The sequence below is a fragment of the Prevotella sp. khp7 genome (assembly GCF_900109055.1).
Classification (GTDB): Bacteria; Bacteroidota; Bacteroidia; order Bacteroidales; family Bacteroidaceae; genus Prevotella.
This window is the reverse complement of record NZ_FOIV01000004.1, coordinates 57,502-115,172: the sequence shown is the minus strand read 5'-3', so window position 1 is coordinate 115,172 and position 57,671 is coordinate 57,502. Positions and strand designations below refer to the sequence as shown.

Below are 57,671 nucleotides of genomic sequence, written 5' to 3'. Positions count from 1 at the left end.
AAATGTGGATTGTATATTTTAAAGAAAAGTCGTACCTTTGCAGCGCAATTCGAAGAAAACATAAGTTGTAAAGTTGATGAATAAAAAGATTGTTTTCGTGCTTTTAGCACTGGGTGGTCAGCTTACCGCATTGGCCACCCCTTTGTGTCGTGTTGACACAGAAGAGTTGACCGATTCAAGTAAGGTTATCGACCTTGATGAGGTTGTGGTGGTATCTCAGCCCAAGGAGCAGGTGCGTCTGCGCTTACAGCCCGTCAGCAGTAACGTGTTTGGAGCAGAGCAGCTTCAGCAGCTTAACGTCAAGGACCTCAGTCAGCTGTCGCAGTATGTACCATCGTTTGTGATGCCATCGTATGGTTCGCGCCTCACCTCGTCGATGTATGTGCGTGGTATTGGTTCGCGTATCAACAACCCTGCAGTGGGTGTGTATTACGATAACATCCCCCTGATGTCGAAGTCGGCTTTCAACAACCACTTCTATATGTTGGATCGTGTGGATATCCTGCGTGGTCCTCAGGGGTCGCTCTATGGACAGAATACCGAGGGCGGACTGGTGCGTATCTACTCTAAGAACCCGATGAATTATCAGGGTACGGATGTCAGACTCGGTATCGGTACGGGCTTATACAGTAATGTGGAGGTGGCTCACTACCATCGTCCCAGCGACAAACTCGCCTTCAGCGTGGCTGGTTTCTACAGCGGTCTGAAGGGCTTTGTCAACAACCAGAACTTCGATGAGAAGAACGACCTGACCAACGAGGCTGGTGGTAAGCTACGCTTGATTTGGCAGCCTAATAAGCAGTTGAAGTTCGACTGGACTGCCGATTATCAGTACGTCAATCAGAATGGTTTCGGCTATGGCGAGTTCCATCCGTTGGATTATCTGCCCGAGGTCTATAGCAGTTCGTTTGTACCAGCAGATCTGGATGTTAAGGACCCTGCTACTACCATCATGAACGGCTATAAGCGTAACATGTTCACCACTGGTCTGAACATCGGTTATGAGACCGAGAAGCTGCTCTTCACCTCAACCACCAGTTACCAGTATCTGAACGACCTGATGCTGATGGACCAGGACTATATGACACCCGACTATCTGCAGCTTAAGCAAGCTCAGAAGATGAACGCCATCACTCAGGAGTTCGTGCTGCGTTCGCACGATAGCAGTAAGTGGCAGCATGCTACTGGTTTGTTCGCTTCATACCAGTGGCTCAACACCAATGCACCAGTACTCTTTGGTGACGGTATCACAGGTCCTATCGGCGATGCTATAGCAAATGCGATGAAGAACTCTATGCTTCAGGGTATGATAGGTCGCTTTATGGGTCAGGGTATGAGCGCTGAGGCTGCTGCGGCTGCTGCCCAGGCTGCTGTCGACAAGATGGGCGTAACCATGACTGCTGAGATGGCTGTACCAGGTGAGTACAAGACTCCAACCTGGAACTTTGCCGCTTTCCATGAGTCTAACATTCTGTTGGGCGACAACTGGAAACTGACACTGGGTTTGCGCTTTAATATAGATAAGGTGAAGATTGACTACGATGCGCTGGCATATATGAACATGACTGGTGGTACAGCTAATGCCATTGCTACCTATCACCTCACATCGCACGTGCAGGACAGTCGCTCAAAGAGCTACACCCAGCTGTTGCCAAAGATCGGTCTTACCTATAGCTTCGACGAGAACATCGGTAATATCTACGCATTGGTATCGAAGGGCTATCGCGCTGGTGGCTACAACTTCCAGATGTTCAGCGATGTGCTTAAGACCGAGTTGAATGCTAACCAGCAGAAGGCTATGCGTGGCGACTACGATGTAGAGCATACTGCTGCCGACTACGATGCTATCAACGAGACCATCGCCTACAAACCCGAGGAGAGTTGGAACTATGAGATCGGTACTCACTTGAACCTGTTTGGTGGTAGCACTCACTTCGACCTGGCTCTGTACTACATGCAGATTCGCAATCAGCAGTTGTCAATCATGGAGCCTAACAGCAACTATGGCCGTATCATGGTGAACGCTGGTAAGAGTCACTCATGCGGACTCGAGGCTACCCTGCGTGGTAAGGCTATCGACAATGCTCTCGACTGGGCTGTAACCTATGCATTCACAAATGCTAAGTTTGATGAGTACCAGCATACCGTAGGTGGTTCAACATCTCCAAATACGGATACATTCGCTGGTGATTACGATGGCAACTATGTGCCCTTCGTACCTCAGCATACTCTGAGCGCTATGGTCGACTGGCATATCGGCAAGTTCACCATTGGTGCCAATATGAATGGTCAGGGTAAGATCTGGTGGGATGAGGCTAACACCTACGCACAGAAGTTCTATGCTGTAGCTGGTGCTCATGCCGATTACGACTTCGGACCAGTGCTGGTATCACTCTGGGGACGTAACCTCACCAATACGCACTACAATACGTTTGCCGTTGCATCGAGTGCAGTAAATGGAACTCACTACTTTGCCCAGAAGGCAAACCCCATACAGATCGGACTCGACGTCAACATTCATCTGTGAAAAAAACATAAATAATGCTACCTCAGGGTAGTTTCGATAAAGTCTCGTCAGTCTATATAGATGTACGAGACTTTTTTTCATATTATAAATTATCAATCAGAAATGAAACAGAAACTATTCATGCTGGTCTGCGGACTACTAAGTACGATGGCACTGCTTGCGCAGCCACTGCTTAAAACTCATGTTGAGACAGGAGATTTGGAGGGCATACTCGAAGGAGGTGACCTCGCAGTTTATAAAGCTATTCCCTTTGCGGCACCCCCTGTGGGCGAGTTGCGTTGGAAGGCCCCTCAGCCAGCCAAGCCATGGCAGGGTGTGCTGAAGGCCGAGGAAGTGGCTAAGTGGCCCCCACAGCCTGAGCGTGGCGACGTGTCGTATGACATGATGAGTGAGGACTGCCTCTACCTCAGTGTCGTCACTCCCGCTAAGACGGTCGACGAGGCCCTGCCAGTGATGGTCTTTATCCATGGCGGTGGTTTCCAGACCGAGCACTATGGCGGTGAGCTGTGGCAGAGTCTGGCCCGTCGTGGCGTTGTCACCGTGGCTATCGAGTATCGCGCCGGTGCCCTTGGCTTCCTGGCTCATCCCGAGCTCTCGAAGGAATCGCCCGACGGACATTCGGGTAACTATGGCATCCTGGACCAGATCTTCGCTCTGCAGTGGATCCAGCGTAACATCAAGAACTTCGGCGGCGACCCCTCGAAGGTCACCATCTTCGGTGAGTCGGCTGGTGCCATGAGCTGCAGCATCCTGTGTGCTTCACCTTTGGCAAAGGGACTCTTCCGCGCCTGCATCAGTCAGAGTGGTGCTTTCTTCTCGTCTAATGGCGCGGTGACGCAGCAACAGGCCGAGATGATGGGTGTGATGTTCCAGAACCAGTTGGGTAAGAAGTCGATTGCCGAGATGCGTGAGATGGACGCGAAGTCGCTCACTGGAACCGGTGTGCAGTTCCCTGCCTGTACGCCTGTCTTCGACGGTTATGTGCTCACAGCCGAGCTCTATGACCTCTACAAGCGTGGTGAGTATCAGGATGTGCCTGTGATCATCATGTACAACAGTGATGAGGGAAGTGCCATGCTTGAAAGTATCTCTGTGGCTGATTTTAACAAGGAACTGGGTAACCTGCCCGCTCTGTTTGTTGACCGTGTGAAGGAGATTTATCCGGCAGAGAACGACGAACAGGCGCTCTTCAGCATCCGTGACCTGATACGCGATCTTAACTTCGGTACTCCAGCTAATATGTGGGCTAAGCTGCAGACAGAGACAGGTAAGAGTCCCGTCTATTTCGCCTACCTTGCCCAGAAGTCCGACCGTACCGTCTATGCCAAGGGCAATCGTCGTGGTGCCGCCCATGCCGACGACATCCTCTACCTGAGAGGTGCTTTCGACAATGAGAAAGAGAAATACCAGCAGGAGTATGCCGTTAGTCAGATTATTCAGCAGTACTGGGTGAACTTCGCCACCAATCTGAATCCTAATGGTAAGGGACTGCCCCAGTGGCCTGTGTTTAATCCTGATCTCAGTCAGAAGACAGTGATGCAGTTCAAGAATGGCGGTACTTCGCTCGTTCCTGTGCCAAACGCAAAGAATCTGAAACTGCTGGAGGATTTCTCTGAATGGGTTCGCTCACAGCGCACGATAAAACCGTAAAAACCTTAACATAGAAGAAGAGGATGTGTCAGACTTCTGGCACATCCTCTTTCCTGTTTTAGTGAGACTTACGAATCAGCGTAGAGCCTAGATTTCCGAGTTGCACGGCGTAGACCCCTTCTTGCAATCCCGTCAGGCTGATGGCTCCGCCCTGTACCTTCGTCTGTCTTACGGATACTCCCTGCAGGTTGTAGATGGTGGTCTCGGTGCCATCGTCAGCGCCGTCGGTATAGACAATATCTCCAACGACGCGGAAGGTCACGTCCTTAGGTTGCTGCTTGCTCAGTGTGGGGATGCTTGTGTCGATACCCAGCACATAGAGCAGACCCTTATAGGCGTTCATCTTTCCTGCACCGAACCGTTCAGGTTTCGCCTTCGTATATTCGTCGGTATCGCTCGAGTGGGCGATGATATCCTTGATGTCTTCGCAGGTCAGTTGTCTGCCCTTGTCCATGGCAGCCTGTATCCAGAGAGCTACGATACCAGCCGAACAAGGTGTTGCCATCGAAGTGCCGCTCATGTATACATACGGATAGTCGCGTTCGTTTTTCTGGCCAGTGAACTGATTGTTATAGCCCTTGTCCTCATAGATGTTGTATTCATTCTTGTCGGGGTCGAAGCTATTACCGGCGGCTACCACGAGGAGACCGGGTGTGCAAACGGTGGGGTGCTTGTGTCCGGCCAGGTCGGTACCATAGCTGCTGAAATATGTCACGTCGCCCACCTCAAAATTCTGTTTTACGGCTTTGTTCATGCCCTTCTCCTTTATCTTATTGTTAGCTGACCATGCGCCAACAGAGACAGGAACGCCCGAAGTGTTCCAGTCGCCAATCGAAATACTGGAGTCGCCCATCTTGTAATTCAGGTCATTGTCTTGTCCGACCAGCTGGACGCCCTGATCGCCCCAGCAGTGGAGTTCTGTCTCCTCCTCAGGTATCAGGTTGATCTTGAATCCCAGGACATCTTCTTCCGGCTTGTCGCCTCTGTTGTATATCTGAGAAATGAAAGCCAGGTCGCTCATACTGAGAATTAGCTCGGTATAGATATACGGCTTGCCGTCCTGGTTCATCGCCTGGTTCTGATAGCACCATATCTGTATGTCACCATCCTTGATGTATTTCAGCAGTCCTTCCACGGCCTCCTTCTCTTCGCCTTCCAGATGACTGTTGTCGGCATCCTCTCCGGCATAGAAATAGGTGCCCTCGCCATAATTTCCTGTGTTTGGGTCTGAGTTGAATTCGATGGGCATCTGGTAGTACTTATGACCATCCTTCAAGCTGACGATGGCAACCTGCATCGTCACGTTCTTCTTGGTTTTCATACCTCCCCATACATAACCATCGCCTTGGCCTGGTGAAACCAGTACGCTGACTGTATCCTTGGCCGCACTCTTCATGTTGAGGTACATCTGATCGCCGCCTTCGTTGCTGGCGCAGAGCATAATCGGAAGTTTCCCCTCTTTCGCATAACTGCCAATCACCCTGGCCATGTTGCTGCTGCCGTCGTGCCAGCCATCATGCGAGTTGAGGCTTATGCTGACCACGATAGGCTGCTGCAGCTTTTGGGCCTCATTCCTCAGGTACTCAAAACTCTCAACGATCATGTAGGCTGTCGCATCCGTTTGGTTGTCACTGCAGAATTTATAATAATCGCTGTCTCCAAACGCCGGACAGATCAGAATGTCAGCCTCAGGAGCTATACCGCCGAGGGGATTTCCTGAGACTCCCTTCACGTCGCTGGTGCTGCCTGCGGCGATACTGATACAATGTGTGCCGTGTGATCCGTCAGGGTTCTTCACCTTCAGCGTGTCGAGGATATCCTCGGCCTTGCTATAGTATGATCCTGTCAGGGCTTCGCCATCTATTCTCACGCTGTCGCCGCCAAATTTGAAGTTGCCAGGCTCATATACACCCTTGATGCGCAGTTTGCCGTCTTTGTCTTTGAAATTGGGGTGGGTGAAGTCAAATCCGTTATCGATAATGCCCACGATAACCCCCTTGCCCGTATAGGCCTGTGGCAGTTTCTCACCTGTGCCGTCGATCACCTCGCCAGCCTGTGTCACCTTACGGTTCACGTCCGTCTTCTTACTCACTCTGGGACTGACGTCGATCTTCCACACCCCCTTGGTGTTGGCCAGTGCGTCGAGTTTCGAGTAAGGAGCGTCGAGCAATATCATGTCGCCCCTTACCATTCTGATCTGTGCGCCAGCGCTCTTCAGCTGATCAGCCACCTGTTGCGCATTCGCGCCCTGTTCGCAGTTTACGAAGAAGTAACCGCGTTTCGACTCTGCGGGTACGGTCATGCCTCTGGTCTCAGCTTTTCTGACGCCCTGCTCTGTCAGTTGTCTGGCTATCTGAGCTCTGTGCGTCACGAATCCCTGTGCTCCCGCTGTGAGAGCACTGGTGAGCAATAATGCTAAAATGAACTTTCTCATAATTCTAATTGGTTATTTACATTGAAACCTCTACGGTATGTTTGCCAGGAGAGTAGGGGATGACGGTGCCATCGACCTTCGTGCCATCGAGGGTGATTGTCTTGACGCCCTTCTGCTGGCCATTCGGATGGATGGTAATCTGGTACTCGGCCTCGCGGAACTTACGGCTAACGGTGTAGTCGGTAGCAGTCTCAGGCAGACAAGGATCGATGCGGATACCATCGTAGTCGGGCTTGATACCCAGGATGAACTCTGAGACAGTGTACCACATCCATGCGGCGGTACCTGTGAGCCATGAGTTCTTACCCTCGCCCGGCTTGTAGGCATCCTTACCAGCCACCATCTGACAGTTCACGTAAGGCTCCACCTTATGCAGCGTCTGGTACTTCTCCTCGACGTAAGAGGGCAGGATCTTAGCGTAGTGGCTCCAGGCATCGTTGCCTCGGCCTGCGATACACTCACCGATGATGACCCAGGGATTGTTGTGGCAGAAGATACCGGCATTCTCCTTGTAGCCCTCGGGATATGAAGAGATCTCGCCATATTCGTAGATGTACTTCGTGAAGGCGGGATTATTGAGTACCATACCGTGTTCGCACTCGAGGTACTTCTTACAAGAGTCGAGCGACTTAGCCACCATACCTTCCTCGGCGCCAATCTCAGCCATCGTACACCAGCCCTGAGACTCGATGAAGATCTTGCCTTCCTCGCACTCGTTAGAGCCAATCTTACGACCATAGAAATCGTAAGCGCGGAGATACCACTCGCCGTCCCAGCCATGCTTCTTCACGGCCTCGATCATTGCGTCGATAGCCTCCTGCATGCGGGCTGCCTCGTCGGTCTTACCCAGCTTCTGGCACAGGGCCACGTAATCCTTACCTGTTACGACGAACAGACCGGCAATCATCAGCGATTCGGCCTTGGTGCCCTCAGATACGTTCTCAGTGGTCTGGAAACTCTCATTAGGATCCCATGAGAAGCAGTTCAGGTTGAGGCAGTCGTTCCAGTCGGCACGTCCGATAAGCGGGAGCATGTGAGGACCGAGGTTCTTGATGACATGATCCATCGAGATCTTCAGGTGCTCGAAGAGTGTGACCTCAGAGCCTGGCTGGTTGTCGAAGGGCACCATCTCGTCGAGGATAGAGAAGTCGCCTGTTTCCTTGATATAGGCCACGGTACCGAAGATGAGCCAGCAGGGATCGTCGTTGAATCCACCGCCGATGTCGTTGTTGCCGCGCTTGGTGAGGGGCTGATACTGGTGATAGCAGCCGCCATCGGGGAACTGGGTAGAGGCGATATCGATGATGCGCTGACGGGCGCGTGATGGAATCTGATGTACGAATCCTACGAGGTCCTGGTTAGAGTCGCGGAAACCCATGCCTCGGCCGATACCGCTCTCGAAGAAGCTTGCGCTGCGAGAGAAGTTGAAGGTGACCATGCACTGGTACTGGTTCCAGATGTTCACCATGCGGTCGAGTTTGTCGTTGCCCGTGCGTACATTATATATATTAAGCAGAGCATCCCAGTACTCACAGAGTTCGGCAAAAGCCTTGTCCACCTTCTCGGTGGTGTTGAGCTCGGCGATGAGTGCATGAGCCTTTTCCTTATTGATGACCTGAGGAGCGCTGAATTTCTTGTCCTGTTCGTTTTCGATGTAGCCAAGGAGGAACACAAAGTCCTTGCTCTCGCCAGGCTGCAGTGTTACCTCGATATAGTGAGAGGCGATGGGGCTCCAGCCATGAGCGTGACTGTTGCGGGGTTTGCCCTCCATCACTACCTGTGGATCGGCAAACTCGTTGTAAAGACCAACGAAAGTCTCGCGATCGGTATCGAAGCCCTGAATATCGCTATTTACGTGATAGAACGCATAGTGGTTGCGGCGCTCGCGGTACTCGGTCTTGTGATAGATGGTTGAGCCTTCAATCTCTACTTCGCCTGTTGAGAAATTGCGCTGGAAATTTTCCATATCGGTAGCAGCATTCCACAGACACCACTCCTCGAACGAGAAGAGTTTCAGGTGCTTCACCTCGTTGCTCTCGTTCTTGAGGGTTAGCTTCTGTACTTCGGCCCATTTCTTCAGAGGTACGAAGAACAGCACGCTAGCCTCTACACCATTCTTCTTTCCGGTGATGCGTGTATAGCTCATGCCATGACGGCACTCGTAGAAGTCGAGCGGTGTCTTACAGGGCTTCCATCCGGGATTCCAAACTATGGTCTTGTCTCCCTGACTCCCTGTCTCCTTGTCTACTATATAAAAGTATCGCCCGCCATTGTCCATGGGTACATTATTGTAACGATAGCGGGTAATGCGGCGGAACTTGGCGTCCTTATAGAAGGAATAGCCGCCTGCGGTATTCGAAATGAGTGAAAAGAAATCTTCGTTGCCCAGGTAATTGATCCAAGGCCAGGGGGTCTGTGGGTCTGTGATGACATACTCGCGGTGTTGGTCGTCGAAGTGACCGTAACGTTTCTGTTGTTCCATAATGAATGATTTATCGTTTTAATTGTTGTTTCTTCTTGCGGTCGAATTGTAATTCGCCCACAAAGTTACAAACATATTCCGAAATTTACAAGGTTTTGATTAAAACTTTGATGAATCGCGCATACATTTTGTTTAAAAAGTATTGCGGATTGCAAACATTTTATTATTTTATTTGTTTTTTAGAAATATTTTCATTATCTTTGCCCCGCATTTTTGTTTCATATATAAGAAGGGATTCAACTATATTACTAATTAATTTATAAAAACTTTAAAAATGAAAAGACTCAGTATGATTTTTGCCAGTCTGTTCCTGTTTGTTGGAATAGCTCTGGCACAAACGACGGTAAAGGGTACCGTTGTGACCTACGAGGACAATGAGCCGGTGATCGGTGCAAGCATCCAGGTGGTAGGCGCAACCAGTATCGGTACCATTACCGACATCAATGGAGAGTTTACCCTGGAGGTTCCTGCAGGGAAGAGTACCTTGAAAGTCACTTATGTGGGCATGGAGCCCCTGGAGGTGGCAGTGAGTTCAAAGCCCCTGCGCATCCAGCTTCGCAGTGACGCCCAGAGTCTGGACGAGGTGATTGTCGTAGCTTATGGTACTGCTAAGAAATCATCGTTCACAGGTTCTGCTTCAACGGTGAACGCCCAGAGCATAGAGAAACGTCCGATTACCAACGTGGCTTCAGCCCTCGAAGGTAATGCCACAGGTATTCAGGTAACCTCAGGCTCAGGTCAGCCTGGTGAATCACCTAAAGTACGTGTGCGTGGTTTCGGTTCTGTGAATGCTTCGAACGCTCCGCTTTATGTAGTTGACGGTGCCATCTATAATGGTAATATCGGTGACCTGAACCCTGCCGACATTGAGAGCATGACAGTTTTGAAGGACGCTGCCTCAACCTCTCTTTATGGTTCAAGTGCAGGTAACGGTGTCATTCTGATCACCACCAAGAAGGGTAAGACAACCTCAGGAACAGGTGTTTCCCTCGATATCAAGCAGGGTTGGTCTACCCGTGCCTATAAGGACTATGCCAAGGTAGGTATTCGCGACTTCTATCCCTTGCAGTGGCAGATGCTGAAGAATGCGTATGTTTCTGCAGGTAAGGACGCTTCGGAGGCTGCACAGCTGGCTACTACCGAACTGGGTTCAACACTGCGTGGCTATAACGTCTTCAAGGGCGTGGCTGATGACGCTATCGTTGGTACCGACGGTAAGCTGAATCCTGCAGCCAACGAGCTGAAGTGGGGTGACGATATGGATTGGGACGACGCAGCCTTCAAGACCGGCTATCGTCAGGAGTACAACCTGAGCTATAACACCAAGACCGACAAGAGTGATACCTACGCTTCGGTTGGTTATCTGAAGGACAACGGTTATGTGCTGAAGACCGACTTCGAGCGTTACAGCGCACGTCTGAACTATAATATCTATCCTACCAAGTGGTTCAAGAGCGGACTGAATCTCGGTCTGAACCGCAGTGTGTCAAACTACTCTACAGCAGACTCAGACAACAGCAGCTCATATTCTAACATCGTGCGTTACATCCGTCAGATGGCTCCTATCTATCCTATCCACAAGCACGACCTGGCTTCAGGTGCTTTTGTGGATGCAAACGGCAATCCTACAACAGATCCCGCACAGTATGTTTACGACTATGATGGCGACCGCTTGTCTTCACCAGGTCGTGACGCTATTGCGGAGACCCTGTTCAACAGCCGTGACTTTACACGTAACGGACAGAATGCCCGTACCTATGTCACCATCGCTCCGATTGACGGTCTTGAACTGACAGTCAACTATTCTTATAGCAACAACGACCGTCGTCGTAAGGTATATGAGAACCCGCTGGTAGGTGATGGTACAGCCGGTCCTGGTCGTCTGAACATCCTCTCTACCCGTACAACCACTCAGACTCTCAACGAGATCATCAATTACAATAAGACCTTTGGCAAGCATCATGTAGAGGCAATGCTCGGTCATGAGAACTATAGCTACAGATATGAGTATCTGTATGGTATGAAGACTGAGGAGACCCTGAAAGACCTCTATGAGTTCGGAAACTTCGTGAACATCAGCAGTCTGAGTTCTTATACTCACAACTACAAGAAGGAAGGTTACTTCGGTCGTCTGAACTATGACTACGATAACAAATACTATGCTTCGATGTCATACCGTCACGACGGTTCTTCACGTTTCTCTAAGGATAACCGCTGGGGTGACTTCTGGTCGTTTGGTGCCAGCTGGCGTATCAGCGAGGAGAACTTCATGAAAGACGTGAAGTGGGTCAATAACCTGAAGTTGCGTGCCTCTTATGGTGAGACAGGTAATGACGCAATCCTTGACAATGAGGGCTACGACGACTACTATCCCTACCAGACCTTGTATGGAACAGGTTATACGAACTATAACGAGGCTGGTGTTTATTTCACGATGATTGCCAATCCGAACCTGAAGTGGGAGACTCAGATCTCTACAGACCTGGCTCTTGAGTTCATGCTGTTCGATCGTCTGACCGGTTCTATCGAGTACTTCAACAAGTCGTCTAAGGACCTGCTCTTCGACGTGTCACAGCCTCTGTCAACTGGTGTGCAGTCTGTTATCCAGAACATAGGTAAGGTGTCAAACTCTGGTGTAGAGATTGAGCTCGACTACAAGGTTCTGAATGAGAAGGACTATGGTTTCAGTGTTGGTGCCAACGCCACCTTCATCAAGAACAAGATCACCAAGCTGCCTGACACCATGAAGGACGGTTATGTAAGCGGTTCTAAGAAGTGGGTTGAGGGCAAGAGCATCTATGAGTTCTGGCTCCGTCAGTGGTGGGGCGTTGACCCTGACACAGGTGACGGTCTGTGGATTGCTGATCCTGACAAGTATGAAGAGGGTGGTAATACCTTCATGACCAAGGACGGACAGCAGCTGACCAACGACTATACCAATGCTAAGTTCGACTTCAGTGGTGCTTCTATCCCCAAGATGTATGGCGGTTTCAACCTGAAGGGTTACTATAAGGCCTTCGACATTGCCGCTGTATTCTCTTATCAGCTGGGTGGTAAGCTGCTGGACTATGGTTATCAGGGCATGATGGCTACCGACAACTTTGGTGAGGCTATGAGCCCTGATCTGCTGAATGCATGGCAGAAGCCTGGTGATGTGACAGATGTTCCTCGTGTTGACGCTACAACAGCTCATAACACCAACATCTCTACCTCATACTCTACACGTTGGCTCACCAAGTCAGACTATCTGAACCTGCGCTCAGTCACCATCGGCTATCAGTTGCCTAAGCAGCTGCTTAACCTGGTTTATGTGAAGTCGGCACGTCTGTCGTTCGCAGCAGAGAACCTGTTCATGTTGAAAGCCCGTCAGGGTCTGAACCCAATGGCTCAGTACAATGGTCTTGTTTACAACGAGTACCAGCCTTCTCGCAACTTCACTTTCTCGCTTAATGTTTCATTCTAATAAATAATAAGGAATTATGAGATACAATAAAATATCGACAATCGTGCTGGCAGCAGCGATGGCTCTCGGACTGAGCAGCTGCTCTGGCGACTATCTGGACACAGTGCCGTCGAATAAAGTCTCAGAGGGGTCAATCAATGCCTCGCTTGAGAATCTCTATATCGCCCTGAATGGTATCCATAAGGAGATGGTATCGCAGGAGACAGGTTATCAGTGTCTTGGTGGTGAGCCTGGCTTTATGTTCTGTCGTGACATGGAGGCCGACGACATTACCTGGATCACCAATACATGGTGTAAGGCAGCTTACCTGGGCTGGAGCTGTAATATGAATGAGAGTTCCGGTTACAACATCAAGTACTGGACCATCTATTATCAGTGGATCCTGAACGCCAATAAGATCATCGCAGGTGTGGAAGAGGCACCTATGACTGATGCTGCCCTCTATAATCAGGTGAAGGGTGAGGCACTCTGTATCCGTGCATGGGCGCACTTCAACCTGGTACAGCTCTATGCCAAGCGCTATGCCGCCGGTGGTAACAACACACAGGACGGTATTCCCTATCGTCTGACAGCTGTAACTGAGGAACAGGCTCGTAACTCTGTTGAGGAGGTCTATCAGCTGATCAATGCCGACCTTGACGAGGCTTGCAAGCTGTTGGTAGGCATCAATCCCGGTTATCACCACTACAGTGAGATGGTGGCATGGGGTTTGAAGGCACGTGTGGCTATGGCTAAGCAGGATTACACCAATGCAGCCACCAATGCAGCTAAGGCCATCCAGTTGGCTGAGGCTAATGGCGGTGCCCTGATGCAGGGCGACCAGCTGATGTGTGGTTTCTCCGATATCTGCTCAGACACCAAGGAGGCTATGTACGCAGCCCGTACTCCGGATGATAAGACCGTATACTTCTACTCATTCTATGCATATATGTCGTGGAACTTCAACGCTACGGCTATCCGTCAGGGTGTGAAGTGTATCAATGCCGATACTTACGACACCATGTCAGAGACAGACCTGCGTCGTGCATGGTTTGACCCGACAGGTGAGATGGATGTGCCTGCAAAGACATATGTGAAGCAGCCCTATCAGAACCGTAAGTTCACCGCCCGTTCTAGCGCTGACGCTGTAGGTGATGTAGCCTTCATGCGTCTGGCAGAGATGTACCTGACCGAGGCTGAGGCGCTGGCTCGTGCCGGACAGACAGCACAGGCTCAGGAGGTATTCACCAAGTTCCAGGTGACACGCGATCCCTCGTATGTGTCTAAGGGAAATGCTGGTGATGCCCTGGCAGAGGAGATCATGAACAGTCGTCGTGTAGAGCTCTGGGGTGAGGGCTTCCGCTTCTATGACCTGAAGCGCCTGAACCTCCCCATCCATCGCGGACGTAACTTCGTTCAGACTTTCTGCACCTTTATCGATAAAGAGGCAGGTGCAGACGGTTGGGTTTGGGAGATTCCCAAGAATGAGACAGACTTCAACAAACTCTGTACAAAGAACTATTAATGATTATCAAATCACACTGGAAGATGATGATGGCAATATCCTTTGCCTTCATCATCTTTTGTTTCTGGTGTTTCCTTTATCCTCATGCAGTTGTAGGGCAGGAAAGACTGTTTGTCTGGGATACTGAGTTCTGGCAGGAGTATGGCATATACCAGTATATAAGGGATTTCTTCTTGCAGTTCTTTCATTTCGCATGGCTTGGCGCTTTGTTATTGGCATTGGTCTGCTTAATGGCCCAAGGGCTGACTTGGTGGCTGTTGTCGCTTATAAAAAGATGTAGCTGGAAGAATTATCTATATATTGTGTCTTTTGTTCCAGCCCTATGTGTATGGTATATGTCGTATATCAAACTGGATGTGAATAATGAGGAACTCGAATACGACCTGATGCAGCGAAAAGGCCAGTGGGAGCAGATTATCCAGAAGAGTGACCATCGTTTTCCGCAATCGCTGGCTTGCCAATATGTTGCTCGTATGGCTAAACATCAAACGGGTAGGATGAGCGATGACGACATGTTCTCTGATCTTGCTCTTTCTAACAACGCAATGAGTAGCATGACATCTGCTTATATGATGAGCGATGTCTATATGTATGCAGGATTGGTTAATCTTGCCCAAAGGGCCTCATTCGAGGCAATGGCTTCGATAGAGGATTTCTCGATGAGTGGCAGAGCCTTGCAGCGCTTAACAGAGACAGCCCTGATAACAGGGCAGTATCGTGTGGCAAGGAAATATATCTCGATATTGGATAAGACCGTTTATTACCATGACTTTGCCAAAAGAATGAAGGTGATGGCAGATGAGCCGTCGCTCATAGATCATCATCCGATATATGGAAGCTTAAGAAAAGCTTACGAACATACAAAAGATGTGTTATTTGATTAATAGGAGTTATGAGAAGGATTACGATTGAACTGATGCTGCTGGTGGGACTGTATGTGCTTTCTGCCTGTACTTCCAGTCCTCATGATGTTGAAGAAGTGGCATCGTTGCCAGAGATATATCCTGATTATATAGGTGTGACTGTTCCTGAGGAAATAGCTCCTTTGAACTTCTCAATGACTGATGATGAGGTTACAACTGTAGATGTAGAGATAAAAGGTGCCAAAGGCGGGTCTCTGCATGCCAATGGTGCGTATGCCGATTTTGATATAGACGCCTGGCACGAGTTGCTAAAGGATAATCGAGGTAGTAAGCTGATGGTTTCCGTCTGTGCCGAGAAAGACGGAACCTGGAAAAGATATCATGAATTTGAGATATATGTCAGTCAGCACCCTCTTGATGAATGGGGTATCACATACAGAAGAATTGCACCTGGTTATCAGATGTATGGTCACATGGGTATCTATCAGAGAGAACTGTCTACCTTTGAGGAAACAGCCATTATGGACAACAGAGACATGGGAGGCGGTTGTGTGAATTGTCATACAGTCAATCGTGGGAAGACTGATGATGTTGTAGTACATATCAGAAGCGAACATGGAGGTACCAGTATCGTACACCAGGGGATGAAAAACCTGCTGCCGTCTGTCAATGATAGCATTGGCGGACCAATGGTATATCCCTATTGGCATCCGCAAGGTCGTTATATCGCATTCTCCACCAATAAGACTTCGCAATTGTTTCATTCTGGTTTGAATAAGCGCATTGAGGTCTTCGATGGGCAATCGGATGTGTTTATCTATGATACTGAGACCAATACCACTCTGCGTGATACGTTGATCATGAAAAAATATTGGGCAGAGAATTGCCCTGCTTTCTCACCTGATGGCAAATGGCTCTATTTTACTACAGCGAGAAGACAAAGCTATCCGCAGAACTATGATCAAGAGAAATACAGCCTTTGCAGAGTTGCTTTCGATGCTGCTACAGGAAAAACAGGCCATCAGGCAGATACCTTGATTAATACCAGTCAAACAGGAATGAGTGTCACATGGCCTCGTCCTTCCTATGATGGTCGTTACCTGATGTATACACAGTTGGACTATGGTTACTTCTCTGTCTGGCATCCAGAAGCCGACCTTTGGTTGCTTGACTTGGAAACTGGTGAAACGCGAAGTCTTGACGAGGTGAATAGTGAAGCCTCAGAGAGTCTGCACAACTGGAGTGGAAATAGCCATTGGTTCTATTTTACCACTCGTCGTGATGATGGGCTTTATACACAGGTTTATTTCTCTTCTATTGATGAAAGAGGAAAAGCCACAAAGCCTTTCCTACTGCCTCAAAGGAACCCCAAACGCTATTATCATCGCACACTTTATTCATTCAACACTCCTGATTTTATATCTTCTCCACTGCAATAGTCAGCAATCTATGTGATTCCCTAATCCAGAGATTGCTTTGGCAACGGTGTAGGCGGTAGTCCAGGCTGCCTGGAAGTTGAAGCCTCCTGTGACACCATCGATATCAAGCACCTCTCCTGCGAAGTAAACGTGGGGGAGGTCTTTGCTTTCCAGAGTGTTAGGATTGACGGCTGAGAGGTCGATGCCTCCACAGGTGACGAACTCGTCCTTAAAAGCCGCACGTCCTGCTATCTGGTAGCTGTCGTTGCAAAGCATGTTGACCAGCCGGTTCAGTTCTTTCTTATTGAGGTTCTGCCAACGGTTCTGGGCACGCTGGCCTAAGGCCTTCTCAAGGAGGTAGTTCCACAGGCGACTTGGCAGATCGAAAGGGCGGATGCTGCCGAGTTGTTTCTGGGGGTGCTGACTGATGATGCGGTGCAGTTCGGCAAGAACCTCTGGGTCTTTAAGGCTGAGCCAGTTGACGGCCAAAGGCATCTGGTAGCCTTGATCATGGAGTTCGCGGGCAGCATGGCTGGACAGCTTCAGGATGGCAGGTCCACTCATGCCCCAATGAGTGATGAGCAGCGGTCCCGTGGCACGGAAACCAGTGCCTGGGATATAGGCGGTGGCATCCTCTACGACAGTACCCATCAAGTTGCGTAGCGCCTTGTCCTCGATGCTGAACGTGAATAGTGAGGGAACAGGTTCGGTGGTAGAAATGCCGGCAAGAGAAGCCGTACCACCACCAGTGGTGATGGCGATGCAGTCGTAATCAGCGAGTTGGTCGAGAGATTCTATTTTAGTGCCAGTACGTATCTCGATGCCATGTCGACGCGCCTCTGCCAGAAAGAGGTTGATGATGGTGTGGGAGTCTTGTGAGGCAGGGAACACACAGTCGTCATCTTGTGTCACCAGACGTACGCCATGTGCCTCGAACCACTCGTAGGCATCGTGATAGTCGAAGGTCTTGAAGAGACGTTTCAGCAGGCGATGCCCTCGGGGGTAGACCTGTGAGAGGTCACTGACAGAAGCGAAAGAGTTGGTGCAGTTGCAGCGTCCACCTCCAGAGACTTCGACCTTGGCGAGCACCTTCTTCGATTTCTCGAAGATGGTCACTTCGCACGAAGGACTCATCTCCTTCAGGTTTATAGCCAGGAAGAATCCTGCTGCGCCACCACCGACTATCGCAATTCTCATGAGCGTTCTATACGTATTCTCGCGTCGACAGCAACGACATCATGTTCGTCGGCCAACAATGGGTTAATATCCATCTCCTTAATCTCTGTGGCAAAGCGCAACAGAGTAGAGAGACGTACGATGATTTCAGCGTATTTCTGTTCGTTGAGTCCCTTTTGTCCACGTGTGCCCTTGATAATCTTATAGCCACGAAGTGAGTGGATCATAGAGTATGCCTCGCCATAGGAGAGAGGAGCCAGACCGCTGGACACATCCTTTAGTACCTCAACGAAGATACCGCCAAGACCGCAGAGTACCACATGACCGAAACGCTCTTCGTATTTGGCGCCAATGAAGAGTTCGGTACCTTTGAGCATCTTCTGCACCATCACACCTGTGGCGTCCTGGATTTTCATCATGCGATCAAACTCAAGTGCCAGATGCTCTGGTGTACGGATGTTCAGAGTGACGCCACCCACATCGCTCTTATGTACAGGACCAACGACCTTTGCTACTACAGGGAAACCCACTTTCCCGGCAAAGGCCGTGAGTTCTTCCTTAGAGATGCTTACCATCTCAGGTACTAAGGGAATGCCGGCACATGAAAGCAGTTCGCGAACGGCATCAGGTGCCAGGTAGCCACTCTCCAGTCCCTCGAATTTCAGACGATGGGTCTCGCGATAGATGATGTCACGTATCTTAGGCACATCAACCCCATAGAGTTCCAGTTCAGAGGGCGCAGGCTGTGGGGTGCGCATGATCTGACTTAAAGCAGTGGCCAGAGTCACCTCGTCGCTGAAGTTGACATGACCTTTCTTCAGGAACTCTTCCACCTCAGGTCCTGCCGTATGCAGGCTCGGCAATACAGGGAAGATCGGTTTCTTGCACGCCCGTATCTTCTTGTCAAGCACATCGTAGGCCTCGTAGAGCTGAGTGAGACCAGGAGTGCCATAGATGACGGCGATGGCGTCGATATGGTCGAACTTATTCTCGCAATAATCAATGACCGTGCCCAGTTGTTCTGCTGTTCCTGTAGCCAGGAAATCGATGGGGTTGGCTACGGAAGAACCAGGGAAAAGCTTACTCTTCAGTTCCTCGGCCTCAGGACCTTCTATCTTAGGTACGTTGAGACCACCCTTCGAGAGCGCATCGGTGAGCATGACCCCGGGGCCACCTGCATGGGTGACGATGGCGAAGTTCCTGCCCTTCAACTCAGGTAGGGTGAAGATACAACCTACAGTGGTGAGCTCTTCGCGGGAGAAACAGCGCACAATCCCCGCTTTGCGGAAAAGGGCCTCTACGGCAGAATCGCTGGAAGCGATGGCGCCTGTATGTGAAGATGCCGCACGACTGCCGCTCTCGCTGGAGCCGGCTTTGATGGCTGCTATCCTGCAGCCTTTACGAATAAGACTGCTGGCATGGAAAAGCAGCTTGTCGGGGTTGGCGATGTTCTCGATATATAGTAGTTTTACCTTTGAGTCCTTCTTCGCATCGAAGTGCTCGTCCATGTACTGAAGTACGTCTTCAATGCCAATCTGCTTGCCATTGCCTATCGACCACACGCTGTTGAACTGCAGGCCCTTGATGACGGCACTCTCGAGAATGAATACCGCTGTAGCACCAGAGCCACTGATGAAGTCGACACCAAGAGGATTCAGGTTTGGTATAGGCAATGTGAAAACACTATGATGGTTGCGATTCAGGAGTCCGATGCAGTTGGGACCGATCAAGGCTGCCCCGTATTTCTCGCAAGTGTCGAGAATGCGCTTCTCGAGTTCAGCACCGGCCTTTGTCTCTTCGCCAAAGCCCGCTGATATGATGACAAAAGCCCTCACCCCCTTCTCCTTGCAGAGATAGTCCACATAGTCCGGGCAGAACTTGGCGGCTACTACGAGCACAGCCAGCTCAGTCTCGGGCACATCCTTTACATCATGAAAGACCTTGATTCCCTGCACTTCATCTTCTTTGGGATTGACGATGTGCAGGGGACCATCGAAACCGCCATTGATGATATTGCGTACAATAGAGCCACCAGGCTTATGTACGTTGTTGGAGCCGCCAATCACGACGATGCTCCTCGGATTCAGTAGTTGTTGGTTAATCATGGATGCAAAGATAATATAAAAATACATAATTAGCAAGCGAATATGGAATATTTTTTCTACCTTTGCATCATTAAACCCAATAATAAAAAGCGAAGATGAGAAGAATATTTGCAACCCTAATCATATTGATGATGCCCCTATTGATATTCGGACAATCGTATGCCTCGCTTTGGAAGAAGGTGAAGGAGGCAGAGGAAAAAGACCTGCCTAAGACTGCGTGTGAAGTGCTTCAGAAGATTGTGAAGAAGGCAGAGAAGGGCCACGACTACGGACAGTTGCTGAAAGCAGAACTGCAAAGTGCTCAGATGATGGCCGAGATAGCACCAGACTCGTTGAAACCAGCTATCGAACGTATGCGGCAGCGCGCAGAGACTGAACAGAACGTGGTGCTGAAAACAGTCTATCAGACTGTGCTCTATCAGGTGAGCAGATCCAATACGCCGATGGAGCTGAAAGCTGTCAAGCCTCAGCTGACGCCGGAGCTCTGTGAGCAGTTGGCCAAGGTGAAGGATAAGACCTACGCCCCCTTTGTGATTGAGGGTGTCGACTCAAAGCTGTTCGGCCACGACCTGCTGAGTGTGGTAGGCTATGCGTTAGACGAGTATAACCCCCTGTATGAGTATTATGCCAAGAAGGGCAATCGCTCTGCGGCTTGTATCACAGCAGCCAGAGCCTATGAGTATGCTCCGGTGGAGCAGATCGACTCGCTCATCAATGTGTATCAGGACGTGCCAGAGGCAGGCGAATTGGCTTTGGTGCGTTATGACCGCATCAGGTATGATTCAGATGTGCCGAAGGCCGAGAAACTGGCTTATATCCGTGAGGCTCTCGGCAAGTGGGGCTCGTGGAAACGCATGGGTATCCTGCGTAATGCAGAGCAGGAACTCATCAATCCCCAGTTCCAGATCTCTTTTGATCATCGCGTCGTCAGACCGCAGGAGACGCAGAAGGTGACCCTGCAGGAACTGCGCAACATTACAGGACTGACACTGACCGTCTATCGCCTGAAAGCCAATGGCGACTTGAAGGCCGACATAGATTCGGAGGAGGGCTACAAGAAGATTGTGCCTCTGCTCGATGGCATTGTCGACAAGGTTGAGCGTCAGTATACCGGTCGTCAGGACTATGAGCTCTTTGAAGACTCCCTGACCATCGGAGGCCTGCCCATCGGTGTCTATATGTTGGAGTTTACCAGTAGTGCCAACACTAAGCCCTCGCGTCATCTGTATTATGTGACGGATGTGTTTACCATCTCTGAGGCCCTGCCAGAAGGTAAGGGCATCCGTTATGTGGTGGTGAATGCTACGACGGGACAGCCTATCGCAGGTGCTCATCTTACCATCAGAGAGCAGTTAAGCTATAACGAATACAAGACCCACGAAGGCGTGACAGACGCCAAGGGCGAATATATCGGTAAACTGGACGGCGAGCGCCATCGCAGAGAAGTCTATGCCTACACTGATACCGACAAGGCATGTCCGGAGATGACGCAGGCAGGCGTTTACCGCTATCTCGATGAGGATCGTCAGGTAAACCGTACCAGTGTCTATACCGATCGCGGCATCTATCGTCCGGGTCAGACCGTGCATGCCTCAGCCCTGATCTATGAAGTCAGGAATGGTTTCGAACACCAGGTTAGAGAGCATAAACCTGTGAAGTTCGTGTTGCGCGATGCAAACAATAAAGTCGTTGAGGAGAAACAAGTGCTTAGCGATGCGTATGGTGTGGCCGCTGTCGACTTCACGTTACCGGAGAAAGGTCTCACGGGTCAGTTCCGCATTCAGGTTAACGACGAGACCCTGATTATTCATGTTGAGGAATACAAGCGTCCTACGTTCCATGTAGACTTCCCAGAGGTGAAGCAGGCCTATGCTGCTGGCGATACCATCACAGTAGAAGGTACCGCTCTGAGTTATGCCGGTGTGCCCCTTCAGGATGCTAAGGTCAGCTATAAGGTGGTACGTCGTGCTGCCTTCTGGTGGTGGTCCTACAGTCGTTACTGGGATACAGAGGCGCTGAACTACAGTCAGGAGGGTGAGGAACTGTTGAACGAAGAGACGATCACCGACCAGGAAGGTAAGTTCAAGGTCAGAATGCCCCTTGATCTGCCCGAGAGCAGTTCCCCGATGTTCTATCAGTTCGTGGTGACTGCCGATGTGACGGATGTGGCTGGTGAGACACGTACAGGTCAGCTTTCACTGCCTTTGGGTAATCGTAAGACGGCCTTGAGCATGGATATGGCAGAGAAAATCCTGTTGGAAGAAAAGTCTACGGCAACCTTCCATTTGCTGAATGCCGCAGGTCAGGACTTGGATGCTGAGGTGAACTATCAGATAGACGGTGGTTCATGGCAGAAAGCCAGGACCAATTCTCCCCTTTCTATTTTAAACAAAAAATTAACTTCAGGCAAACACACCCTTGACGCCATTTGCGAGGGAGATACCATCCGTCATGAGTTTGTGCTCTTCTCGCTCGACGATACCAAGCCTGCAACAGAGACCGACAACTGGTTCTATCAGTCGGCTGCGCAGTTCCCCAACGACGGTAGTGCCGTGACCGTTCAGGTGGGCTCTTCTGATAAGGACGTGCATCTGGTGTATGGTCTCTTTGCCGGTACGAAGATCATAGAGATGGGATCCAAAGACATGAGTAATGAACTGCTGAACCTGAAGCTCAAGTATGACGAAGCCTATGGCGACGGTTTACTGCTGAGCTTCGCCTGGGTGAAGAACGGCCAGTGCTATACCCACACCGTACGGGTACAGCGCCCATTACCCGACAAGCATCTCTCGCTCGAGTGGGCTACCTTCCGCGATCGCCTTACACCTGGTCAGAAAGAGGAGTGGACATTGAAGATAACGGATGCAGAAGGCCGTCCGGCAGACGCTCAGCTGATGGCAACGCTCTACGATCAGAGTCTCAACCAGATAGTCAAGCACCAATGGAGTCTGCAGCCTGATGTGCTGTTCTCTATGCCAAGAACCAACTGGCAATATTCCATGTCTTATAGCCGATACGACTTTGTCAGAAAGCCATGGCGTGGTGCCTCGACCTATGAGTTCGACTTCAGTCGTTTCGACGAGCGTGTGTTGCCATCGGTGTATGGTTATAGTCTCCGCCGTTATTCCCGTGGCGTGATGCTTGAGAGCAAGGGATTCGACAATAGTGTTGACTTGGCAGAGGTGGTAGGCAATGGCACCAAGGTCTTTGATGTGGCTGCCGAGCCCAAGATGATGGAAGCTAGTATTGTGGCAGATGCGGAATTGTCGGTGTCGTCGGTGGAGGAAGAAAAGACAGACGATATACAGCTTCGTGAGGATTTCAACGAGACAGTCTTCTTCTATCCCCAGCTGACCACAGACGAGAAGGGACAGGTGGCCTTGAAGTTCACGCTTCCTGAGAGTCTCACTACGTGGCGCTTCCTGGGGCTGGCACATACAAAGGATCTCTGTTATGGACAGATAGAGGCGACAGCAGTGGCGCAGAAGGATGTGATGATACAGCCCAATGTACCACGTTTTATCCGTGAGGGTGATGAGGCTACGATCTCTGCACGTATCTTCTGCTCGGCTACGCCGCTTGGTTCGTCCAAGACTACAAGCGAGAAGTTACTTAATGGAACAGTCACACTGAAGTTGACAGATCCGGAGACCAATGCTGTGGTGTTTGAACAGAAAAAGAATGTCAAGATGAAGGCAGGTGCCACTGTACCAGTATCCTTTGAAGTGCGGCCCCAGGGGTTGTCAAAGGGACTCCTCATCTGTCAGATGACGGTGAGTGGCAAGGGCTTCTCAGACGGCGAACAGCACTATCTGCCCGTTCTGCCTTCTACAGAACGTGTCACAGTAACATTGCCGATCACACAGCATCAGGCAGTAACAGAAACGATAGACCTTTTAAAGCTGGTGCCTGCTGATGCCCAGAATACCAAACTGACACTCGAATACACCAATGATCCTGCTTGGCTGATGATTCAGGCACTGCCTGCCATTGGTCAGCCCATCGATGATAATGCCATTTCACAGGCTGCTTCTTACTATGCCAACAGCCTTGGCCGGTATGTCATCAGTCGGTATCCGCAGGCTAAGACCGCCTTCGCCCTCTGGAAACAGGAGAAGGGTGAGGACACTTCACTGACAAGTGCCCTTGAGAAGAATCAGGAACTGAAAGACCTGCTGCTCAGTGAGACCCCTTGGGTGATGGATGCTGATAATGAGACAGAACAGAAACAGCGGTTGGTAGACTTCTTCGACGACAACCTCATGCAGAACCGTATCAGTACGGCACTCGGCAAACTCGGTAAGCTGCAGCTCTCTGATGGCTCGTGGACCTGGTGGCAGGGCATGCCCGGCTCGTTCTATATGACGGTAGCTGTCTCTGAGATGCTGGTACGCCTGAATGCGATGGCTGGTAAGCAAAGCGATGTGGAGAACATGCTCAGCAGCGCTTTCAGTTTCATGGGACAGAAGATTGTCGATGAAGTGAAGGAACTGAAGAAACAGGAGAAGGATAATCATCAGGTGTCCTTCCCCAGTTTCAAGACCCTGCAGTGGCTCTACCTTGTCACCCTCGACGGCAGACAGCTGCCTGCAGAAGTGCAGTCGGCCAACGACTACCTGCTGAAACTCCTGAAGAAGGATGTCAAGTCGCAGTCTATCTATGAGAAGGCACTGACGGCGGTGATCCTTTCCAAGAGCGATGCCAAGCGTGCCTTAGAGTACGCCCAGTCGTTGAAGGAATATACGGTCTATCGTGAGGAGATGGGGCGTTACTACGACACTCCGCGTGCCGGCTATTCTTGGTACGACTATAAGATACCTACACAGACGGTGGCTATCGAGGCGCTCCAGAGACTTGTCCCCGAAGATCAGCAGACCATCGATGAGATGCAGCGCTGGTTGTTGCAGGAGAAGCGTACTCAGGCATGGGATACGCCTATCAATAGTGTGAATGCAGTGTATGCGTTCCTTGCCTCTCGGCCCTTGAGCCTGTCGAATGATGCCCTCTCCGTGATGAAGGTTGACGGTAAGCCAATGAAGATGCCTAAGGCCACAGCTGCCATCGGTTATGTGAAGACAGACATACCTGCAGAGAGTAAGACCCTGACCATCGACAAGAAGAGCGAAGGAACCTCATGGGGTGCTGTCTATGCGCAGTTCACTCAGGCTACGAAGGATATCACTGATTCTGGCAGCGCACTGACCGTCAAGCGTGAGATACTTCCCGTATCACCGGCGAAGGGCTTGGCTGTAGGTGATCGTGTGAAAGTACGGCTGACTATCACTGCTGACCGGGACTACGACTTCGTACAGGTCATTGACAAGCGGGCTGCCTGCATGGAACCCGTCCGTCAGTTGAGTGGTTATCACAGTGGCTCCTATTGTGCACCGAAGGACAATGCTACGAACTATTACTTCGACTGTTTGTCGAAAGGCAGACATGTCATCGAGAACGAATACTATATTGATCGTCCGGGAACCTACGAGACAGGCACTTGTTCTGTAGAGTGTGCCTACGCTCCAGAGTTCCGTGCCGTCACTAAATCGCAAACAATTACAGTCAAATGAAAATATTAAGAATTATTGGTTTATCATTTATCATTTCCCCGTTATTCATTAGCGAGGCGCACGCACAGCGCCTGACCGTTGAGAATGCTACAGTAGAGTGTGGCCGTACAGGCTTCGAACAACCCATTACAGCCACCTTTGAGCTCAAGAATAAAGGGCGTAAGCGTCTTGTCATCGAGAGCGTCAAGCCCGATTGTGGCTGTACGGCTGTCGAGTATCCCAAAGAGGTAGGCGCAGGCGATAAGTTCAAGATCACCATGACCTACGATGCCCGCCAGCTGGGACACTTCCATAAGATGGCTGCCGTGAAGAGCAATGGTTCCAAGACACCCGTCTATCTCACCATGAAGGGTATCGTGATTCCTGAGATGGTAGACTACCGCGGCAACTACCCCTTGGCAATGGGTGAGTTGTTGCTCGACAAGAACGAGCTGGAGTTCGATGATGTGAACAAGGGCGATGCGCCTATGCAGGAGATACATATCTTTAATAACGGGTCGCAGACCATGCAGCCCAACGTGATGCATCTGCCCCCATACCTGTCAGCTACGGTAGTACCCGAGAAACTGGCTCCCAACCGTGGTGCCACGATTACCGTGACCCTCCACTCCGACAAGTTGCGCGACTACGGTCTGACACAGACCTCTGTCTATCTGGCCAAACATCTGGGTGATAAGGTGAAGCAGGAGAATGCCATTGGTGTGTCTACCATCCTCTTGCCCGACCTGAAAGACTTCCAGAGTATTAATAAGGATCAGGCGCCCCAACTGCAGATGTCAGCGACTGACGTCGACTTCACCGACTTCGGTGGTAAAGCCAAGAAGACGGCCACTGTCAGCCTGCAGAACGTTGGCATGACGGTGCTGAAAATCTCTTCACTCCAGTTGTTTACCGAGGGACTCAAGGTGACGCTGGGCAAGAGTGAACTCGAACCGGGACAGAGCACGAACCTGAAGATAACAGGTATTGCCGAGGATCTGGCGAAGGTGCGTACGCGTCCCCGTATCCTGATGATTACCAACGACCCTGATCATGCCAAGATTGTCGTTAACATCCGTCTCAAATAGAATAAACAATGGATCATCCCGAGAATAGCTCAGAATATGCAGGCTTGCAGGTGAATAGTGGTGTGAAGCAGCCGCCCATCATCAATCCCTACCTGAAGCGGAACCGTCGTCGTGAACTCTCTGCAGCAGAGATGGTAGAGGGTATCGTCAAGGGCGACGTCACAATCCTGTCGCAGGCAGTAACGCTTATCGAGAGTGTCAACCCCGACCATCAGGCCAAGGCGCAGGAGGTCATCAACAAGTGTCTGCCCTATAGTGGCAACAGTGTGCGTGTGGGCATCAGTGGCGTGCCGGGAGCAGGAAAGTCTACCAGTATCGATGAGTTTGGTGTCCATGTGCTCCGTGAGAAAGGCGGCAAACTGGCGGTATTGGCTATCGACCCTTCCAGTGAGCGTACCAAAGGTTCTATCTTGGGCGATAAGACACGCATGGAGAAACTGGCGCAGCATCCTGCGTCGTTCATACGTCCTAGTCCGTCGGCAGGCTCTTTGGGCGGTGTGGCCCGTAAGACCCGTGAGACCATCATCCTCTGTGAGGCTGCAGGCTTCGACAAGATTTTCGTAGAGACGGTGGGTGTAGGTCAGAGCGAGACGGCTTGTCACTCTATGGTCGACTTCTTCCTGCTCATCCAGGTGGCAGGAACGGGTGATGAGTTACAAGGCATCAAGCGAGGCATCATGGAGATATCCGATGGCATCGTCATCAATAAGTGCGATGGTGACAATGTGGATCGCTGTCAGATGGCAGCCACCAACTTCCGCAATGCCCTCCATTTCTTCCCCATGCCCGAGAGCGGCTGGTTGCCCAAGGTGCTGTGTTACTCTGGTTTCTATGGTACAGGTGTGAAAGAGATCTGGGATATGATCTACGAGTACATCGCCTTTGTCAAGGCCAATGGTTACTTCGACTATCGTCGCAACGAACAGGCAAAGTACTGGATGTATGAGAGCATCAACGAGCACCTGCGCCTTAACTTCTACAATAATCCTGCCATTAAGGCACAGCTCTCTTTGGCTGAGCAGACAGTGCTGTCGGGGCATAAGACCTCGTTTGTTGCGGCACAGGATTTGCTGGATATGTATTTTGAAATACTGAAGAAATGATACAGATAGAAATAGACAACGGCAGTGGCTTCTGCTTTGGAGTGACCACCGCCATCAAAAAGGCCGAAGAAGAGCTGGCCAAGGGCACGAAGCTCTATTGTCTCGGTGATATTGTGCATAATGGTATGGAGTGTGAGCGTCTGCGTGAGATGGGACTCATTACCATCAACCACGACGAGATGCGCCAGTTGCACAATGTCAAGGTGTTGCTCCGTGCTCATGGTGAGCCCCCTGAGACTTACGAACTGGCCCGTAAGAACAATATCGAGATTATCGATGCCACCTGTCCTGTGGTACTCCAGCTCCAGAAACGCATCAAACAGCAGTACGACGGCTCTGAGACTCCGGGCGATGCCCAGATTGTCATCTTCGGCAAGAAAGGTCATGCTGAGGTGTTGGGCCTTGTAGGTCAGACGCAGAGTACGGCCATTGTCATCGAGAGTTTCGACGAGGTGACCAAGCTCGACTTCTCACGCGACATCTATCTGTATAGTCAGACAACGAAGTCGCTCGACGAGTTCCATCGCATCATCGACTATATCCAAAGTCATATCTCTAAGGATGCCACCTTCAAGAGCTTCGACACCATCTGTCGTAACGTGGCCAACCGCATGCCGAACATTTCGCAGTTTGCCACCAGGCACGACCTCATCCTCTTCGTCTGTGGCCGTAAGAGCTCCAATGGTAAGGTGCTTTTCAACGAGTGTCTGCGTGTGAATCCTAACACTCATCTGATTGAAGACCCTCAGGAGATACAGCCCGAATGGCTTGAAGACATACAGACCGTCGGCATCTGTGGTGCCACCAGCACCCCCCGCTGGCTCATGGAACAATGCCGTGATGCCATCCTTAGAATGCAACAATAAAAAAGAAATCCCCGCTCAACCGAGCGGGGATTTCTTTATGTATGTGGTCTCAGAGTTTGTCGAAGGATTAGAACTTATAATCCAGACCCACACCGATGACGTTGTTGGTGCGGCTGTAGACATCCTGGCCGGGATAGCCAGTGCCTTGGTAGCCATCCTGTTCAGCGGTGAACTCACGGGTGTAGTCGCTGTAGAGGGTGATGAAGTAACCGGCGTTGAGGCGCAGCTTTTCGCTGATGTTCCAGGCACCACCCAGACCAATGCTATAGCTGTCGCAGGCGAACGAGGTGTTCTGCTGGTAACCGTCGGCCAGACCATAGTCGGTGCGCTGTCCGCCACAACTCACGGTAAACTTCTTGTTGATGTCCCACTCGACACCTGCGAGGAACTCGTTGGTGCCATGGGTGAGCTCTTTCTGACGGTCGCCAGCCATCACAGCGTGCTTGTCGTCGAAGAAATGATACTCGAGGGTGGCACGCAGCTGTGGGGTGAACTCATAGCCTACAGCCAGCGAGAGCAGCGAGGGCATGTCGTAACGCACGTGGACGCCGTTGGCATAGGGAGCAGCCAGCTCGCCCAGCTCCTCAGGCAGTTCCTTGGTGTCGTTCTTAGTGTTTATCTTCGTGCGGAACTCATAGCGCGCAGTGAGGTTGAGGGCCCCTTTGTGATAGTCGAAGCTCACGATGGGTGCCACGCCGATGCCGCGCTGTGTGCAGTCGAGGTTGAGATCGGCCAGCGTGGTGGTGGCAATCAGCGGATTGGTGCCTATGGCCTTGAGGCGGACACGGCTGTAGCCGTCGTAGTAGTTGGCGCGCAGACCGATGGCAGCGGCAAACTCGTCGGTAACGCGATAGGTGAAGTTCACCTGTGCGCCGTAGATGTACTGCTTACCCTTCACCTCAGAGTCGATGTCGTACATCTCGGGGGTGATGACGAGCAGAGGAGCCTCTGGGTTCATCATCTTGGCAGTGAGTGTCTGTTTGAAGATGGAGCCCATCACGAGGGCGTTGAACATGGGAATACCTTCACTGTACTTCACGAAGCCGCCACTGCCCACGATGCCGATCATCGACGAGATGGCCCAGCGGTCTTTCTTGTATGAGGCGAACAGTGCTGGCACGATAGGTGCAGAGGCCACACCCTCGAACTTCTTGTTTTGAAGCCCTTCGTATCCGTGGTCGTAAACACCAGGGTAGGCGAGGTAATGAGGGATGGTCGTGGTGATGTCGCGGTTCTGCCAGGGTTTCTGGAAGTTGAGCGAGAGTTGGAAGCCTTCGTGCCCCCAGGCGAGACCTGCGGGGTTAGAGTAGGCGGCGTCGATGTCGAAAGTGGCGCCACGTGCCATCATGCGGTCGAAGGCGATGTGATAGTTTGTGTTGGTCATCAGTCCACCGGCCATAGAAACGGTGGAGAAAGTCATGGCATATAAGGCCATAAAAAGAAATTTTCTCATCATTATTATCTAATAAAATTGTTTTCGGCTGCAAAGGTAGCAATAAAAACCGAGAAAAACAGAAATAATGATGAGAAAATCGTATAAAAGGAACAAAATCGCTTATGCTGTGCGCTCGTTAAAGCGGTCGAGCAGCCACTGCTTCTGTTCGGCGATGGTCATGTTCGAGTTGTCGAGTTCCAGAGCGTCGTCGGCCTTGCGCAGGGGTGACACCTCACGATGAGAGTCTATATAATCGCGCTCCTCTACGTTCTTCAGAATGTCGTCGAAGTCGGCAGGCATGCCCTTGGCCTTCAGTTCATCGTAGCGGCGCTGGGCACGTACCTGAGCAGAGGCAGTGACGAAGATTTTCAGTTCTGCATCGGGGAACACGGTTGTACCGATATCACGACCATCCATCACCACGCCCTTGTCCTTACCCATCTGTTGCTGTTGGGCCACCATGGCTGCGCGTACAAAACCTACGGCTGCGATCGGACTCACATGGTTAGAGACTTCGAGCGAACGGATTTCCTTCTCTACATACTCGTCATTTAAATAGGTGTCTGGGCGTCCTGTCTCGGGGTTGAACTTAAACGAGATGTGAATGTTGGGCATCTCGGCCTCAAGAGCCTGTGTGTTCACGCTTCCATCCTCATGAAACAGTCCCTTGCGCAGGGCGTAGAGAGTGACGCTGCGATACATGGCACCGGTATCTACATAGACATACCCCACCTCACGGGCGAGGTCCTTGGCCATGGTGCTCTTTCCGCACGACGAGTGGCCATCGATGGCAATAGTTATTTTCTTCATAATGCGTATGATATATTAATTAAAATCGAAGATGTGCTGACGTGATATTTGCCGTAGGCCACGTGCAGCTTAAGGCGTTCCAGTGAGAGACCTGCGCCCAGCGAGAGTCCTGCACCATGAGAGGCGGCTCCTTCAGAGTCGGATATCTTCATCTGGCTGACACGTCGGAAGTTGTAGCCTGCAGCCACGTAGATGTTACTGCTCAGCAGAATATCGGCACCCACGGCCAGATGTCGCCCGAAGGCCTCGTTCCAGTCGGTAAGGCGGCTCATCGTGGCGTGGAACCTAAGAGGTGCCCCCTGTAACTGCTTGCTCACCCCCACCTGCAGGTCGAAGGGTATGCGCTCGAATTCCTCGTCGTAGGCCTTTACCTGTCCTCCGAGGTTACGGGCCACGGCCGACAGGCTCCATGCCGTCTCTTCATCGTAATAGTTCAGTCCTAAGTCTACCCCTACGGCCAGCGAACTGTAGCCTGCGATATGGGAAGAGATGAGTTTTGCCGTGATGCCACCGCTGATGGTGTTGGAGAGGGCATATGCAAAAGTTCCGCCGATGGCCCAGTCCTTAGCCGAGAAAGTACCCAGGTCTTCGTTGTTGGCTGTGGTCTGCTTCATGCTGCCATAATCCATATATTGTCCTGTCACGCCCCACGTGCCTCTGTCGCCAGCCCCTTTGATGAAAGCGGCGCTGGCCGTCTTGGCCCCTTCCATGTAGGTCATGTAGTTCAGGTTGATGGTGCGGTCGCTTACGCCGTTGATCAGGGCGGGGTTGTGGAAGATGAGCGTGGCATCATCGTCGGTCAGCGTGATGTTATCGCCTCCTACAGCAGCCACATGCGCACTGACGGGCAGCCTCAGGAAGTTATAGGCAGTCTGGCTCTCCTGACTGAAAGCTGGTAGCATAGAACAGTGAATGGCAAATAGCACTATCACCACTCTCAATCGCCATCTGACCTCATATATACGAAATAAACTATTCACTGATAACAATTCACTATTTTGCCTTTTTCGGGCACAAAATTACAAAAATATTCTTAATTAAAGGTCTTTTTTACCTTTTTACTTTTTTACCTTTTTACTTTTTATTATCTTTGCAGGCAAGTTTTAAATATAACGGCCAAAAGCCGGATTTATTATGGAAGTCAAGAAGAGTCGTGAGGCAGATATAGAGCAGCGACGGGTGCAAGGGTTCCTGTTGGGCCTGATTGTCGTGCTCGCCTCCCTGTTCGTGGCACTCGAATGGAACAGCTCAGACAATGGCTGGGCGTTCTTCGAGGACGATGACGACCTGGAGGCGGAGATGGAGCTCTCGCCTCTGAAACGCGACAAGGATGAGATACCGATGATGATGCCACAGGAGCAGAAAGTGGAGAAACCGGAGTCGGAACAGCTGCGACTGGTCGACGAGGACGTGGAACTGCCCTCAGAGACTCAGCAGATGGAGCAGGAGAAACTGCCTGATCCCGAGAAAATGGCAGAAGAAGAGAAACCCGAGGTAGTCGATATGTACGATGAACCGGTAGACTTCCGTGTGGTAGAAGATCTGCCCCAGTTCCCCGGAGGTGCCTCGGAGTTTATGAAGTGGCTTACTAAGAACCTGAAATACCCTGCTTCAGCGCAGCAGCAGAAGGTGAAGGGCAAGGTGGTGGCGCAGTTCATCGTCAATCAAGACGGGTCGGTGTCAGATCTGGAGCTTGTCCAGCATCTGGATGCGGCCTGCGACCGCGAAGTACTGCGTGTGCTGCGTATGATGCCTAAATGGCAGGCAGGTGTGATGAATGCCAAGCCCTGTCGTACGAAAGTCTGCATCCCTGTGGTGTTCAACATGTAAATAAATTATTTAAATATAAAATGTACAAATCAGAAGAATTACTTAAAAAGGTAAATGCGGCGCTCGACGGTCTGGCCTATGACCGAAAGCCCTTTACCCTGTATGAACCAATCAAGTATGTACTATCGTTGGGGGGAAAGCGTGTCCGCCCTGTATTGATGCTGCTGGCCTATAACCTCTATAAGGACAATCCAGAGAGCATCATGACCCAGGCCATTGGCTTGGAGACCTATCACAACTTTACGTTGCTGCACGACGACCTGATGGACAATGCCGACATGCGTCGCGGTCACGAGACGGTACATAAGAAGTGGGATGACAATCAGGCCATTCTCTCGGGTGATACCATGCTGCTGCAGGCCTTCGAGCGTATCGAGGCATGTGAGGTAAGCAAGGTGAAAGACGTGTTCCATACCTTCCTCATTACTACCTATGAGATTGGTGAGGGACAGCAGCTCGACGTGGAGTTTGAGACTCGCAACGATGTGCGTGAAGAAGAATATATCGAGATGATTCGTCTGAAGACAAGTGTGCTTCTGGCATGTGCCGTGAAGATTGGTGCCATTCTGGCCGGTGCGTCGAAAGACGATCAGGACAATCTCTATAAGTTCGGTGAGCAGATTGGTCTGGCCTTCCAGCTTCAGGACGACCTGCTCGATGTCTATGGCGACCCGAAGGTGTTTGGCAAGAACATCGGTGGCGACATCACCTCGAACAAGAAGACCTATATGCTTATCAATGCCTATAACCGTGCCAACGACGTCCAGCGCAAGGAACTCGAGAAGTGGATCTTCGCCAAGGAGTTCGATCGTAATGAGAAGGTGAAGGCCGTGACAAAGCTCTACGACGAGATAGGTATCCGTCAGCTCTGTGAGCAGAAGATGGAAGAGTGCTATCAGCTGGCCTTGAAGTACCTGGCCAAGGTGAATGTTCCCGAGGAGCGTAAGGCCGAACTGAAGGCCTATGCTGCTGAGATGATGACCCGCCAGAGCTGATGCTTCGTTTCATCGACACCCATTGTCATCTGGACGGCGAGGAATTCCGTGAAGACCTTGATGCCGTTGTAACCCGTGCCCAGGAGGCGGGGGTGGCGGCTATTGGTATCCCCGGCATCGACCTCAAGTCATGTCAGACGGTTATCGACCTCTGTCATCGTTATCCGGGCTACTGCTATCCCATGCTCGGTCTCCATCCTGAGGAGGTGCGCAGCGACTGGCGCGAGGTGCTGACGGCCATATACCCTGTAGTGCGCGAGACTATTGCCATCGGTGAGGTGGGGCTCGACTTCTATTGGAGTCGTGAATTCGAACAAGAGCAGCTGGAGGCTTTCGAGCAGCAGGTGCGCTGGTCGGTAGAGTTGCAGTTGCCTTTGATGATTCATTGTCGCAAGGCGCAGAACGAGATGGTGTCTATTCTCAAACGCTATAAGAACGATCTGCCGGGAGGCGTGTTCCATTGTTTTACAGGCAATGAGTTGGAAGCAAAAGAACTGTTGCAGTTCGAGCGTTTCGTGTTGGGCATCGGAGGTGTTCTCACCTTCAAGAAGTCCCATCTCCCAGAGGTGCTTCCCGCTGTTGTCCCCCTAGATCGTATTGTACTTGAGACCGATGCCCCATACATGGCTCCCGTCCCCATGCGAGGTCAGCGCAACGAACCGGCCTTTGTGGCTCATGTGCTGCATAAACTGGCAGAGGCTTATGGTGTCAGCGAGGAGGAAGTGGCAGAGAAGACAACCCAAAACTGCAAAAAAGTATTAAATATAAATGTTTAAGCCCTTTAATCTGAAGTAAAAACGCTATCTTTGCAGACCGAAGTTAGCGAAACAAGGAGAGGTGCTCGAGTGGTTGAAGAGGCACGCCTGGAAAGCGTGTAACCGGCAAAACCGGTTCGCAGGTTCGAATCCTGTTCTCTCCGCAAGGATTTGACAGGATTCAAAGCTCCGAGGCAAAGAGCCGAGGATGTCCTGTTCTCTCCGCAAAGGGTTTAGAAATCATTATGAAAAGACTGACTATTCTGTTTTCACTGGTAGGCTTGCTTGTCATGACGCAAGTCTCGTATGCTCAAGACAAGACTCCCCAACAAGATACAGCTCTCGTTGCAGACACTGTTGCTGCGGCTGAATCCTTAGCTGTGACTGACTCATTGGCAGCAGAGGCCATGGTCATCGACGATGCTGAGGCAGCTGACGAAGAGGGAGGTTTCCACAAACAGTTGAAGACCAAGTTCATCGACGGTAACGTCGGGTTCATGTCGCTCGTAGCCCTGGCCCTTGTACTGGGTCTGGCTTTCTGTATTGAGCGCATCATCTATCTGACACTCTCAGAAATCAAGTCCTCCAAGTTACTCGAGGATATCGAGAAACATCTGCAACAGGACGATGTAGAGGGTGCCAAGACCCTTTGTAGGAACACGCGTGGCCCTGTGGCCTCAGTCTGCTATCAGGGTCTGCTTCATATCCACCAGTCGATGGATGCCATCGAGCGTTCCATCACCAACTACGGAGGTTTGCAGGTAGCCAATCTCGAAAAGGGTTGCTCGTGGATCAAGCTCTTCATTGCCATGGCCCCTTCATTAGGTTTCCTTGGTACGGTGATTGGTATGGTGATGGCCTTCGACCAGATTCAGCAGGCAGGCGATATCGGTCCTACCATTGTAGCGCGAGGTATGAAGGTAGCGCTCATCACCACCATCTTCGGTATCGTGGTAGCCCTCATCCTGCAGCTCTTCTACAGCTACATACTCTCCAAGATAGAGCGCCTGACGTCTCAGATGGAAGAGTCGGCCATCAGTCTGCTCGACATGATAACAGAGTATAAGTTAAAGGGTAAGAAAAATGAATAGTTTCGTATCGCCTTTCTTAGCCGATGTCATGCTTGGTCTCATGTACCTGGTGACGGCTGTTGCACTCGGTGTGACGGCCTATAGCGTGTGGCATGGCATGCGTACACGGCGCAAGGGCGACGATATCATCAATGGTGTGCCGGCAGGCAAAATCGGGTGGTGTGTCGCCATCGGTCTGGTTGTCTGTCTGGTGCTCACCTTCCTCTTAGGCTCGTCAAAGCCTGTCATGACCAATGGCACTCTGTATACAGATGCCTTTTGGCTCAGGCTGACAGATATGTTTATCTATACTTCAATCCTTCTGATCCTCGGATGTTTCGTAAGCGCTATCGTCAGCAGATTCCGGAGTTGAACACCACGTCGACAGCCGACATCTCGTTCATGCTCCTGATATTCTTTCTCGTGACATCATCGATGGACACGGACAAGGGACTCTTGCGCCAGATGGCACCCCCGCCTTTGGAGCACGAGCAGCCTAAGGATATCAACAAAGACCATGTGCTGCGCATAGAGCTCGATGCCCATAACCAGCTTACCTGCGATGGCAAGGCGGTCACCGCCCGGCAGCTCACCGATGAGGTGATGGCCATGGCCTCTGTCAATCCCACAGGACATGCAGTGACGATACAGGCCGACCGTGAGACCACCTACGACGCCTATTTCCAGATGCAGGAGGCAGTGGTCAAGGCCTATTATACCCTGCGCAACGACTATGCCCGTCGTCACTATGGGTGTGACTACAGCCGCCTGTCGGCCGATGAGCGCACGACGGTCAACGAGCATTATCCCCAGCGCATCAGCGAAGACCTGAAAGGAGGTGGCCAATGAGACCCATGAAGAGCAAGTTCCATACCAGTCGCCACGGCGTACCCTCGCTGAACGTGGCCTCTATGCCCGACCTCATCTTCACGGTGCTGTTCTTCTTCATGATTGTCACCCACATGCGCAGCGACGAGGTGAAGGTGCGTTTGGAAGTGCCCCAGGGCACCGAGGTACAGAAGCTGGCCAATAAAGCCTCTGTCATCAATATCTATATCGGCCGGCAAGACGATAACACATGGGGCGTACAGCTCAATGGCGATCTGGTGATGCCCGAGGAAATCCCTGCTCGTATAGAGCATATCCGTGCAGGTATGTCACCCGCCAACGCCGAACACCTCACCGTCAGCCTGCGTGCCGACCGGCATACGCCGATGGGCATCATCCACGACGTGAAGCATGCCCTTCAGCAGTGCTACGCCCTGCGCATCAATTACAGTGCAACTCAAATCAAATAAAACATATATAGCTTATGAGTAAAATCGATAAACTTGACAAACAGATTCTACAACTGATCTCTGCCGATGCACGTATTGCATTCCTGGAGGTGGCACGTGCCTGTGGTGTGAGTGGCGCAGCTATTCATCAGCGCATTCAGAAACTCACGTCAATGGGCGTACTCAAAGGCTCAGAGTTCATCATCGATCCAGAGCGTATAGGCTACGAGACCTGTGCTTATATCGGTCTGAACCTGAAAGACCCTGAGAAGTTCGACGAGGTGGTTGAACGCCTGAAGGAAATCCCAGAGGTGGTGGAGTGTCATTACACCACTGGTAACTTCGATATGTTCATCAAGATTTATGCTTACAATAATCACCATCTGCTCACCATTATCCACGACCGTCTGCAGCCTCTGGGTCTTGCCAGCAGCCAGACGCTCATTTCCTTCCACACAGCCATCAGCCGCCAGTTGCCCATCGATGGTCTTGTACTGGAGAACGATGACAAACTTTCAGAATCAGAGTAAGAAATAAATGATTAATCCCCGCTTTATCCGAGCGGGGATTTAATTTTTTCCCATTTTGTTTGGTGGTGTCCTTTTTTTTCTCTATCTTTGCACGTGCGAATCAATAATCAGCACTGGATGTCAGTAAGGGGAAAGACTTCTTGCTATCAATTAACACCACCATATCCGTCTAAAGTTATTAGAACGGTGTCTCCCCCTTATGTTGTGTAATTATTTAAACATCAATCAAATATGTCCGACAAAAAGAAAATCAGCTTGGATGATATCGAAGACTTTTTAGTAGAGGATGATGAGAGAACATCTTCCTTGGATTTCCGTGATTTATGGAATTTAGTTGTATTGAATCTCAGATGGTTTGCGCTGTCAGTCTTGCTTTGTGTTCTGTTGGCCGGTGCCTATCTCTATTGGGCCAGACCCTCTGCCACCGTTATTGGAAAGATGCAACTCAAGGAGTCAAGAAAAGAGAGTGGCATGAGTGCCAGTTTGGCAGCTTTGACATCCTCTATTCCCTTTGGTTTGGACAATAGTATTGGTGGTGCCACCAATGGTGAAGTAGAAACCGAGATTATAAAGTCGACCATCCTTGTCCGCGACGTGGTCAACGATCTGGGACTGCATACGTCGTATCGCCTCCGTAAGTGGGGGCGCAGTCATCTGCTCTATCAGAATCAGCCGGTTAACGTCACCCTCGATTCTGTTCATCTTCAGTGGTTGGATAGGGAGTTGCCTTTAACAGCCCACCAGATTAAGCTGGACATTCATAAGACCGCCGATGGTTATGAGGTAGAAGGCCAGCTGAAGGAAAACAAGAACGAGTTCGACCTTCCCTCGCAGACCTTCGCTAAGCTCCCAGCCACCATCAAGACAGCGGCTGGCACGCTGACCATCACCGAGAATACGGGGCTTACCCCTCAACAGCGGGAATCATATATAGAAGGCTATACGCTTACCGTCACAATCGTTCCCCCGATGATAGCTGCCAACGGCTTCTTAGCCAATCTTGAAATCGAGCCAGCCACCAAGAAGTCTTCTACTATCCTCAGTCTTTCGTTGGAAGATGAGAATGTGCTCCGTGGCATCGATTTCATCAATCGTCTGGTCGAGGTCTACAACCGTCGGTCTAACGAAGACAAGAACGAGGAACTCATGAAGACCGATGCCTTTGTCAGTGAGCGCTTGGCCAAGATCGATGCCGAATTGGGTTCTACCGATGCCGATTGGGAACAGTTCAAGACGAAATTCCACATTACCGACCCTCAGGTCGATGCCCAAGAGGCCATGAGTATGAAGAGCGGTTATGAGACAAAACTGGTAGAGATAGGTGCCCAGTTGCAGATAGTCGATTATCTGAGCGAGTACGTCAACAACCCCGCCAATCGCTATGCCCTGATTCCTTCCAGCGTCGGACTCGATAAGACCTCTTCTGCCGGTTCACTCACAGAGAAATATAATGAGGTGGTGCTCGAGCGCAACCGTCTGTTGAAGAGTGTCAGCGAGCAGTCCCCCCAGGTGCAGCTGATTACCAAGACCCTCGACGATATGTATCCCTCTGTTCAGGCCGCCTTCCGACAGGCGCGTCAGGCTGTCAATCTGCAACGCCAGTCGGTAGAGCGTGAATACAATAAGTATATAGGTCGTGTCGGCAATGCCCCAGGCATGGAGCGAGCCATGACCGACATCGGCCGTCAGCGCAACATCAAGCAGGGAGTTTATCTTGTCATGCTTCAGAAGCGCGAGGAAACCGCCATGGAGCTGGCTAACGTGTCAGAGAAGGGTAAGCTCATTGATGAGACCCAGGTCGACCCGACAAGTGTGATGCCCCAAAAGAAGATAGTGCTTCTGGCCGCCGTCTTCCTTGGATTGCTCATTCCGCTGGGTATTCTCTTCCTGTTGAGCCTGTTGCGTAGCAATATCGCCACCATGGCCGATCTGAAGAAACTCACAACTCTCCCCACCATAGGCGAAATTCCTCAGGATGGCTACGACGATGCCATCCGCAACCTGCGAACCCAATTGCTCCAGACCCTGAAGCCCGAACAGAAGGTCATTTTGGTGGCCTCGAATGATGCGGGCGATGGCACGACCTTCATTGCCAAGCATCTGGCAGATAGTCTTACAACGATAGGCAAGAAAGCCATCTATATGGATTGCGACCTGAGAAAGCAACACACCTCAGCCCATCCCGCCGATATCCTGGCTGGCGAGGCGTTTGCTACTGAGCTCAGGAATGTCGTATCAGGAAACGATTATGTCGTGCTCGACTCCCCAGCTCTTGGCGCCTATTCCGATGCTAACCAGCTGGCCGCCTTTGCCGATGTGACCATCTATGTGGTTAAGGCCGGTCGGACTCAGAAATCGGTCGTGTCGGCACTTAATAAGAACTGCCGACTGCCTGATGTCCACATCGTGCTCAATGCCATCGATATGACCAAGAAAAAGTATAAACTTTATTATTAAGAATCAGTCGTATGAAAAAGATACTTGTTTTCCCCCTATTCATCCTTTCCTTTTTACTCTTCACCAGTTGCGGCAGCACAAAGAGGGTTGCCTATTTTCAGAATTATGACCAGGCCGACATGGCACTCTCCGTCCACCTCTACGATGCGAGGATTATGCCCAAGGACGTCCTGCAGATTCAAGTCTTCACTATGACCCCTGCGGCCTCCGAGCCTTTCAACCTCATGAAGGGCAGTATGACGGGCTCTTCCGATCAGTCTCAAAATCAGAATTCCGTCTATAATTATCTCGTTGACAACGACGGCAACATCGTCTTCCCCGTCTTAGGCACCCTTCACCTCGGAGGCATGTCTAAAAACGAGGCTGAGGCCTATATCAAGTCCAAGATAGCTCCCTATCTCTCAGCCGAGGAGAATGCCGTTGTACATGTCAGGATGATCAACTATAAGTACTCTGTCTTGGGCGAGGTCAACCACCCAGGTATGTTCACCACCCAGAACGAGAAGATCAACATCCTCGAAGCCATTGCCCAGGCGGGCGACCTGACCCTCTATGGCGAGCGCGATAAGATCTTTGTCATCCGTGAAGACAGCACAGGCCGCAAGGAGTACCATCAGCTCAATATCAACGATGCTAACATTGTCAGTTCTCCTTATTACTACCTGCAGCAGAACGACATCGTCTATGTAGAGCCCCAGAAGTCCAAGGCCCGCAGTTCTTACTTCTCCACCTCTACAGGCATGTGGTTCACCATGACCAGCATGCTCATGTCCGTCGCCACCTTCATCCTTGCGATTACGAAGTAATCCATCCTGTATTGAAAACGTCATCTAAGGGTTGTCGGGATATCTTCTATGAGCGGTTCTGATAGCCTCTACGCCTCATGGAAACATCATCTGTACCCCTATGGAGACGTCATCTATACCCCCATGAGGATTATCTCCGTTACCTGTGGAGATTATTTCCGTCATTCGTGGGGACTATCTGGATGACCTGTGGAGATTATCTCTGTCAATCCCCCGTAGGGCACCCTCATACTATAGGGCTCCCTCTATAAAGAGGGGAGGGCATGAATTCCTTTTTCGTCAGAGACAAAAATGCATATTAATTAAATCCCCGCTCAAATCGAACGGGGATTTAAATTTTTTTCCAATTTATTTTGGCGGTGTCCTCTTTTTTCTCTATCTTTGCAGATGCGAATCAATAACCAACACTGGATGTCAGTAAGGGGAAGGGCTTCTCGCTACCAATTAACGCCATAAAACTATATCCGCCTAAAGCTATTAGGACGGTGCCCCCCTTGTTTTGTCTTTGCAAAAATAAAAACGACAAATAGAATACAATGAAGAAACTTTGTTTTATCCTTCTCATGACCCTTTGCGCCATCTCCGACGCATTCGGCATGCCCATCAGCGACGAAGAAGTTGTTAAGTTGGCCGTAGAGGCCAAGATGTCGGGTGCATCCGATACCGAGATTGCCACCAGACTCTTGCAGAGGGGTGCAACGATGGCTCAGCTCCAGCGTCTGCGCTCTCAGTATAGTAAGCAGACAAGCAGTAAGAACGTCGATGCCACGGCCGACAAAACCGTCAACAGTACGGAAACCCGCCTGCGTGTTAACAACGGCGAGACCAACGAACAGGTTGTTGAAATCTCCGACGAAGAGGTTGATGCGCCATTGATCGACAATACGCTTCCTGCCCCTGCCAGTAAGCGCGTGTTCGGCCGTGACATCTTCAACAATAAGCACCTCACCTTCGAGCCCCAGATGAACATTGCCACCCCCCAGAACTATGTGCTGGGTCCTGGCGATCAGGTCATCGTCGATGTCTATGGTGCCTCACAGGAGAGTGTCAATCTCACGGTGAGCCCCGATGGCGACATAACCATCCCGGGGTATGGACCCGTGCATGTGTCTGGTCTCACGGTTGCTGCTGCCCAGTCGCGCATCCGCAGTAGCTTGGGGGCCTATTTCCAGAGTTCCGATATCAAAGCTACGCTTGGCCAGACCCGTACCATCATGGTCAACGTTATGGGCGAGGTCAATGTGCCGGGTACCTACCACCTCAGTGCCTTTGCCACTGTATTCCATGCCCTCTATCAGGCGGGTGGTATCAATGATCTGGGAACTCTTCGCAACATTAAGGTATTCCGTCAGGGACGTCAGATTTCCGTGGTCGACATATACGAGTTCATCCTCAATGGTCGTTTGGCGGGCAATGTCCGTCTGCAGGATAACGATGTCATCCAGGTAGGCACTTATGACTGTATCGTTGATATCGAGGGTAAGGTGAAGCGCCCGATGTTTTATGAGATGCGTTCCGACGAGAGTCTGGCCACCTTGCTGAAGTATAGTGGCGGATTCACGGGCGATGCCTACAAGAACTCTGTTCGTGTGCTGCGTAAGAACGGCCGTATGAAGAGCGTCTTCAACGTCGAGGAGTTCGACATGGCTGGTTTTAAGGTCGAGGATGGCGATTCAGTGACGGTCGATGAGATTTACGACCGCTATGAGAATATGGTCGAAGTCAGGGGTGAAGTGTTCCGTCCTGGCATGTACCAGCTGGGTAGCAGGGTCAACTCCGTGCGCTCACTCATTGAGAGTGCCGATGGTATTACCGAGCAAGCCATGACCTCACGTGCCGTGTTGCGGCGCATGAAGCCCAACCGCACTCAGGAGGTCATCTCCATCGACCTCGAAGGTGTGCTCAACGGCACGGTAAGCGATATACCCCTTGAGAACGAGGATGTACTCTTCATACCCACGCTGGCCGAGCATCTAAACCTGCGCACCCTCGTTATTGAGGGCGAGGTCATCTTCCCCGGCACCTACGAATATGCTGATAATATGACCATTGAAGACCTTATCCTGCAGGCTGGAGGGCTCACCGATGCTGCCTCTACCGTCAAGGTCGATGTGTCACGTCGTATTCGCGATCCTAAGGCCACGGAGTCATCTCTTGTTACCTCAGAGACCTTCTCTTTCTCGCTGAAGGATGATTTTAAGGTCGATGGCGACCATAGCTTCACGCTTGAGCCCTATGATGTGGTGCAGGTACGCCGTAGCCCCGTCTACGAGTCGCCCGTGCAGGCAACAGTTGAGGGCGAAGTGGTGTTCCCCGGTCACTACACCCTCGAAACCAAGAACCAGCGCCTTTCCAATATCGTCAAGTCTGCTGGTGGTGTGGCTCCTGGTGCCTATGTGCGTGGTGCCCGTCTCATGCGTACCATGGACGACGATGAGCGTGCCCGTATGCAGGATCTTATAGATGTGGCTCGTCAGAGTGCGGCAAGCGACGCCAAAGACTCCCTCAACCTCGAGCAGTTGGCGCTCCAGACCACCTATAGCGTAGGTATCCACCTCGACGAGGCACTGGCACATCCAGGTTCCGACGAGGATATCGAACTGCGCGAGGGCGACCGCCTGATCATTCCTCGTTATAACCGTACCGTTCGCGTCTCTGGTGATGTGCTCAAGCCCAACACCGTGGCTTTTAAAGATAAGAAAAACTACCGTTACTACGTAGAGCAGTCTGGTGGCTATGGCCGTCGTGCCCGCAAGAGCCATACCTATATTCTCTATCAGAACGGTACCATTGCCAAGGCCCGCAAGGGCGATATTGAGCCAGGCTGCGAGGTTATCGTACCTACCAAGGGACCGAGGAATGCCAATGCTATCACTCAGTGGCTTGGCATCGGCACCAGTCTCGCCACCCTCGCCACCATGTTCGTCTCCATTGCCAATATGGTCAAGTAGCTAATAAACTATTTTTATGATTATGGAAGAAAAAACCGAAAAACTTTCTTATAAAGATCTTCTTAACGATGTAAAGAAGCATCGAAAGCTTTACTATAAAGTGTTGTCTGTCACTTTCGTCATCTCTGCATTCCTCATGCTTAGCATCCCCAACTACTACAAATGCACGGTCATGCTGGCTCCCGAGCTTTCCAGCATGGGACTCAGGAGTTCGAGCACTCTTTCCAGCTTAGTCAGCAGTTTAGGAATCAATTTGGGAGGAACTGGCTCAAGTGCTGACGCCATATTGCCAACACTCTACCCGGATCTCATGAACAGCGTCACCTTCCGTGCCTCCCTGTTTCCCGTCAAGGTACAACGTGAGAACGAAGACTCTGTCATGACCTATTACGACTACCTCAAGGACGGTCAGCGCTTGCCTTGGTGGTCGCAAGCCATGAGGGCAACAATAGGTGCGGTGTTCTCTATCTTTGCTCCTGACAAGACGCAAGAGTCCGACAAGGTCAATACCTTCAAGCTTACCAAAGAACAGACGGCTGTTATGAAGATCCTGGACAAGAAAGTATCTTGCGATGTGGACGTGAGAACCATGGTCATCATTATCAACGTCATCGACCAGGATCCACTTATCTGTGCCACGATGGCCGACTCTGTGCAGTCTAAGCTTCAGACCTTCATCACCGACTATCGTACCAGCAAGGCCCGCGTCGACCTTGAATACAACAAGAAACTCTATGCCGAGGCCAAGGACAAATATGAGAAGGCTCGCCGTAAATATGCTGCTTTCTCAGATGCTAATCAGAAGGTTTTCTTAGAGCGTATACGCAGTGAGCAGACAGAGCTCCAGACAGAACTCTCAATCCGTCAGAGCGCATATACTCAGATAGCTAATCAGTTACAGATGGCTGAGGCCAAGGTGCAGCAAGAAACTCCTGCCTTTACCACGCTCCAGCCTGCCACTGTGCCCGTCAAGAAGGCTGGGCCCAGGCGTGCTCGCACATGCCTTTTCTTTCTTTTCCTCGCCTTCCTCGGAACAACTGTCTATGTTTTCCGTAAGGAGGGTCATCTCGCCCCCCTCTTCGGCCTCTCCGGCGATGAAGGCGATAAATGCCATATCCAATCTTAGACAATAGTGATGTCAAGCGGCAATCTTAAACAGAAGGCTGTATCTGGAATGATGTGGGCGGCGTTGCAGCGCTACTCAACGATATCCATACTGTTCATTTCTGGGATTATACTTGCCCGTTTGCTAACACCGCATGACTATGGCTGCATAGGCATGCTAGCTATCTTTATGGTATTGGCCGAGTGCTTTATTGATAGTGGTTTCGGCTCCGCTCTTATACAAAAGAAACGTCCTACTCAGGAGGATTATTCTACGATATTCTTCTGGAATATCGGAGTGGCTGCAGTACTCTATACAATCCTGTTTTTCTCGGCTCCTGCTATCGCAAGTTTCTATAAAATTCCTTTGTTGTGTGATGTGCTGAGGGTACAGGGCGTTATCTTGTTTATTTATGCATTTAAAATTGTCCAGCGAAACCAATTGCAGAAAAAACTGAATTTCAGAACTTTGTCTATTGTTTCCATTGTCACGTCGCTGACTTCATTAACCATCACGATTGTGATGGCGTATTATGGCTTTGGAGTCTGGGCGTTGGTAGCACAACATCTTCTGACAGCTTTGATTCCTGCTTTCGTGTTCTGGTTCTATGTAAAATGGCGCCCCCAATTTGTATTCTCGGTTAAATCTTTCAAGGAGTTGTTTGGTTTCGGCTTTTATATGTTCCTAACACAGATTATTAATAAATTAGGAGAGGAGATTCAAGGTCTGTTGATAGGAAGATTCTATAATTCTGCGACAATGGGTTATTATTCAAGAGCCAATGCTTCTGAAAAATTAGCTTCTTCAAGCATTGCCTATGTGCTTTCGCAGGTAACATATCCCCTATATGCAGAATTGCAGGATGACAAAGCGCGTCTTTCGAATGCTGTCAGAAAGTTGACAATCTCTCTCTCGTATGTCACCTTTCCGCTGATGTTTATCCTGTTACTATGTGCGAAACCGATTTTCGTGTTGTTGTACTCTGAAAGATGGGTGGAGAGTGTTCCCTATTTCCAGATACTGTGTCTGGCGGGGCTGGCCGCTTGTCTTCAAGGGGTTAATAATCTGTCGATAGCTGCAATCGGGAAGAGTAAGATAATGTTCAAATGGACTGTTATAAAACGCATTGTAGGTATCGTTTTTATTGTCGCCGGTCTGTTGTTGTATGGAATGAAAGGCCTGCTTGTCGGCATGGTGCTGAATACCTGGTTCTCTTATTTCGTTAATATCAGTATGGTATCTATACATATAGGCTATCGCTGGGAGAAACAGGTTCTTGATATCCTGCCTGTTTTGGTAGCCTCTATAACCATCGCAATCATGTCGTACGTTATCGGGACGCTTTGTTCCCTGTCTCTTTATTTGGACGGGATGCTGAAGTTTGTCATCTTTGTAGCACTTTATGCCGGATGGTCGATGCTGTTCCGTCCAGAATCGTATCGGTGTTTTCGTGTGAATATCCTATTGATAACTTCACGGATATTAAGGAGATAAAGAATCATGTATTATCTGGTAGTTATTCTTTTATTACTTGTACTATCTTTCATTTATGATATAAATGGAAAGTTGCAGAGGAGGGATTCCTGGTACAATGTGATGCTTGTGACTTTTATTCTAATTGCAGGTTTGCGTTGGCGAATGGGAATTGATACGCCTAATTATCTTGGTTTTTTTTATCATGTTTATCCCACGATAGATAAATTCTCATTTAAAGACTATGGTCTCTTTAGTAGTCCGCTTTTTGCACTACTCAATTCTTTAGTAAAAACGTTAGGAGGAAGATTTTATGTAGTCCAATTGATTCATGCGACATTTATTAATATATTAATTTTCAGATACATCAAGAAACACAGTTCGTATATCTTCACATGCTTGTTCTTTTATTCTTTTATATGCTATACTACCTATAATATGGAAACGATGCGTGCAAGTATCAGCATCGTTATCTGCCTTTATGCGAATGACTATATCTTGGATAAGAAATGGTGGAAGGGATACATGCTGTATGCTTTGGCACTGATGTTCCATGCTCAGACAATTGTGATGTTTGTATTACCGTTACTCTTTTTCCTGAGATTGAATAAATGGGGATTCATGGTCTTATTGATGTCATTCCTTGTTGGTTTCATTCTTTCAGATCTTCTAAGGGATTACCTTTTCCTCTTAGAAGGAGAAGAGGAATTAGAAGATAGTGTGGCTAAATATGCCAGTTCGGCTAAGTATGGAACAGGTGGAGGCTTATTCCATCTACTTGCTTTCTTTGTACTTCCAACCATATATCTGTTAGGTACTTTTTATTACTTAAAAAACAAAAAGAGTAGTCCTAATGTTAACAGAATGGAGCCGTTTATATTGACAGGACTTGTCTTTATCATGATTAGAACGAATTTCGAGATTGCATATAGATATATTGATTGTTTTAAAATATATTTTGTGATATTATATTCTGAGTTTTTTGTGATACTGATTAAGGACTCAAGGAAAATAGATAAGCTATTGTCTTATGTAAGATCCACAGCAATTCTATTTCCTATTATCTTTTTCCATCTGATTTATACTTACATCATTAGTGATTCTATGTGGTATCGATATTATCCATATAATTCTATATTTGAAAGAAATATTAATAGGGAACAACAGTTAGAATATAACAGGGCGCGATTCGCTAAATTTCCTCGTATAAACAGGGAAGAGTACTAGTTGCTATGAAAACAAATATCTTTATCAGTTACATAGTTCCGTGTTATAATGTTGAACGGTATCTTCCGCGATGTATTAAGTCTCTTGAATGTCAGCAAATCGATGGGGCTGAAGTGGAATTTATCTTAGTGAATGACGGCTCGAAAGATGGAACTCTTAATATTATTAAGGATTTTGCAAAACGAGACAAACGTGTTGTCGTCATAGATCAGCCGAATCAAGGTGTCTGTATGGCTCGAAACAAAGGTTTGAGTCTGGCAAAGGGGAAATATGTTTTCTTCCTTGATGGCGATGATTGGCTGACAGATGATGCAAGCGAAAAAATACATAGGGCAGGGAGTAAGGGCTATCCAGATATTCTTATCATGGGAAATTATAAGGCTTATGAAGGGGAACCTGAATCGGAAAATGTATGGGTTGATGCTTCAAAATGTGCAAATCCAGGTACCTATGATAAGAACGACTTTTTAGCCGCAGCGAAGAGACTCCCATTATCATTCAAAATCTATCGGACGGAGTTCCTTAAAAAGCGAAACATCATATTCGACAGCTCTTTGGTTGTGGGCGAATTATATGCTTTCTTTATTATCGCATTGGCTGAAGCAGATAAGGTGGGCGTATCCGACGAATATATCATGTACTATCTCAGGAGAAAAGAAGGAAGTGCTGTTTCGCAATTAAATTGTGAACGTGATCTGCGTATTTTAGATACTTTGCATCTGATTGATGATGCTGTGGCCTCAAAATGTCCGAAGATTGGTGAAATAAGCGGGTATCGAAAAACATTGTTTTGGCTGGTTACTGCTTTCTCTGTGATTAAATATGCCAAAAGGGTTGGTTTTCAGACAGAGATAGGAACACTGATAGGGCAAGTAAAAAATGACCCGGTTTATAAAAGGTTGATGAAGAAGATCATTACGAATCATTTTTCTATAAGTAATAAGCATTGTGTACTTAGTCTTCTGATATTATATTTGCCGACATCGGTGTGTTATCGGATTATAAGAGTGGGGATAAAAATATATATGTATATAAATTAACTCACTATGCAAACACAGACATTATCTTATACTCCCCAATGGCATGCCCGTTTATTAGATTATATGAAGGAGGTATATCCCCATAGAGATATCAGATATCTGGATTGGTGGATTACTAATATCGATCAATCTGATGAAGAATGTTGGGAGAAATGTGTTATAATATTGGATAATGAGCAGATAATAGGCTGTACTACTGTCAATGATGCACGTATTCTGATAGATTCTGAAGAAAAACGATTCTTCTCAAGAGGTAATACGATAGTTTCTCCGAATCAACGTGGTAAGGGGATAAGCAAGAAAATTTATAATCGGGTAAACCTCTATGATAACTGGTTCTCTGTAGGGGTAACAGATATAGCCTGGAAGATACAGCCCAAATATGTTAAGCGATTCACACCGATTAGGCCTGTTAATGTTTACATATCTGTTAATTGGTCTATTTGCATGCAGTTACTCAGAAAGATATTCGGGTTTCAACCAGTAACATGTCAATACCCCGAGCATTTATCTGTAAGTCGTTATGAAAAGCTCCAAAAAGTGAGTGATATCAATCAAATAGCTTTTCCCTCTCAGGGGAAATGGATGAAGGATCATGCTGAATTTATACGTGACAAGGTGTTCTTCTTAAAAAGATATTATGATGTTTATAGTCCTGAAAGATATGCTATTTATCAATATCTGTTGAGAGGCAAGAGTATAGGATATGTTGTGGTGCGCACCACAACATATAAGGGACTGGAGATGTTGTCATTGGTTGACTATCGGTTCTTTTCTCGTCAAGATGAAGACAAAGCATTTAAAGCAGCTGCAAAGATTGCAAAAAGCAATAATAAAGGATTGGTTATTACATTGAGTTCAAGAGAATACACATTCAGATTGCTTCCTTTAACGATAAAGATGAAGAAAAAGCTGAATTGTGTTATTGGTACGCCTGAATACAAGGATAGTTTTAACAATATGTTGATAACCTCTGCTGACTCAGATCTGGATTTTGTATATTACAAATAAGGATGATTAATGTTCTATTATTAGGTGGAGGATTGCAGGGCCTGTCTTTCGGTGAATCGTTATTCAAAAAGAAAGATATAAATGTGTCAGTGGTCTCAAACGAATATGAGATTGTTAAAAGCAGATTCTTTTTACATAAATATACTGGTAAAAAGTCTGGTTATGGGGAATGGGTAAAAGATATCCTTGGAAAAGAAAGGTTTGATGTCATTATTCCCATGGGAGATAAGTCTGCTTCTTATCTGAGTAAGAATAAGGCAGAAATAGAAAAGGAATATAATACAAGATGTGCAGTTCCTGATTATAGTGTGTTGTCTGTTGTTGAGAACAAGTCGTCTTTTATGGCATTCTGTGAAGCACACGACATCCCACATCCTCATACCAAAAGCCTTTCGGAAGAGAACATAAACGATGTTGCAGGTGAAATACATTTCCCAGCATTAATCAAACCTGATTATTCTGTAGGTGCTAGGGGAATCACGCGTGTCAATTCACTTGAAGAATTACAGTCTCGTTTCCATGAGATTAGCAGTAAATATGGTACATGCACATTGCAGGAATTCATTGATAATCCCGACTATTATTATAACGTGATGATGTATCGGGATGAAAAAGGGTGTGTCTTAGGCTGTGCCATCATCAAGATTATACGTATGTATCCTATTGGGGCAGGCAGCAGTTCATGTTGTATTACGGTGGAGGACAAAGAATTGGAGCGACTTTGTAAGCAGACACTTGATAAACTTGAATGGGTGGGCATGGCCGATTTTGATGTCTTACAGCGAAAAGACACAGATGAATATAAAATTATTGAGATTAATCCTCGTGTGCCAGCCAGTTTAAGAGCTGCCTACATCTCAGGTGTGGATTTTCCTGAAATTATCGTTGACGATGCCATGAAATTACCAATAGATTCATATTGTTATTCACCGGGCAAGATATTACGATATTTGGGGCTTGACATCTTGTGGTTTATAAAGAGTTCGAAGCGGTTCTCCGTTTTTCCTTCGTGGTTTAATTTCTTAGGAAATAACGTTTATTATCAAGACATTATTTGGAGTGATTCCTCTACTTGGCTTTCATGGCTTGTGTGTGGAATCAAAAAACTTAAACAAAAATGAATAGATTTAAAAGATTACCACTTTATTCTAATTTGGTATACCTTCATGACAATGTCAGGGTCGCTTCCCATGTTATATGAGGATTTCCATAAAGAAAGAGAGAATGAATATACTGACCTTTGACACTGAAGAGTGGTATTATGAGAAGACTGTGCGTGATGCCAGAGAATGGAAATACAAGCAATTTGATGAACTGCTTGACCGATTGCTGGCTGCTCTTGATAGGCGCGGACTGAAAGCTACTTTCTTTTGCATAGGTAAGATGGCGACAGACTTCCCCCATGTCGTCAAGAAAATACATGCTGCCGGACATGAGATAGGCTGCCATTCACATGTCCATACGTGGATGAACAAGTTGACACCAGAAGAGGCATTGGCTGACACGCGTCAGGCTGTAGACGCACTTGAACAGTTAACAGGTGAGAAGGTGAAGAGTTATCGTGCACCAGCATTCTCTGTGGGCGAAACAAACACATGGTTTTTCGAGGTTTTGGCAGAGTGCGGTATTACTCGTGACGCCTCGGTGTTTCCTGCGTCACGCGAATTAGGTGGTTTTCAAAGTTATGGAAGTGCTGTTCCTGCCACCATTCAGTATGGCAATGCCGTGATTCATGAATTCCCGGTGAACACAATACGTCTATTGGGTAAGAACCTGGTATGCACTGGTGGCGGTTACTTCCGCATATTCCCCTACTGGTTAATCCGTCATTTGCTGAACGACTGTGACTACATGATGTATTACTTCCATTTGTCCGACTTGTTAGATGAAAAACGTCCTCGTCTGACGCGTGAGCAGTACGAGCGTTACTTCAATGAGTCTGGTACTTTCCTAAACCGATGGAAACGTCAAATAAAGACAAATATAGGTGTGGCTGACGCTTTCGCCAAACTGGAACATTTGCTCGATTCGGTACAGTTTGTTAATGTTGACAAAGCAGATGTGTTGACTGATTGGATAGACATGCGAACTATACAATTATAAGAAAGGTACTCCATTATGAAACAGAGAATAGAATACATTGATCTGGCAAAAGGGTTTTGTATTATCCTGGTGGTTTTATTCCACGTATTACAACACCTTCGTGTACAATCGGAGTATGTCTATTGGATATCAACATTTCGAATGCCGCTTTATTTCTTCTTGTCCGGTCTTTTTTTTAAGGAATATGAAGGGTTCTTAGGATTTCTCATTAGGAAAATCAACAAATTATTGATTCCCTTTTGTTTCTTCTATATTATTACCTCCTTTCTCTATCCCAATATTCTGCTTTCTTTTGGAATTACGGATCCACATACAGAATCACTTGGCATTCAGGGCTTATGGGCATTTATTATAGAAGGGAGATTTACCAACGGCCCACTATGGTTTCTCTGGTGTCTTTTCATTGTTAACATACTTTTCTATCTATGTGTTACTATAGTCAAGAAGATATGTGTTTCTGACGTTTGGCAAGCTGTTCTGCTGACTATTTTTTGTTTTGCCGTAGGTATGGCCAATTCCTTGTTTATTGCTTCGCATATTAACCTTTTGGGTTTTGTTGACTCTGCATTGGCAGCACTTCCCTTTTTTAGTGTAGGTTATTTGTTCAACAAATTTACAGATATCTTACGTCCTAACGCATGGGGCAAGTTTTTACCCATTCTCATTATTATATGTTTCGCCTTGACATTCATATTCGGCGGAAGATGTAGTTATATGCATAATATATTTTGGATCAATCCGATTGCTCAACATCTTTGTGGCATAACAGGCACTTTGTTCGTCATTTTTTCAGCAAAGATTATTCGGGATATACCATTCATTACATATTGGGGACGTTATTCTATAATGATTCTAGTAAGTCACCAACTGATTCTACAAGTATTATCTCCTCTATTAAGAAATGCTCATCTACCTATCCCAATAACAATTGTTGTATTATTAGGGATAGTTATGTTTAGCTACCAGTTGCTCATCCCTTTGATGAAGAAATACCTGCCGTATGTGACGGCTCAGAAAAATGTGATTAAAATAAAGGAAACAGATATATAATGAAACGACTGATTATTATAGGAGCAGGCGGCATGGGGCGCACGGTGTATAGCAACGCTTTGGAGAGCGTGGGCTATGGAGACGCGTTTGAAGTGAAGGGCTTTATCGATGATGACCTCCATGCACTGGACGGTTTCCCGAATTATCCTCCTGTCATTGGAACCATCAGCGGATACCAGCCTGAGGCAGACGATGTGTTTGTCTGTTCTATTGGCGGAGCTTCACGTAAGCCCTGCATGGAAAATATCATTAGCCGTGGAGGTGAGTTTATCAATGTGATACACCGCACGGCACGCCTGCTCACGAATGTCGTGATAGGTAAGGGCAACTTCATCGGAGCTGACACGGTGATAGGTAACGACGTGGTGATAGGCAACTATAACATGATACAGTCGTACACTATCATTGGGCACGACGTACGTATGGGCGATTTCAATCGCATAGACACACGAGTGACATGCGTGGGTGGTGTCGTGATAGAGGACGAGGTGAATATCCATTCATCGGCAGTTATCAGCCATAAGGTGACAGTGGAAAGCAAATCACGCGTGGCTGCGTTGAGTTTTGTCATCAAGGATGTAAAGACCGGGACAACCGTTATTGGGAATCCTGCAAAGAGGTTAATGTGAAATGAATTGGACTTTAGATAAATATAGATTATGGAGATGAATGATTTTATTGAGAAATTTGCCAGTCTGTTTCTAGAGACGGAACTGAGTGAGTTTAATAAGGATACGGTGTTTCATGAACTGGACGAATATACGTCGTTGATCGCATTGATGATTATCTCAATGATTGACGAAGAGTATGGCGTGACGGTTGAACCAGAGGATATGACAACAGCCGTGACCATCGAGGATTTGTTTAACACGGTGAAAAGACTGAAAGACGAACAATGATGGAGATGTATAATCCATACTCGCTTGCTGGTAAGACGGTACTGGTGACGGGGGCTTCTTCGGGTATCGGCAGGGCTACGGCCATAGAGTGTTCGCGATTAGGGGCGACGGTAGTGGCTACTGGGCGCAATGAGGCAAGGCTTCGTGAGACGATGGCTGCGCTGACAGGTGAAGGCCATGTATCGATATTGGCTGATTTGACAAAGGCAGAAGAGGTGGCACGACTGGTGTCGGAATTGCCCCAGATTGACGGTTTTGTCTGCAACGCTGGCATCATAAAGCGTCGGCCAGTCAGCTACGTGAAAGAAGAGGAACTGCATGAGGTGTTCGAGACTAACACATTTGCGGCATTCATGCTGACAAAGGCTTTGATGAAAGCCAGAAAGATGAACCGAGGTGGTTCGATGGTATTCATGTCGTCGATGGCCGCACGTCAGGTGACACCTGGAAATGCCATGTATGCGGCCTCGAAAGCTGCGGTGGAATCTTTTGCAAGGTCGTGTGCATTGGAATATGCACCGATGCAGGTACGTGCCAATGCTATTCTGGCAGGCATGGTTGAGACGCCATTGACCGTTAAGGGCTTACTCTCTGCTGAGGATTTAGAGCGTGACAAACAACACTACCTGCTGAAACGCCACGGAAAGCCTGAAGAGATAGCATGGGCAGTCATCTACCTGCTGTCGGATGCCAGTGCATGGACGAGTGGGACATCGTTGATGGTGTCTTGTTGAGAAACAAAAACTATTGTAACCTATGGAAGGACTGTTAAAGAATAAGGTGTGTATCATCACAGGTGCTGCCCAGGGAATCGGTAAGGGCATTGCCGAACGGTTTACTGCTGATGGTGCTAAAGTCTATGCTTGTGATTGTCAGGAGTTTCAGCCAGAAAACGAGGGTGTGATTCCCCTTTGTTTCGATGTCTGCGACGCAGCGGCAGTCAAGTCGGCTATGATGCAGGTGTTTAAGGCTGAAGGGCGTATAGACGTGCTGGTCAACAATGCAGGCGTGGTATTCAACCGTAAGATAGGTATGATACGTCGCGACGAGACGGAACTGATGTTTCGTGTGAATGTCATCGCCGTGATAGAGATGGTACAACTCGTATCGCGACTGATGGCTCGTAATGGTGGTGGCTCTATCGTGAATATTGCCTCAGTGACGGCACAGCTCGGCTCGCCAGGACAGTCTGCCTATTCTGCCACCAAGGGGGCTGTCATATCGTTTACGAAGTCGGCTGCCAAGGAATTGGCACCGCAGGGTATCCGTGTGAATGCGGTGGCTCCAGGTATCGTGAAGACCGAGCGTTTTGCGGAACTATATGAGAGTGATGGTTCGAAGATTGACCAGCGTATCTCGCGAATAGGCCTTGGTCGGCTTGGTACGCCAGAGGATATTGCTAATGCCTGCGCATTCCTCGCCTCCGACAGGGCCAGCTATATTTCAGGTGAAATCCTTGGAGTAAACGGATGTGCTTCAATATAGCTGACAATTCTTTCTGAGGAAAGCGCGAGCGGATAATTGACAACTGAGGATGATTCTGAATCTGGACAAATGGCAGAAAGAGGCGATTGCGGCGATTGATTCGCAGGGACAGCAACTGACGTATGGAGAGTTGCGTGACTTTGCTGTACAAGCTGAGCATCTGATGCCTTCGCGGTCGCTGGTGCTCCTGCTCGTAGAGAATAATGTCGGTGGAATAGCATGGACAATCGGAAATATCTGTGCAGGGAATGTGCCGCTGATATTGAATGCCCATTTGGATGAAACGCTATACAAGAGTTTGTATGAACTCTATCAGCCTCCATTCGTTTGCGTACCAGAGGCAATGGCAGACAATTATGGCTATGAGAAGGTGATCACCTGCTATGGCTATACGCTGATGAGGACTGGTAATGAGGCTTGTCTGATGAACGACGAATTATCGCATCTGTTGCCGACATCAGGCAGTACAGGCAGTCCTAAGTTAGTACGCCACAAGTATGAGAATATTGAGGCGGCTGCGCTGAATATATCGACCTTCTTCCAACTTTCAGAAAAGGATCGTCCTCTTATGGTGCTACCTCTCTACTATACGATGGGACTCTCGATGGTGTTCAGTCATTTCTATGTAGGAGCGACGGTATTGATTACCAATCTGAGCATGACTGACCGTCACTTCTGGAAGTTCATCAAGGAAGAGCGGGCTACCAGTTTTACCGGTGTGCCTTTTAGTTTTGAGATACTGAATATGATGCGTTTCTTCCGCATGGATTTGCCGGACTTGACACTGCTTACGCAAGGTGGAGGCCATATGCCAAAGGATATGAATCTGAAATTTGCAGAGTTTTGCCGGGACAACGGCAAACAGTGGATTGCCACCTACGGACAATCGGAATGTACGGCACGTATGGCTTGGTTGCCGCCGAAGTGGGCCATAGAGAAGGTTGGCAGTATCGGTATAGCCGTGCCTAATGCTGAACTCTCGCTGATAGATATGAATGGGGATCCAATAACAACCCCTCATACTGAGGGTGAGATGTGCTACAGAGGAAAGAACGTCACAATGGGCTACGCCTATAGTCGTGAAGACTTACTGTTGGGTGATGAAAGACATGGCTTTATCCGTACTGGTGATCTGGCCTATTTTGATGAAGACGGCTGTTATTATATCGTTGGCCGTATAGGGCGTTTCCTGAAACTTTTTGGTATGAGGGTAGGACTCGATGAATGTGAAAAGATTATTAAGAGTAAGTTCTCTGGACTTGAATGTGCCTGTGTCGGAACAGACGAGAAAATGCTCGTCTATCTGACAGATGAGAAATACAAGAATCAAGTGAAGGAGGAACTTGTAAGCAGATTGAAGCTCGTTGCTTTATCTTTTGAGGTCCGGATTATCACTGAGATTCCGAAGAATGAAGCCGGTAAGATATTATATGCAAATCTGGATAGGAATTGAAGAATTGTCTTCAGAATGAAAAATAAGAAGAGCGAACTACAACAGAAGATAATGAGCAACGACAGCATCAAGGTAACATCACCATTGCTGCCACCACTCAATGCATTCACCACCATGCTGGAAGACATCTGGGAGCGGCGGTGGATCACAAACAACGGTGAATACCACCGACGTCTTGAGCAGGCACTGGCAGATTATCTTCAGGTGCCTTTCGTGAGCCTATTCACTAATGGTACACAGCCAATCATCACCGCACTACATGCTCTTGACATTAAAGGAGAGGTTATCACCACTCCATATTCCTTTGTTGCCACAACACATGCGTTGTGGTGGAATGGCATCAAACCGGTGTTCGTTGACATCGACCCTGCCAATGGCAACATCAACCCTGCAGAGATAGAGGCTGCCATCACCCCCAATACGACAGCCATCATGCCTGTCCATGTCTATGGCAACCCTTGTGACATCAAGGCAATAAAAGAGATTGCCGACCGGTATCATCTGAAAGTTATATACGATGCTGCACATGCGTTTGGCGTGGCGAAAGACGGGGAGAGTATACTCAATGCCGGTGACCTTTCCACTATCAGTTTCCACGCCACGAAGGTCTTTAATACTATCGAGGGCGGGGCAATGGTCATGCATGATGCAGAGATGAAACAGCGCATCGACTACTTGAAGAATTTCGGCTTTGAGGACGACGTGACCGTGGTGGGGCCTGGCATCAACTCCAAAATGGACGAAATACGTGCTGCCTACGGACTATTGAACCTGCGTCTGGTGGATGATGCCATCGAGGCGCGGCATCAAGTGGCCCTGCGTTATCGTGAAGCACTGCGAGATGTTGAAGGTATCACTTTTTGGGAGGACCAGCCTGATGTACGCCATAATTACGGTTACTTCCCCATTTTTGTCGACGCTAAGAAGTATGGCATGACACGTGACCAGTTGTATTTCCGTATGCAGGAAAGAGGTGTCTATGGGCGACGTTATTTCTATCCACTCATCAGCACGTTCTCACCATATCGAGACCTGCCGAGTGCTACACCCAAAAACCTTCCCAATGCTAACAAGTTGGCTGATGAAGTGATCTGTCTGCCTATACACCATGCGTTGACGGAGGAGGATGTGGAAAGAGTGATTAAAATATTGAAGATATAATTATTACATGATAAAACAACCCATTGAAATTCGTAATCTCTACGAGCATGAGACTGACGCTTACAATCTGGAAGGCTTCGAGCCCCAGATTGTCGATGCCGAATATCTGAAACAACTTGGCGTAACGATAGAACCCTCTGACGAGACGCTGCAAGGACTCATCCGAGGCTCCAAACTGTTTATGAAACGCTTGGAGGAGCATACCGTCATCCCCAAGTCGGTGCTCTACTTGGAGGACTGCGACCCCGACACGGTGGAGACCGAAATCCACAATTATACAGGCCGCTGCCCGACACTGACCTTCGAGGTGAATCCTGTCAAGGGCTGTCACGTGGGCTGTCAGTACTGTTTGGTGACCGATGGCGTTCATGAGCAGAAACTGGTGGCCTACGAGAACTACCACTTATATGTGCGCAAACTCTTAGAGGAGATGAACGGACAGAGCAGCGAGTGCCATCAAGCTTGCATGAATGGCCGAGCCGCGATGGACGAAGGCAAAGCCAACGGTGCCTGCAGCGAACAG

At 49.0% G+C, this 57,671-nt stretch carries 44 protein-coding genes and 1 tRNA gene (1 of these 45 running past the window's edge); 38 read left to right on the top strand and 7 right to left on the bottom strand.

The genetic code is table 11. The features are described 5' to 3' along the window. Window positions 1-76: 76 nt before the first annotated feature. Both BMX82_RS10845 and BMX82_RS10840 read left to right on the top strand, forming a co-directional pair. Entirely contained in the window at window positions 77-2,527 is a 2,451-nt protein-coding gene (locus tag BMX82_RS10845) for a TonB-dependent receptor (protein ID WP_255396603.1), read from the top strand. A 102-nt stretch (window positions 2,528-2,629) separates the two neighbouring features. After that, window positions 2,630-4,177: a carboxylesterase/lipase family protein gene (locus BMX82_RS10840; RefSeq protein ID WP_091768860.1), complete on the top strand. Its 1,548-nt coding sequence runs from the start codon at window positions 2,630-2,632 to the stop codon at window positions 4,175-4,177. 58 nt (window positions 4,178-4,235) lie between these two features. On the opposite strand, the gene BMX82_RS10835 is transcribed toward BMX82_RS10840, so the two are convergent. Together BMX82_RS10835 and BMX82_RS10830 are read right to left on the bottom strand one after the other, a co-directional pair. Beyond that, on the bottom strand, window positions 4,236-6,611 hold the full coding sequence (locus tag BMX82_RS10835; RefSeq protein WP_091768857.1) for a S8 family serine peptidase: 2,376 nt from the start codon (window positions 6,609-6,611) through the stop codon (window positions 4,236-4,238). A gap of 16 nt (window positions 6,612-6,627) precedes the next feature. Beyond that, the gene (locus BMX82_RS10830; RefSeq protein WP_091768854.1) at window positions 6,628-9,093 is read right to left on the bottom strand and encodes a glycoside hydrolase family 94 protein; all 2,466 of its coding nucleotides are present in this window, start codon (window positions 9,091-9,093) and stop codon (window positions 6,628-6,630) included. Between the two features lie 274 nt (window positions 9,094-9,367). On the opposite strand from BMX82_RS10830, the gene BMX82_RS10825 reads away from it, so the two are divergent. The 4 genes from BMX82_RS10825 to BMX82_RS10810 are packed head-to-tail and all read left to right on the top strand — an operon-like array spanning window position 9,368 to window position 16,362. Continuing rightward, window positions 9,368-12,556, top strand: coding sequence for a SusC/RagA family TonB-linked outer membrane protein (locus BMX82_RS10825; protein WP_091768851.1), 3,189 nt, complete (start codon window positions 9,368-9,370; stop codon window positions 12,554-12,556). A gap of 16 nt (window positions 12,557-12,572) precedes the next feature. Further along, entirely contained in the window at window positions 12,573-14,060 is a 1,488-nt protein-coding gene (locus BMX82_RS10820) for a RagB/SusD family nutrient uptake outer membrane protein (RefSeq protein ID WP_091768848.1), read from the top strand. Next, window positions 14,060-14,944 (top strand): DUF6057 family protein, encoded by an 885-nt coding sequence (locus tag BMX82_RS10815; protein ID WP_091768844.1) that lies wholly within the window; start codon window positions 14,060-14,062, stop codon window positions 14,942-14,944. The genes BMX82_RS10820 and BMX82_RS10815 overlap by 1 nt, the downstream gene beginning before the upstream one ends. Before the next feature lie 8 nt (window positions 14,945-14,952). Continuing rightward, the gene (locus BMX82_RS10810) at window positions 14,953-16,362 is read left to right on the top strand and encodes a TolB family protein (protein ID WP_091768841.1); all 1,410 of its coding nucleotides are present in this window, start codon (window positions 14,953-14,955) and stop codon (window positions 16,360-16,362) included. On the opposite strand, the gene BMX82_RS10805 is transcribed toward BMX82_RS10810, so the two are convergent. Together BMX82_RS10805 and BMX82_RS10800 are read right to left on the bottom strand one after the other, a co-directional pair. Next, window positions 16,363-17,538 carry a BaiN/RdsA family NAD(P)/FAD-dependent oxidoreductase gene (locus tag BMX82_RS10805; RefSeq protein ID WP_091768838.1) on the bottom strand — a complete coding sequence of 392 codons (1,176 nt, stop codon included), beginning with the start codon at window positions 17,536-17,538 and terminating at the stop codon, window positions 16,363-16,365. Next, on the bottom strand, window positions 17,535-19,622 hold the full coding sequence (locus BMX82_RS10800; protein ID WP_091768835.1) for an acetate--CoA ligase family protein: 2,088 nt from the start codon (window positions 19,620-19,622) through the stop codon (window positions 17,535-17,537). Before BMX82_RS10800 ends, BMX82_RS10805 begins: the two co-directional genes overlap by 4 nt. Window positions 19,623-19,717: 95 nt before the next feature. On the opposite strand from BMX82_RS10800, the gene BMX82_RS10795 reads away from it, so the two are divergent. From BMX82_RS10795 to BMX82_RS10780, 4 genes are read left to right on the top strand one after another with little or no spacing between them, the layout of a single operon-like run. Beyond that, entirely contained in the window at window positions 19,718-25,189 is a 5,472-nt protein-coding gene (locus BMX82_RS10795; protein ID WP_091768833.1) for an alpha-2-macroglobulin family protein, read from the top strand. Next, window positions 25,186-26,256 carry a DUF1573 domain-containing protein gene (locus BMX82_RS10790; protein ID WP_091768830.1) on the top strand — a complete coding sequence of 357 codons (1,071 nt, stop codon included), beginning with the start codon at window positions 25,186-25,188 and terminating at the stop codon, window positions 26,254-26,256. Before BMX82_RS10795 ends, BMX82_RS10790 begins: the two co-directional genes overlap by 4 nt. An 8-nt stretch (window positions 26,257-26,264) precedes the next feature. Next, window positions 26,265-27,359, top strand: coding sequence for a methylmalonyl Co-A mutase-associated GTPase MeaB (meaB, locus tag BMX82_RS10785; RefSeq protein ID WP_036909536.1), 1,095 nt, complete (start codon window positions 26,265-26,267; stop codon window positions 27,357-27,359). Beyond that, a complete protein-coding gene (locus BMX82_RS10780; protein WP_091768827.1) occupies window positions 27,356-28,225 on the top strand; it encodes a 4-hydroxy-3-methylbut-2-enyl diphosphate reductase in 870 nt (289 codons plus the stop codon). The genes meaB and BMX82_RS10780 overlap by 4 nt, the downstream gene beginning before the upstream one ends. A 67-nt stretch (window positions 28,226-28,292) precedes the next feature. Here the strand turns inward: BMX82_RS10780 and BMX82_RS10775 are convergent, their stop codons facing one another. The 3 genes from BMX82_RS10775 to porQ form a co-directional block, all read right to left on the bottom strand. After that, window positions 28,293-29,678, bottom strand: a complete 1,386-nt coding sequence (locus tag BMX82_RS10775) for an OmpP1/FadL family transporter (protein ID WP_255396602.1) — start codon at window positions 29,676-29,678, stop codon at window positions 28,293-28,295. 102 nt (window positions 29,679-29,780) lie between these two features. Beyond that, window positions 29,781-30,470, bottom strand: coding sequence for a (d)CMP kinase (gene cmk / locus BMX82_RS10770; protein ID WP_036909534.1), 690 nt, complete (start codon window positions 30,468-30,470; stop codon window positions 29,781-29,783). Beyond that, entirely contained in the window at window positions 30,467-31,372 is a 906-nt protein-coding gene (gene porQ / locus BMX82_RS10765) for a type IX secretion system protein PorQ (protein WP_091768824.1), read from the bottom strand. Before porQ ends, cmk begins: the two co-directional genes overlap by 4 nt. Before the next feature lie 232 nt (window positions 31,373-31,604). Here porQ and BMX82_RS10760 point away from each other — a divergent pair, with 232 nt between their 5' ends. From BMX82_RS10760 to BMX82_RS10630, 28 genes are all read left to right on the top strand, one after another. Further along, on the top strand, window positions 31,605-32,300 hold the full coding sequence (locus BMX82_RS10760; protein WP_091768821.1) for an energy transducer TonB: 696 nt from the start codon (window positions 31,605-31,607) through the stop codon (window positions 32,298-32,300). Window positions 32,301-32,320: 20 nt separating this feature from the next. Further along, window positions 32,321-33,295, top strand: a complete 975-nt coding sequence (locus BMX82_RS10755; RefSeq protein WP_091768818.1) for a polyprenyl synthetase family protein — start codon at window positions 32,321-32,323, stop codon at window positions 33,293-33,295. Beyond that, entirely contained in the window at window positions 33,295-34,071 is a 777-nt protein-coding gene (locus tag BMX82_RS10750; RefSeq protein ID WP_091768816.1) for a TatD family hydrolase, read from the top strand. Before BMX82_RS10755 ends, BMX82_RS10750 begins: the two co-directional genes overlap by 1 nt. A gap of 55 nt (window positions 34,072-34,126) precedes the next feature. After that, window positions 34,127-34,214 (top strand) — tRNA-Ser (locus BMX82_RS10745). 81 nt (window positions 34,215-34,295) lie between these two features. Then, window positions 34,296-35,141 (top strand): MotA/TolQ/ExbB proton channel family protein, encoded by an 846-nt coding sequence (locus BMX82_RS10740; RefSeq protein WP_091768813.1) that lies wholly within the window; start codon window positions 34,296-34,298, stop codon window positions 35,139-35,141. Beyond that, window positions 35,134-35,493 (top strand): hypothetical protein, encoded by a 360-nt coding sequence (locus tag BMX82_RS10735; RefSeq protein ID WP_103915781.1) that lies wholly within the window; start codon window positions 35,134-35,136, stop codon window positions 35,491-35,493. The genes BMX82_RS10740 and BMX82_RS10735 overlap by 8 nt, the downstream gene beginning before the upstream one ends. Beyond that, a complete protein-coding gene (locus tag BMX82_RS10730; RefSeq protein ID WP_091768808.1) occupies window positions 35,454-35,969 on the top strand; it encodes an ExbD/TolR family protein in 516 nt (171 codons plus the stop codon). Before BMX82_RS10735 ends, BMX82_RS10730 begins: the two co-directional genes overlap by 40 nt. After that, a complete protein-coding gene (locus BMX82_RS10725) occupies window positions 35,966-36,418 on the top strand; it encodes an ExbD/TolR family protein (protein ID WP_255396601.1) in 453 nt (150 codons plus the stop codon). Before BMX82_RS10730 ends, BMX82_RS10725 begins: the two co-directional genes overlap by 4 nt. Before the next feature lie 14 nt (window positions 36,419-36,432). Further along, window positions 36,433-36,927: an Lrp/AsnC family transcriptional regulator gene (locus tag BMX82_RS10720; RefSeq protein ID WP_091768805.1), complete on the top strand. Its 495-nt coding sequence runs from the start codon at window positions 36,433-36,435 to the stop codon at window positions 36,925-36,927. A 231-nt stretch (window positions 36,928-37,158) separates the two neighbouring features. Continuing rightward, the gene (locus BMX82_RS10715) at window positions 37,159-39,384 is read left to right on the top strand and encodes a hypothetical protein (protein WP_091768803.1); all 2,226 of its coding nucleotides are present in this window, start codon (window positions 37,159-37,161) and stop codon (window positions 39,382-39,384) included. A gap of 11 nt (window positions 39,385-39,395) precedes the next feature. Beyond that, window positions 39,396-40,190, top strand: a complete 795-nt coding sequence (locus BMX82_RS10710) for a polysaccharide biosynthesis/export family protein (RefSeq protein WP_091768800.1) — start codon at window positions 39,396-39,398, stop codon at window positions 40,188-40,190. 48 nt (window positions 40,191-40,238) lie between these two features. Further along, on the top strand, window positions 40,239-40,376 hold the full coding sequence (locus tag BMX82_RS13060; RefSeq protein WP_177172085.1) for a hypothetical protein: 138 nt from the start codon (window positions 40,239-40,241) through the stop codon (window positions 40,374-40,376). Window positions 40,377-40,726: 350 nt separating this feature from the next. Next, complete coding sequence (locus BMX82_RS10705; protein ID WP_091768797.1) at window positions 40,727-43,141, top strand: SLBB domain-containing protein; 2,415 nt, start codon at window positions 40,727-40,729, stop codon at window positions 43,139-43,141. A gap of 22 nt (window positions 43,142-43,163) precedes the next feature. Continuing rightward, window positions 43,164-44,267 carry a chain-length determining protein gene (locus BMX82_RS10700; RefSeq protein WP_177172084.1) on the top strand — a complete coding sequence of 368 codons (1,104 nt, stop codon included), beginning with the start codon at window positions 43,164-43,166 and terminating at the stop codon, window positions 44,265-44,267. A 9-nt stretch (window positions 44,268-44,276) separates the two neighbouring features. After that, entirely contained in the window at window positions 44,277-45,740 is a 1,464-nt protein-coding gene (locus BMX82_RS10695) for a lipopolysaccharide biosynthesis protein (RefSeq protein WP_091768794.1), read from the top strand. Window positions 45,741-45,746: 6 nt separating this feature from the next. After that, complete coding sequence (locus BMX82_RS10690; RefSeq protein WP_091768791.1) at window positions 45,747-46,946, top strand: EpsG family protein; 1,200 nt, start codon at window positions 45,747-45,749, stop codon at window positions 46,944-46,946. Window positions 46,947-46,951: 5 nt separating this feature from the next. Continuing rightward, complete coding sequence (locus tag BMX82_RS10685; protein ID WP_091768788.1) at window positions 46,952-47,986, top strand: glycosyltransferase family 2 protein; 1,035 nt, start codon at window positions 46,952-46,954, stop codon at window positions 47,984-47,986. A 6-nt stretch (window positions 47,987-47,992) separates the two neighbouring features. After that, entirely contained in the window at window positions 47,993-48,997 is a 1,005-nt protein-coding gene (locus BMX82_RS10680) for a GNAT family protein (RefSeq protein WP_143058358.1), read from the top strand. Window positions 48,998-48,999: 2 nt separating this feature from the next. Beyond that, a complete protein-coding gene (locus BMX82_RS10675; protein WP_091768782.1) occupies window positions 49,000-50,118 on the top strand; it encodes a carboxylate--amine ligase in 1,119 nt (372 codons plus the stop codon). Window positions 50,119-50,221: 103 nt separating this feature from the next. Beyond that, window positions 50,222-51,100, top strand: coding sequence for a polysaccharide deacetylase family protein (locus tag BMX82_RS10670; RefSeq protein WP_091768779.1), 879 nt, complete (start codon window positions 50,222-50,224; stop codon window positions 51,098-51,100). Between the two features lie 15 nt (window positions 51,101-51,115). Continuing rightward, window positions 51,116-52,150, top strand: a complete 1,035-nt coding sequence (locus BMX82_RS10665; RefSeq protein WP_091768776.1) for an acyltransferase family protein — start codon at window positions 51,116-51,118, stop codon at window positions 52,148-52,150. Then, window positions 52,150-52,779: an acetyltransferase gene (locus BMX82_RS10660; protein WP_091768773.1), complete on the top strand. Its 630-nt coding sequence runs from the start codon at window positions 52,150-52,152 to the stop codon at window positions 52,777-52,779. Before BMX82_RS10665 ends, BMX82_RS10660 begins: the two co-directional genes overlap by 1 nt. Before the next feature lie 30 nt (window positions 52,780-52,809). Further along, entirely contained in the window at window positions 52,810-53,049 is a 240-nt protein-coding gene (locus tag BMX82_RS10655) for an acyl carrier protein (protein ID WP_091768770.1), read from the top strand. Further along, complete coding sequence (locus tag BMX82_RS10650) at window positions 53,046-53,783, top strand: SDR family NAD(P)-dependent oxidoreductase (RefSeq protein ID WP_255396600.1); 738 nt, start codon at window positions 53,046-53,048, stop codon at window positions 53,781-53,783. The genes BMX82_RS10655 and BMX82_RS10650 overlap by 4 nt, the downstream gene beginning before the upstream one ends. A gap of 22 nt (window positions 53,784-53,805) precedes the next feature. Continuing rightward, the gene (locus BMX82_RS10645; protein ID WP_091768767.1) at window positions 53,806-54,534 is read left to right on the top strand and encodes an SDR family NAD(P)-dependent oxidoreductase; all 729 of its coding nucleotides are present in this window, start codon (window positions 53,806-53,808) and stop codon (window positions 54,532-54,534) included. 49 nt (window positions 54,535-54,583) lie between these two features. After that, complete coding sequence (locus tag BMX82_RS10640) at window positions 54,584-55,987, top strand: AMP-binding protein (RefSeq protein ID WP_091768764.1); 1,404 nt, start codon at window positions 54,584-54,586, stop codon at window positions 55,985-55,987. A 51-nt stretch (window positions 55,988-56,038) separates the two neighbouring features. Continuing rightward, complete coding sequence (locus BMX82_RS10635) at window positions 56,039-57,148, top strand: DegT/DnrJ/EryC1/StrS family aminotransferase (RefSeq protein ID WP_091769494.1); 1,110 nt, start codon at window positions 56,039-56,041, stop codon at window positions 57,146-57,148. 7 nt (window positions 57,149-57,155) lie between these two features. After that, window positions 57,156-57,671, top strand: the start of a protein-coding gene (locus BMX82_RS10630) for a radical SAM family protein (RefSeq protein ID WP_091768761.1). 924 nt of this gene lie beyond the right edge of the window; 516 of the gene's 1,440 nt are visible here — the first part of the coding sequence; its start codon is at window positions 57,156-57,158; its stop codon lies beyond the right edge, outside the window.

Excerpts from the sequence above, each read along its gene's own strand:
- BMX82_RS10845 (WP_255396603.1), top strand. The coding sequence starts at position 77 with ATGAATAAAAAGATTGTTTTCGTGCTTTTAGCACTGGGTGGTCAGCTT.
- BMX82_RS10840 (WP_091768860.1), top strand. The coding sequence starts at position 2,630 with ATGAAACAGAAACTATTCATGCTGGTCTGCGGACTACTAAGTACGATG.
- BMX82_RS10835 (WP_091768857.1), bottom strand. The coding sequence starts at position 6,611 with ATGAGAAAGTTCATTTTAGCATTATTGCTCACCAGTGCTCTCACAGCG.
- BMX82_RS10830 (WP_091768854.1), bottom strand. The coding sequence starts at position 9,093 with ATGGAACAACAGAAACGTTACGGTCACTTCGACGACCAACACCGCGAG.
- BMX82_RS10825 (WP_091768851.1), top strand. The coding sequence starts at position 9,368 with ATGAAAAGACTCAGTATGATTTTTGCCAGTCTGTTCCTGTTTGTTGGA.
- BMX82_RS10820 (WP_091768848.1), top strand. The coding sequence starts at position 12,573 with ATGAGATACAATAAAATATCGACAATCGTGCTGGCAGCAGCGATGGCT.
- BMX82_RS10815 (WP_091768844.1), top strand. The coding sequence starts at position 14,060 with ATGATTATCAAATCACACTGGAAGATGATGATGGCAATATCCTTTGCC.
- BMX82_RS10810 (WP_091768841.1), top strand. The coding sequence starts at position 14,953 with ATGAGAAGGATTACGATTGAACTGATGCTGCTGGTGGGACTGTATGTG.
- BMX82_RS10805 (WP_091768838.1), bottom strand. The coding sequence starts at position 17,538 with ATGAGAATTGCGATAGTCGGTGGTGGCGCAGCAGGATTCTTCCTGGCT.
- BMX82_RS10800 (WP_091768835.1), bottom strand. The coding sequence starts at position 19,622 with ATGATTAACCAACAACTACTGAATCCGAGGAGCATCGTCGTGATTGGC.
- BMX82_RS10795 (WP_091768833.1), top strand. The coding sequence starts at position 19,718 with ATGAGAAGAATATTTGCAACCCTAATCATATTGATGATGCCCCTATTG.
- BMX82_RS10790 (WP_091768830.1), top strand. The coding sequence starts at position 25,186 with ATGAAAATATTAAGAATTATTGGTTTATCATTTATCATTTCCCCGTTA.
- meaB (WP_036909536.1), top strand. The coding sequence starts at position 26,265 with ATGGATCATCCCGAGAATAGCTCAGAATATGCAGGCTTGCAGGTGAAT.
- BMX82_RS10780 (WP_091768827.1), top strand. The coding sequence starts at position 27,356 with ATGATACAGATAGAAATAGACAACGGCAGTGGCTTCTGCTTTGGAGTG.
- BMX82_RS10775 (WP_255396602.1), bottom strand. The coding sequence starts at position 29,678 with ATGAGAAAATTTCTTTTTATGGCCTTATATGCCATGACTTTCTCCACC.
- cmk (WP_036909534.1), bottom strand. The coding sequence starts at position 30,470 with ATGAAGAAAATAACTATTGCCATCGATGGCCACTCGTCGTGCGGAAAG.
- porQ (WP_091768824.1), bottom strand. The coding sequence starts at position 31,372 with ATGCTACCAGCTTTCAGTCAGGAGAGCCAGACTGCCTATAACTTCCTG.
- BMX82_RS10760 (WP_091768821.1), top strand. The coding sequence starts at position 31,605 with ATGGAAGTCAAGAAGAGTCGTGAGGCAGATATAGAGCAGCGACGGGTG.
- BMX82_RS10755 (WP_091768818.1), top strand. The coding sequence starts at position 32,321 with ATGTACAAATCAGAAGAATTACTTAAAAAGGTAAATGCGGCGCTCGAC.
- BMX82_RS10750 (WP_091768816.1), top strand. The coding sequence starts at position 33,295 with ATGCTTCGTTTCATCGACACCCATTGTCATCTGGACGGCGAGGAATTC.
- BMX82_RS10740 (WP_091768813.1), top strand. The coding sequence starts at position 34,296 with ATGAAAAGACTGACTATTCTGTTTTCACTGGTAGGCTTGCTTGTCATG.
- BMX82_RS10735 (WP_103915781.1), top strand. The coding sequence starts at position 35,134 with ATGAATAGTTTCGTATCGCCTTTCTTAGCCGATGTCATGCTTGGTCTC.
- BMX82_RS10730 (WP_091768808.1), top strand. The coding sequence starts at position 35,454 with ATGTTTCGTAAGCGCTATCGTCAGCAGATTCCGGAGTTGAACACCACG.
- BMX82_RS10725 (WP_255396601.1), top strand. The coding sequence starts at position 35,966 with ATGAGACCCATGAAGAGCAAGTTCCATACCAGTCGCCACGGCGTACCC.
- BMX82_RS10720 (WP_091768805.1), top strand. The coding sequence starts at position 36,433 with ATGAGTAAAATCGATAAACTTGACAAACAGATTCTACAACTGATCTCT.
- BMX82_RS10715 (WP_091768803.1), top strand. The coding sequence starts at position 37,159 with ATGTCCGACAAAAAGAAAATCAGCTTGGATGATATCGAAGACTTTTTA.
- BMX82_RS10710 (WP_091768800.1), top strand. The coding sequence starts at position 39,396 with ATGAAAAAGATACTTGTTTTCCCCCTATTCATCCTTTCCTTTTTACTC.
- BMX82_RS13060 (WP_177172085.1), top strand. The coding sequence starts at position 40,239 with ATGAGCGGTTCTGATAGCCTCTACGCCTCATGGAAACATCATCTGTAC.
- BMX82_RS10705 (WP_091768797.1), top strand. The coding sequence starts at position 40,727 with ATGAAGAAACTTTGTTTTATCCTTCTCATGACCCTTTGCGCCATCTCC.
- BMX82_RS10700 (WP_177172084.1), top strand. The coding sequence starts at position 43,164 with ATGGAAGAAAAAACCGAAAAACTTTCTTATAAAGATCTTCTTAACGAT.
- BMX82_RS10695 (WP_091768794.1), top strand. The coding sequence starts at position 44,277 with ATGTCAAGCGGCAATCTTAAACAGAAGGCTGTATCTGGAATGATGTGG.
- BMX82_RS10690 (WP_091768791.1), top strand. The coding sequence starts at position 45,747 with ATGTATTATCTGGTAGTTATTCTTTTATTACTTGTACTATCTTTCATT.
- BMX82_RS10685 (WP_091768788.1), top strand. The coding sequence starts at position 46,952 with ATGAAAACAAATATCTTTATCAGTTACATAGTTCCGTGTTATAATGTT.
- BMX82_RS10680 (WP_143058358.1), top strand. The coding sequence starts at position 47,993 with ATGCAAACACAGACATTATCTTATACTCCCCAATGGCATGCCCGTTTA.
- BMX82_RS10675 (WP_091768782.1), top strand. The coding sequence starts at position 49,000 with ATGATTAATGTTCTATTATTAGGTGGAGGATTGCAGGGCCTGTCTTTC.
- BMX82_RS10670 (WP_091768779.1), top strand. The coding sequence starts at position 50,222 with ATGAATATACTGACCTTTGACACTGAAGAGTGGTATTATGAGAAGACT.
- BMX82_RS10665 (WP_091768776.1), top strand. The coding sequence starts at position 51,116 with ATGAAACAGAGAATAGAATACATTGATCTGGCAAAAGGGTTTTGTATT.
- BMX82_RS10660 (WP_091768773.1), top strand. The coding sequence starts at position 52,150 with ATGAAACGACTGATTATTATAGGAGCAGGCGGCATGGGGCGCACGGTG.
- BMX82_RS10655 (WP_091768770.1), top strand. The coding sequence starts at position 52,810 with ATGGAGATGAATGATTTTATTGAGAAATTTGCCAGTCTGTTTCTAGAG.
- BMX82_RS10650 (WP_255396600.1), top strand. The coding sequence starts at position 53,046 with ATGATGGAGATGTATAATCCATACTCGCTTGCTGGTAAGACGGTACTG.
- BMX82_RS10645 (WP_091768767.1), top strand. The coding sequence starts at position 53,806 with ATGGAAGGACTGTTAAAGAATAAGGTGTGTATCATCACAGGTGCTGCC.
- BMX82_RS10640 (WP_091768764.1), top strand. The coding sequence starts at position 54,584 with ATGATTCTGAATCTGGACAAATGGCAGAAAGAGGCGATTGCGGCGATT.
- BMX82_RS10635 (WP_091769494.1), top strand. The coding sequence starts at position 56,039 with ATGAGCAACGACAGCATCAAGGTAACATCACCATTGCTGCCACCACTC.